Origin of the sequence: Streptomyces sp. NPDC127106 (genome assembly GCF_042677605.1) — a bacterium.
Lineage (GTDB): Bacteria > Actinomycetota > Actinomycetes > Streptomycetales > Streptomycetaceae > Streptomyces.
In genome coordinates this window covers 1-53,418 of sequence record NZ_JBHXTC010000054.1, presented here as the reverse complement: position 1 = coordinate 53,418, position 53,418 = coordinate 1, and the positions used below count along the sequence as shown (strand labels likewise).

The window sequence follows — 53,418 nt, the reverse complement described above, 5'->3', positions numbered from 1 at the left end:
CGCGCGGGCGGGGCGCGCCGGCCGCGCGCGGCCCCCGCCGGGGGCCCGGCCGGCCGGCCCGCGCCCGGGCGCCCCGGCCGCCCGGCGCCGGCCGCCTCCTTCCTCCCCCTCCGCGCTCTGCACGCGCTGCTCCTCGCGCCCCTCCTGGGGTGCGCGGTCGCGACCTGGCAGGTCCTGGTGTCGGGACCGCTGCTCGCCCCGGACGAGCGGCTCAGCCGCGCCCTGGTCCGCTCCGTCCCCGACGCGGTGACCGAGCGCCTCTCCGACCTCGGCAACGTCCCGGTCGCCGTCCCGGTCCTGGCCCTGGCGATGGCGTACGCGCTCCGGCGCGGCAACCGGCTCGGCGCCCTGGCGGCCGGCCTGGCCATGGCCCTGGTCCCGGCCCTGGTGGTCCCGCTGAAGCTGTGGACCGCCCGACCGGGCCCGCTGGAACCGTGGGCCGCCGGCTACTTCCCCTCGGGCCACACGGCCACCGCCGCCGTCGCCTACGTCGGCGCGGCCCTGCTGCTGCGCCCGTACACCCGGAGCCCGTGGCCGGCGGCCGCCGCCCTCCTCCTGACGGGCGCGACGGCCGTCGGCCTGATCCTGCGCGGCTGGCACTGGCCCCTGGACGTCCTGGCCAGCCTCCTCCTGTGCCTCCCGCTGCTGCTCGGGGTCGCCCACGCGGTGGACCGCGGTGCCCGGCGCCGTCCCGGCGGGCCGGCCGCGCCCTGAGCCCCCGGGTCCCGCGGGGCGCCGGGGCGTCACGGCCTGCGGTCCGCCTCCCCCTGCGACGGCTCGCCCTCCGGCGGCTCCCCCGCCGCGGGCCCGCGCGCCGCCAGTTCCGCCGCGGCCTCGTGCATCGCGAGTTCCAGCACCGCCGGGTCGTTGAGCGTCCCGCGGCCGTCCGGGGCCACCAGCCAGCGGAGGCCCGGCGCCGCCCGTCCGGGGTACGGGACTACGATCCAGGTCCCGCGCCCCGCACCCCGCACCCCGGTGCCCAGCCAGTGCGAGGTCGTGCCCGGGGGCACGAAGAAGCCCAGCCGGGTGCCGCCCGGGCCGGCGAGGACCGGGCCGGGCCGCTCGTGCAGGCGGCGCAGCACGGCGAGGGTCCCCCGGCCCAGCCGCCCGGGCAGGATCAACACGTCCCACCGCCGGCCGGCGGGCAGGAGGGCGGTCCCGCGGGGGCTGCGCTCCCAGTCCCACCGGCAGGCGTCCGGGTCCGGGGCCGCCGCCACGAGCCAGTCCACCATGGTCTTGATCTCCGAGCCCTGCATCGCCCGGCCTCCGTTCCCCGTAGGTGAGGGTTCTCACCGGGAGAGAGCGGGGTCGGGCGCGGCGATGACGCGGGTTCGCCCCGCCCGAGGTGGTGAACCGGCTCACGCAGCGAAGACGCGGATGCGCCGGAGCACGCCCCCGACCGTCAGCTGTCGAAACGTCAGCTGTCGAAGCCGAGGCCGAACTTGTCGAGCGTCTTCAGCCACAGGTTGCGGCGGCCGCCGCGGGCGTCGGCCCGGGCCAGGGACCACTTGGTGAGCGTGATGCCGGTCCAGGCGAAGGGCTCGGGCGGGAACGGCATCGGCTTGGACCTGACCATCTGGAGGCGGGTCCGCTCGGTGCGTGCGCCGTCCAGCAGGTCCAGCATCACGTCCGCGCCGAAGCGGGTGGCGCCGACGCCGAGCCCGGTGAAGCCGGCGGCGTAGGCGACCCGGCCGGAGTGGGCGGTGCCGAAGAAGGCAGAGAAGCGGGAGCAGGTGTCGATGGCCCCGCCCCAGGCGTGGCTGAAGTTGATGCCCTCCAGCTGCGGGAACGCGGTGAAGAAGTGCTGGGCGAGCTTCAGGTACGTCTCGGGGCGGTGGTCGTACTCGGAGTCGAGCCGGCCCTTGTAGGGGTAGATGGCGTCGTAGCCGCCCCACAGGATCCGGTTCTCCGGGGTGATGCGGAAGTAGTGGAACTGGTTGGCGCTGTCGCCCATGCCCTGGCGGCGCTGCCAGCCGATGGCCTTCAGCTGGTCGGCGGTCAACGGCTCGGTCATCAGCGCGTAGTCGTAGACCGGGACGGTGAACGGCCGGATCCGCTTGACCAGGGAGGGGAAGATGTTGGTGCCGAGGACCACCCGCCGGGCGAAGATCCGCCCGTACGGCGTGCGTACGGTCATCCCCGCGCCCGACGGGGCCAGTGACAGGCCCCGGGTGTTCTCGTAGATGCGTACGCCGAGGCCGAGGCAGGCCCGCTTCAGGCCCCAGGCGAGCTTGGCGGGGTTGAGCATGGCCACCCCGTCCGTGTCCCACAGGCCGGCGAGGAAGGTCGGCGAGTCGACCTCGGCGCGCAGGTCGTCGCGGTCCAGCCAGCGCGAGCCGCCGGCCAGGCCCAGCTTCTGCGCCTCCTCGTGGAGTTGGCGCAGCTCCTCGACCTGGTGGGGCTCGGTGGCCACGTCGATCTCGCCGGTGCGCTCGAAGTCGCAGTCGATTCCGTAGCGGGCGACCGCCGCCTCGATCTCGTCGAGGTTGCGGGCGCCCAGCTCCTCCAGTCTGGCGAGTTCGCCCGGCCACCGGGCGAGGCCGTTGGCCAGGCCGTGCGTGAGGGAGGCGGCGCAGAAGCCGCCGTTGCGGCCGGAGGCGGCCCAGCCCGCCTCCTTGGACTCGATCAGGACGACGTCCCGGGCGGGGTCGCGCTCCTTGGCGATCAGCGCGGTCCACAGGCCGCTGTACCCGCCGCCGATGACCAGCAGGTCGCAGGCCTCGTCGGAGGTCAGGGCCGGCTGTGCGGCGGGCTTGCCGGGGTCGTCCAGCCAGTACGAGACCGGCAGTGCTTCGGAAAGGGATTTCGCAACGCTTCGCATGGCGACTGGGGCCATGTCTTCCAACTCCCTACAGAGTTACTTGGGCTGTGCCTTCTTGCGGCGGTTGCCGACCAGCTGGGCGGCGAGGACCACCAGCACCGCGATGACGAACATCGCCGTGCCGATGACGTTGATCTGCACGGGCGTACCGCGCTGGGCCGAGCCCCACACGAACATGGGGAAGGTGACGGTGTTGCCCGAGTTGAAATTGGTGATGATGAAGTCGTCGAAGGAGAGCGCGAAGGCCAGCAGCGCGCCCGCCGCGATGCCGGGCGCCGCGATCGGCAGGGTGACCCGTACGAAGGTCTGCACCGGGCCCGCGTAGAGGTCGCGGGCGGCCTCCTCCAGCCGCGGGTCCATCGACAGCACGCGCGCCTTGACGGCGGCGACGACGAAGCTGAGGCAGAACATGATGTGGGCGATCAGGATCGTCCAGAAGCCCAGCTGGACGCCCATGTTGAGGAACAGCGCGAGCAGCGAGGCGGCCATCACGATCTCGGGCATGGCCATCGGCATGAAGATCAGCGAGTTGACCGCGCCGCGCGCCCGGAACCGGTACCGGACCAGGGCGAACGCGATGGCGGTGCCCAGCAGGGTGGCGGCGAGGGTGGACCACAGGGCGATCTGGAGCGACAGGGAGAGGGAGCCGCACAGGTCGGCGACCCCGCACGGGTCCTTCCAGGCGTCGAGGGAGAACTCCTGCCAGGCGTAGTTGAACCGCCCGGCGGGGTTGTTGAAGGAGAACAGCGTCACGACGAGGTTCGGCAGCACCATGTAGGCGAGGGTGCCGAGGCCGGCGATGACGACGAAGTTGCGGCGGAGCCACTGCATCAGACCAGGTCCTCCGTTCCCGCACGGCGGATGTAGAGGGTGACCATGACCAGCACGATGGCCATGAGGATGAACGAGAGCGCGGCAGCCGTCGGGTAGTCGAGGATGCGCAGGTACTGCGACTGGATGACGTTGCCGATCATGCGGGTGTCCGTGGAGCCGAGGAGCTCGGCGTTGACGTAGTCGCCGCTCGCCGGGATGAAGGTGAGCAGGGTTCCGGAGACCACGCCCGGCATGGACAGCGGGAAGGTGACCTTGCGGAAGGTGGTGGCGGGGCGGGCGTACAGGTCCCCGGCCGCCTCGTGCAGGCGCGGGTCGATGCGCTCCAGGGAGGTGTAGAGCGGCAGGATCATGAAGGGGAGGAAGTTGTACGTGAGGCCGCAGACCACCGCGAGGGGCGTGGCCAGCACCCGCTCGCCCTCGGTGAGGCCCAGCCAGCTGGTGACGTCGAGGAAGCCGACCGCGTTGAGGAACGAAACGACCGGGCCGCCGTCGGACAGGATCGTCTTCCAGGCCAGGGTGCGGATCAGGAAGCTGGTGAAGAACGGCGCGATGACCAGCACCAGCAGCAGGTTGCGCCAGCGGCCCGCCCGGAAGGCGATCAGGTAGGCCAGCGGGTACCCGAGCAGCAGGCACAGCACGGTGGCGGTGCCGGCGTACAGCAGGGAGCGCAGGAACTGCGGGAGGTACTCGGTGAAGGCGTCCCAGTAGGTCCCGAAGTGCCAGGTGACCCGGAAGCCCTCTTCGAGGGATCCGGTCTGCACCGAGGTCGAGGCCTGGTAGATCATCGGCAGCACGAAGAAGACCAGCAGCCACAGGATGCCGGGCAGCAGCAGCCAGTACGGGACCAGCCGCTTGCGCAGGGAGGGCTTGTGGACCGGGGGCTCGGCGGGCGCGGGGGCCTCGGGTGGGGCCGCGGTGGCGGTCATGCGTTCTCCTCGACCGTCTCGATGCCCGCCTCGATGTCCTGGGAGGCGTCCAGGCCGAAGGTGTGCTCCGGGTTCCAGTGCAGGACCACCTCGGCGCCCGGGGTCAGGCGGGCGTCGCGCTCGATGTTCTGTACGTACACCTCCAGCTCGGGGCAGACCGGGCTGTCGATCACGAACTGGGTGGAGACGCCGATGAAGGAGGAGTCGGCGATCCGGCCGGCGACCTTGTTCCGGCCGGCCGCGACGGTGTGCTCCTCGTCCGCGGGGACCAGGGAGATCTTCTCGGGGCGCACGCCGACCAGCAGCTTTCCGCCCGCCTTGGGGGTGGTCGAGCAGCGGGCCGCCGGGAGCCTGAGCTTCGTTCCGGCGGAGCTGACGACGAGGTCGGAGCCTCCTGCCTCCAGGACCTGGGCCTCGATGAGGTTGGAGGTGCCGAGGAAGTTCGCGACGAAGGTGGTGCGCGGGTTCTCGTAGAGCTCGGCGGGCGCCCCGAGCTGCTCGACCCGGCCGCCGTTCATCACGGCGACGGTGTCGGCCATGGTCATGGCCTCCTCCTGGTCGTGCGTGACGTGCACGAAGGTGATGCCGACCTCGGTCTGGATCCGCTTGAGCTCCAGCTGCATCTGACGGCGCAGCTTGAGGTCGAGGGCGCCGAGGGGCTCGTCGAGCAGGAGGACCTGGGGGTGGTTGATCAGGGCGCGGGCGACGGCGACGCGCTGCTGCTGGCCGCCGGAGAGCTGGTGGGGCTTGCGCTGGGCGAACTGGCCGAGTTCGACCAGGTCGAGCATCTCCTCGACCTGCTTCTTGACGGACTTGATGCCGCGGCGGCGCAGGCCGAAGGCCACGTTCTCGTAGATGCTCAGGTGCGGGAAGAGCGCGTAGCTCTGGAAGACCGTGTTCACGGGGCGCTTGTACGGGGGCAGCTGGGTGACGTCGCGCTGGCCCAGGTGGACGGTGCCGGTGGAGGGCTCCTCCAGGCCGGCGATCATGCGCAGGGTCGTGGTCTTTCCGCAGCCGGAGGCGCCGAGCAGGGCGAAGAAGGAGCCCTGGGGGATGGTGAGGTCCAGCGGGTGCACGGCGGTGAACGTGCCGTAGTGCTTGCTGATCCCGGCGAGGCGGACGTCGCCGCCCGCGGTCTTGTCAGTCATGGGTCGCGGCCTTCGGTGGTGGTGTTCTTCGGAAGAGTGCGGGGGGCGGTGCCGGTACGGGCGCTCGTCAGGCTCCGATGAGCTTGGCGAACTTTTCCTCGTACTCGGTCTCTTCCTCGCTGGTGAGCATGCGGAAGGCATGGGCCCTGGCGGTCATCTCCTCGTCCGGAATGATCAAGGGGTTGTCCGCGAGCGCAGGATCGATTTTCGCAAGGTCGTCCTTGACGCCGGCGACCGGGCACACGTAGCTGATGAAGGCCGCGAGCTGGGCGGCGATCGGGGGCTCGTAGTAGAAGTCGATGAGCTTCTCCGCGTTGGCCTTGTGTCGGGCGCGGGCCGGTACGAGGAGGTTGTCGCTGGAGGTGATGTAGCCGACGGCGGGGATGGCGTACTGGATGTCCGGGTTGCCGGCCTGCAGCTGGATGACGTCGCCGGCCCAGGCCAGGCAGGCCGCGAGGTCGCCCTTGTCCAGGTCGGAGGTGTAGTCGTTGCCCGTGAAGCGGCGGATCTGCTTGGTGTCCACGCCCTTCTGGAGCCGGGCGATGGCCGCGTCGTAGTCCGGGGTGGTGAAGGTCGCCGGGTCCCTGCCCTGGTCGAGGAGGGTCATGCCGACGGTGTCGCGCATCTCGGTGAGGAAGCCGACCCTGCCCTTGAGGGTGGGGTCATCGAGCATCTGGGTGACGGAGTCGACCTTCTTCCCGCCGGTGGCCTTGGTGTTGTAGGCGATGACGGTGTTGATGCCGGTCCACGGGTAGCTGTGGGCGCGGCCCGGGTCCCAGTCGGGGCTGCGGTACTGGGGGATCAGGTTGGCGAAGGCGTGCGGCAGGTGGGAGGGGTCCAGCTGCTGCGCCCAGCCCAGGCGGATGATGCGGGCGGCGAGCCAGTCGGTGACGACGATCAGGTCGCGACCGGTGTCCTGGCCGGCCGCCAGCTGCGGGCGGATCTTGCCGAAGAACTCGACGTTGTCGTTGATGTCCTCGGTGTAGTTGACCTGGATGCCGGTCCGCTTGGTGAACTCCTCCAGCGTGGGGTGGACCTTCTCGTCCTCGCTGAGGTCCATGTACTCGGTCCAGTTGGAGAAGTTGATCACCTTCTCCTTGTCCGAGTGGTCGTCGGAGGCCGCCGTCGCCCCGTCGCGCCGGGCCGGCGGGATGCCGCAGGCGCTCAGGGAGGCCAGGCCGCCGAGGGTGAGCGCGCCGGCGCCGGAGGCGCGCAGCAGGGAGCGGCGGGTGAGGGCGCCGCGACCGCCGGTGAGGCTGCGCCGCATCGCGGCGACCTGTGCCGCGGAGAGGCGTTCGGGCTCGAACTGCTCCATGGGCTGTGCCCTTTCGGGATGGGTGGGCCGCTGGTCGGACGGCCGGCTGCTGCTATCGGTCCCCGAAGATCGTGCGGTGCCAGTCCTTCTCGGCGACCGCGGTGTTGTCGTACATCACGTGCTTGACCTGCGTGTACTCCTCGAAGGAGTACGAGCTCATGTCCTTTCCGAAGCCGCTCGCCCGGTATCCCCCATGGGGCATCTCACTGATGATCGGAATGTGGTCGTTGACCCAGACGCACCCCGCCCGCAGCTCGCGGGTGGCGCGGCCCGCCCGGTAGACGTCGCGGCTCCAGGCGGATGCGGCGAGTCCGTACGGGGTGTCGTTGGCCAGCGCGATGCCCTCGTCGTCGGTGTCGAAGGGCAGGACGGCGAGGACCGGCCCGAAGACCTCGGACTGGACGATCTCGCTGTCCTGGGGCGCGCCGGTGATCAGGGTGGGCCGGTAGTAGGCGCCGTCGGCGAGGGCGCCGCCCGGGACCGCACCGCCGGTGGCGACGGTGGCGTAGCCGCGGGCGCGCTCGACGAAGCCGGCGACGCGGTCGCGCTGGGCGTGGGAGACGAGCGGCCCGAGGTCGGTGGCCGGGTCGAGGGGGTCGCCCAGGCGGACGGTCTCCATCAGCTCGGCGACGCGGGCGGTGAAGGCCTCGTACAGGGGCCGCTGGACGTAGGCGCGGGTGGCGGCCGTACAGTCCTGGCCGGTGTTGATCAGGGAGGCGGCGACGGCGCCGTGGGCGGCGGCCTCCGGGTCGGCGTCGTCGAAGACGAGGAAGGGGGCCTTGCCGCCGAGCTCCAGGTGGAGCCGCTTGACGGTGGCGGTGGCGATCTCGGCGACGCGCTTGCCGACGGCGGTGGAGCCGGTGAAGGAGGTCATGGCGACGTCCGGGTGGCCGACCAGGTGCTCGCCGGCGTCCCGGCCGGCTCCGGTGACGATGTTGATCACGCCGTCCGGGATGCCCGCCTCCGTGGCCGCCTGGGCGAACATCAGGGAGGTCAGCGGGGTCAGCTCGGCGGGCTTCAGGACGATCGTGTTGCCCGCGGCGACGGCCGGGAGGATCTTCCAGGCGGCCATCTGGAGGGGGTAGTTCCAGGGGGCGATGGAGCCGACGACCCCGATCGCCTCGCGGCGCACGTACGAGGTGTGGTCCCCGGAGTACTCGGCGGCCGCCTGCCCCTGGAGGTGACGGGCGGCGCCCGCGAAGAAGGCCGTGTTGTCGATCGTCCCCGGTACGTCGAACTCCGTGGTCAGCTTGATCGGCTTGCCACACTGCAGCGACTCGGCGTACGCGAGGTCCTCCGCCTGTGCGGCCAGGACGGCCGCGAGCCGGTGCAGGGCGTCCGAGCGCTCGCCGGGGGTGGCCGCCGACCAGGCCGGGAAGGCCCGCCGGGCGGCGGCCACGGCCTCGTCCACGTCTGCGGTGGAGGCCAGCTCGTAGGTGAGCACGTCCTCACCGGTGGCGGGGTCGACCACGGTGTGCGACCGTCCGGAGGTACCGGTCCTCAGCCGGCCGTCGATGTACTGCGCGCCGTCCGCGAAGCGATCCTTGACCTGGAAGCGACTACCCATCACGCTCTCACGCCCTCGTGGCTTCAGCTCGAATTGAGTGCCGATCCTGGCAGAGGTGTTACCCGCAGCCAAGTGATTCCGTTGTTGCCTTTTGATTACGCGACGGATTCGGTCGACCATGTGTCGAGGGACACGTCAAATCCCGTACGAAGTGTCCGTGGTGGCTGCCAGACTCCCGTGCATGGAGATGATCGACACGTTGATCGAGCAGGTCAGCCGGGGCGACCGGGTGAAGTTCCTGCCGTTCTGGGGACACCGGCCGCGGCCCGACGGGACGCTCGGCCCGAGCTGTCTGAGCCAGTGGTGGTCCTCTCCTTTCACCGTGGACGGCGTCCGCTACGAGACCGCCGAGCACTGGATGATGGCCGGGAAGGCGCGCCTGTTCGGGGACGCCGACGGGGAGCGCGCCGCGCTGGCGGCCCGGACCCCGGCCGAGGCCAAGAAGGCCGGGCGGCTGGTGCGCGGCTTCGACGACGACGTGTGGGAGCGGGAGCGGTTCGCCCTGGTCGTGGAGGGCAGCGTGCACAAGTTCCGTTCCACGCCACAGCTGCGCTCGTACCTGCTGACCACCGGGGACCGGGTCCTGGTGGAGGCGAGCCCGATGGACCGCATCTGGGGCATCGGCCTGGCCGCCGACGACGCTCGGGCGCTGGATCCGGCGCGCTGGCGCGGGCTGAACCTGCTCGGCTTCGCCCTGATGGAGGCCCGCGAACGGCTGCGCGCGCAGGCCGAGGAGGCGTAGGAGGCACCGGGCCCCGAAATTGCGTGGCGGGCCCGGGAGACCACGGCTTACGGTGTGATCGTCCAGGTGCGCAGGCGAGACCTACTTCCACTCTTAATGGGCAGGCCGCGGGTTCGAGTCCCGTCACCGGCTTCGGGCCGGTGTAGCTCAGTCGGTAGAGCAGCATGTGGTTTCGCCGCCTTGAACTCTGGACACACCTCACGCACCTCCCGGTGCGCAGGCTGCGGCTCCTTCTTTTGCAAAGAAACCCAGGCCGCCGCCACCTTGATCTCGGGAGGCCGCGTGCGGGACGCCCGGTGCGCAGGCGACGGCTACTTCCGGACCATGAGGTCGCGGGTTCGAATCCCGCCCGGCCACGGCCGGTGGAGCAGCCCGGAAGCTCGCATGGCATGCAGCCCGCCGCCGACCTTCCGACCTCGGGCGTCCCGCACGTCACGCCTTCCCCCATGTGTACGGAATTCGGGGGAATTCTCATGGCCCGCTTCAACCGGCGCGCGTCCGCGGCCGCATCCGGAACCACGACCGCGTCACCGGTGTCACCGGTGCGCTCGACCGGGCGGCGCGCCCGCAACCACCACGGCAGCCCCGGCTTCGTCCGCGATCCGCGCGCGGAGCTGTTCCTGCTCGCCGTCGCCAACTTCGTGACGCAGCGCACCGCCTACGAGGGTTCCGGGGAGCGCGACGACCGCTTCGCCGCCCTGGTGCGCACCCTCGCCGTCGAGGACCCGCAGTGGACCGCCGGCCTGCTGGGCTGGCTGCGCGGCGAGGGCAACATGCGCACCGCCTCGCTGGTCGGGGCCGCCGAGTACGTCAAGGCGCGGCTCGACGCGGGCGCCACCGGCGGGCCGTCCAACCGGCAGGTGGTGGACTCGGTGCTCCAGCGGGCGGACGAGCCCGGCGAGCTCCTCGGCTACTGGACGGCCACGTACGGGCGCGCCGTGCCCAAGCCCGTCAAGCGGGGGATCGCCGACGCCGTGCGCCGGCTCTACTCCGGCACGTCCCTGCTGAAGTACGACACGGCGTCCAAGGGCTTCCGCTTCGGCGACGTGCTGAACCTCGTGCACGCCGCCCCGGACCCGTCCAAGCCCTGGCAGGGCGAGCTGTTCCGCTACGCCCTCGACCGCCGCCACCACCCGGAGGCGGCCGAGGTGCCCGCCGGCAACCGCACCCTGGTGGCGCACCGGGAGCTCATGGCGCTGCCGGTCGGGGAGCGCCGGGCCGTGGTGACGGGCCCGGGCGGCGCCGAGCGGCTCGCGGCGGCGGGTATCACCTGGGAGGCGCTGGCCGGCTGGCTGCAGGGGCCGATGGACGCGGCCGCCTGGGAGGCGGTCATCCCGTCCATGGGCGTGATGGCGCTGCTGCGCAACCTGCGCAACTTCGACCAGGCCGGGGTCTCGGACGCGGTGGCGGCGCAGGTCGCCGCCCGGATCTGCGACCCGCAGGCGGTCGCCCGGTCGCGACAGTTCCCGTTCCGGTACCTGGCGGCCTACCAGCACGCGCCGTCGCTGCGCTGGGCGTACCCGCTGGAGCAGGCGCTCGGGCACTCGCTGGGGTCCGTGCCCGCGCTGCCGGGGCGCACCCTCGTCCTCGTCGACCGGTCCGGGTCGATGTGGTCACCGCTGTCGGACCGCTCGCAGCTCAACCGGGCCGACGCCGCGGCCGTGTTCGGGACGGCGCTGGCGCTGCGCGCCGAGCACGCGGACCTGGTGCAGTTCGGCACGGACAGCAAGCCGGTCCCGTACCGCCGCGGCGAGAGCGTGCTGAAGGTGCTGGACCGGTTCGAGGACCTCGGCGGCACGTACACCGCGGAGGCCGTCCGACAGCACTACCGGGGCCACGACCGGGTCCTGATCGTCACCGACGAGCAGGCGACGTACGGCTACGGCGGCGACCCGACGGCCCTGGTCCCGCAGGACGTGCCGGTCTACACCTGGAACCTGGCCGGGTACCGGGTGGGGCACGCGCCCTCCGGGTCCGCGAACCGGCACACCTTCGGCGGGCTCACCGACGCGGCCTTCCGCATGGTGACGCTGATCGAGGCGGGCCGGGACGCCGACTGGCCGTGGGTCGGCTGAGGCCGGCCGTACGGACGCCGGGTCGGGGTACCGGCCCGGCGTCGCGCTGTCAGACCTTCTCGCGCATCCGCGAGTTCGAGTACGGGCTGTCGTAGCCGCCGCCCCCGCCGTCGCGTTCGAGGATCCCGGCGATCCCGATCGCGAGGATCGCGGCGCCGAGCAGGATGCCTATCGCGCCCAGGATGATGCCCGCCAGCGCCATGCCGCCGTTGGTGGCCTCGCCACGGCGGGCCTTGCCGCGGCCGAGCGCACCGAAGACGACCGCCCCGATGCCGATCGCGACCGCCAGGAAGCTGGTGATGCACCCGACGACCGAGAGGATGCCGAGGACGAGCGCGGTGGTGCCGAACCCGTTGCGCGGCTGCCCGCCGTAGGGGACGTACGAGACGTGGCCGGGGTAGCCGGGGTAGCCGTACGCGGACGGGGCGGGCGGCGGTGCCGGGTAGGCGTACCCGCCGGGGGCCGGCTGGGCCGGATAGGCGTAGGCCGGGGGCACGGCCGCCGGTGCGGGCTGCGCGGGCGCCGGGGGCTGCGCGGCTCCCGGGTACCCGCCGGCCATGGGCGCGGGCGGCGTTCCGGCCCCGGCCCCCGGCATCCCCGCGATCGTGATCTGGTCGTGGACGGACGGCGGCCCCGGCACCGCCGGTCCCCCCTGCGGCCCGCCGTACTCCCCCGCCGGCCGCTCCGGTGGCGCCCACGGGTCCCTCGGCTCGGCACTGTGGTCGGTCATGCGTCGCCCCCCTCTCGTACGGCCATGCTATGCGCTGCCGCCGACAGCCCCGGGGCTGCCTACGATGAAGCCCGATCCGTCCGCACCCGCGTCATCCCGGAGGCATTGCCGTGCCCGACCTGACCCCCTTCATCGCAGGGCTCCCGAAGGCCGAGCTCCACGTCCACCACGTCGGCTCGGCCTCCCCGCGCATCGTGGCCGAGCTCGCCGCCCGGCACCCCGACTCCAGGGTCCCCACCGACCCGGGAGCCCTCGCCGACTACTTCACCTTCACCGACTTCGCCCACTTCATCGAGGTGTACCTCTCCGTCGTGGACCTGGTGCGCACCCCCGACGACGTGCGCACCCTCACCTTCGAGGTGGCCCGCGACATGGCGCGGCAGAACATCCGCTACGCCGAGCTGACCATCACCCCGTACTCCTCGACGCGCCGCGGCATCGACGAGCACGCGTTCATGGAGGCCATCGAGGACGCCCGCAAGGCCGCCGAGGCCGAACTCGGCGTCATCCTGCGCTGGTGCTTCGACATCCCCGGCGAGGCCGGCCTGGAGGCCGCCGCCGAGACCGCGCGCCTCGCCGTCGACTTGCGCCCGGAGGGCCTGGTCTCCTTCGGTCTCGGCGGCCCCGAGATCGGCGTCCCGCGTCCGCAGTTCAAGCCGTACTTCGACGCCGCCCGGGCCGCCGGCCTGCGCAGCGTGCCGCACGCCGGCGAGACCACCGGCCCGGAGACCGTCTGGGACGCCATCCGCGAGCTCGGCGCCGAGCGGATCGGCCACGGCACCAGCGCCGTGCAGGACCCGGAGCTGCTGGCCTACCTCGCCGAGCACCGCATCGCGCTGGAGGTCTGCCCGACGTCGAACATCGCCACCCGCGCCGTGGCCGACCTGGACCGGCACCCGGTCAGGGAGATGGTCCGGGCGGGCGTGCTGGTCACCATCAACAGCGACGACCCGCCGATGTTCGGCACCGACCTCAACACCGAGTACGCCGTCGCCGCCCGGCTCCTCGACCTCGACGAGCGCGGGGTCGCGCAGCTGGCGAAGAACGCGGTGGAGGCCTCCTTCCTGGACCGGGCGGGCAAGGAGCGGATCGTTGCGGAGATCGACACCTACACCGAGGCCTGGCTGGCGCGCTGACGCCGCCGGAGAATGGGCGGCATGCGCACCCTGACGGCCGTCGCCCACCGCGGCGACCCCTACCGCTTCCCCGAGAACACCGTCCCCTCCGTCCGTTCCGCGTTCGCGCGCGGAGCGGACGCGGTGGAGATCGACGTACGGCTGACCCGCGACGGGGAGCCGGTGCTCCTGCACGACGACACGCTGTGGCGGTTGTGGCGGCACGACGTGCGGCTGGACGCCGTGACGCTGGCGCAGCTGCGGGAGATGACGGCGGGCGGGGTCCCGACCCTGCGCGAGGCCCTGGCGGCGTCGGGCCCGGGCCGGGTGATGATCGACCTGCCGGGTGCGACCGCCGAGTCGGTGCGGACGGTGGTCGGGGTGGTCCGCGCGTGCGGGGCCCGCGAGCGGACGTACTACAGCGCGGGCCCGAACACCATGCTGGCCGTGCGCGCCGCCGACCCGGACGCGGAGATCGCGCTGACGTGGACGACGCTGTCGCCGCCGCGCCGGGTGCTGATCGACGCGGTGGCGCCGGCCTGGCTCAACTACCGCTTTGGGTTGGTCGGCCGGGAGCTGGTGGACGCGCTGCACCGGGACGGCCTGAAGGTCTCGGCGTGGACCGCCGACACCGCCTGCTCGATGCGCAGGCTGCTGTCGGCCGGGGTGGACGCGATCACCACGAACCGGATCGACGTCCTGGCGGCCGTCCGCGCCCGGTCCGGCCGGTGAGGCCGCACGGGGCGCGGACGGGTGCCGCCGTCAGCCGGTGGCGGGCAGTGCCTCCAGCCGCTTGACGAGGCGGCGGAGCACGATCAGCGGGATCACTCCGAAGACCCCGAAGGACATGTCGATGAGGCTCCAGCCGAAGGGGATGCCCCGGATGGGCCCGCAGATCAGGGCCAGGGGGATGATGCCGGCGCAGGCGATCATGCCGGCGTCGATGATCCAGATGTTGCGTACGGGGTCGCGCAGGACGCCGTAGAAGAAGACCGCGATCACCAGGTGGGCGAACGCGAGCCAGTCGGTGCCGTACAGCAGGAACGGGTACTGCGCATCGGCCTGGTCCAGTCCCTCGCCGACCCGGCTCAGCCAGGCGTGGGACACCAGGGAGTTGGCCCAGCGCACCTCGGTGACGAGGGGGAAGGCCGTGAGTCCGCTGAGGACGAGGCAGACGATGAACAGGATCAGCCAGGCACGGATCCGCCGCTGGAGGGCGTTTCTCTCGCTCATGGCAGCAGCTTACGCCCCGAGTTGAACACGTTCAGCGATTTTGCTGAACGTGTTCAGTTTCGTGGTGATGATCACAAGCCCGCGATGGCGTTCCAGCGGCGGGCGAAGGAACGGCGCTCCGCGGAGGTGACGGCACGGGCCACGGCCAGGCGCCTGCGCATCTCCTCGTCCGGGAACATCAGCGGGTTCTCGGCGAGCTCCGCGGTCTCCTTGTCCTCCGCGGCGGCCAGCACCTCGCGGGCGGCCGGCACGGGGCAGACGTAGTTCACGAAGGCGGCGAGCTCGGCGGCCACCTCCGGGTCGTAGTAGTGGTCGACGAGGGCCTCGGCGTTGGCCTTGTGCCGGGCCAGGTTGGGTATCAGCATGCTCTCCGACCACAGCTCGCCGCCCTCCTCGGGGACCACGAACTCGATGTCGGGGTTGTCGGCCTTGAGTTGGATGGCGTCGCCGGAGTAGGCCTGGCAGGCCAGGACGTCGCCCTTGGCGAGGTCGGAGGTGTAGTCGTTGCCGGTGAAACGGCGGATGTGCTTCTTGCGCACCAGCTCCTCGACCTGGTCGCACATCCGGTGGAAGTCGGGCTCGGTCCACCGGGTGACGTCCACGCCGTTGCCCTGCATCAGCAGGGCGAAGGACTCGTCGAGACCGGAGAAGAGGGTGACCCGGCCGGCCAGGTCGGGGTGCCACAGGTCCTTGACGGACTTGATCTCCCGGCCGAGCGCCTTGCGGTGGTAGGCGATGCCGGTGATGCCCGACTGCCAGGGGACGGTGTGCAGGCGACCCTCGTCGAAGGCGGGCGAGCGCAGCTGCGGGTCCAGGTGCGCGGCCACGTTGGGCTGCGCGGCCCGGTCCATCGTCTGGGCCCAGCCCAGTTGGACGTACCGGGCGGCCATCCAGTCGGTGATCACCACCAGGTCGCGGCCGGTGTCCTGGCGGTTCATCAGAGCAGGGCTGACCTTGCCGAAGAACTCGTCGTTGTCGTTGATCTCCTCGCTGTAGGAGACCTCGATGCCGGTCTTCCGCGTGAAGGCCTCCAGGGTGGGGCGGCGCTCCTCGTCCTCCTCGTCGGTGTCGATGTACAGCGGCCAGTTGGAGAAGGTGAGGCTCCGGTCCCGCCCCGAGCGGTCCGGCCCTCCCCGCCGGTCCTCGGGGACGTAGGCGGACGGCACGCCGCAGCCGGCGAGGGCCGCGAGCAGGCCGGCGGCACCGATTCCGCGCAGCGCCGTACGGCGGGAGAAGGCGAGTTCAGGCATGGACAGGAGCCTCGGAGAACGTGACGGGGGCGGGCAATGGACACATTGTCCACTGCCCGCCCCTTGATCGAACTCAGCCGGCTCTTGCGCGGTCCTCACCGGTCCCGCGCGGCCGTGAGGGATCGTCAGCCGTCGAGCGAGGTCATCACGTGCTTGATGCGGGTGTAGTCCTCGAAGCCGTAGGCGGAGAGGTCCTTGCCGTAGCCGGACTTCTTGAAGCCGCCGTGGGGCATCTCGGCGACCAGCGGGATGTGGGTGTTGATCCACACGCAGCCGAAGTCGAGCTTCTTGGACATGCGCATCGCGCGGGAGTGGTCCTTGGTCCACACCGAGGAGGCGAGGGCGAACTCGACGCCGTTCGCGTACTCCACGGCCTGCGCCTCGTCCGTGAAGGACTGGACGGTGATGACGGGGCCGAAGACCTCGTTCTGGATGATCTCGTCGTCCTGCTTGAGGCCGGACACGACGGTCGGGGCGTAGAAGTAGCCCTTGTCGCCGACCCGGTGGCCACCCGCCTCGACCTTGGCGTGCGCCGGGAGGCGGTCGATGAAGCCCGCGACCTGGCCCAGCTGGTTGGGGTTGTTCAGCGGGCCGTAGAGCACGTCCTCGTCGTCCGGGGCGCCGGTCTTCGTGTCGGCGGCGGCCTTGGCCAGCGCGGCCACGAACTCGTCGTGGACGGACTCGTGCACGAGGACGCGGGTCGCGGCGGTGCAGTCCTGGCCGGCGTTGAAGTAGCCGGCGACGGCGATGTCCTCGACGGCCTTGGCGATGTCGGCGTCCTCGAAGACCACGACCGGCGCCTTGCCACCGAGCTCCAGGTGGACGCGCTTGACGTCCTTCGAGGCGCTCTCGGCGACCTGCATGCCCGCACGGACGGAGCCGGTGATGGAGGCCATCGCCGGGGTGGAGTGCTCGACCATGGCCTTGCCGGTCTCGCGGTCGCCGCAGACGACGTTGAAGACGCCCTTGGGGAGGATCGAGTCGATGATCTCCGCCATCAGGACGGTGGAGGCGGGGGTGGTGTCCGAGGGCTTGAGCACCACGGTGTTGCCCGCGGCGATGGCCGGGGCGAACTTCCACACGGCCATCATCATCGGGTAGTTCCACGGCGCGACCTGGGCGCAGACGCCGACCGGCTCACGGCGGATGATCGAGGTCATCCCGTCCATGTACTCGCCGGCGGAGCGACCCTCCAGCAGACGGGCCGCACCCGCGAAGAAGCGGATCTGGTCCACCATCGGGGGCAGCTCCTCGCTGGCCGTGAGGCCCAGCGGCTTGCCCGTGTTCTCGGACTCGGCGGCCACCAGCTCGTCCGCGCGCGCCTCGAAGGCGTCGGCGATCTTGAGCAGGGCCTTCTGCCGCTCCGAGGGGGTGGTGTCGCGCCAGCCCGGGAAGGCGGCAGCGGCGGCGGCCATGGCCGCGTCGACGTCGGCCTGGCCGGAGAGCGGGGCCTTGGCGTACACCTCGCCGGTGGCGGGGTTGACCACGTCGGTGGTCCGCCCGTCGGCGGCGTCCTTGAACTCCCCGCCGATGTAGTTGCGCAGACGACGCAGTTCGGTGGTCACTACAGCCACACTCCTGATCACATGTCCAATGATTGAGACGCTGCCCCAAGCCTAGCTCCTGGGCGGACGCTTTCGACAGGGCCAGACACGGCCACCTACGAAATCAGTGAGATCAGGATCCAAAGACAACGGATTTCATTGAATCCGTCTTGCGGAACAGACGACTCCTCGTGCACAGTGAGGTCGTGGTCAGTCGAAGCGCAGATTCCAGGAACAGGCAGCCGTCCCCTTCGGTCGATGCTGTGTCGCTCGCGATCATCGAGCAACTGCAGGAGGACGGCCGTCGGCCGTACGCGGCGATCGGCAAGGCAGTGGGCCTGTCCGAGGCGGCCGTGCGCCAGCGCGTGCAGAAGCTCCTCGACCAGGGCGTCATGCAGATCGTCGCCGTCACCGACCCGCTCACCGTGGGCCTGCGCCGCCAGGCCATGGTCGGCATCAACGTCGAGGGCGACGTCGACCCGGTGGCCGACGCGCTGACCCAGATGGCCGAGTGCGAGTACGTGGTGATGACCGCGGGTTCGTTCGACCTGATGGTGGAGATCGTCTGCGAGGACGACGACCACCTGCTGGAAACGATCAACAAGAAGATCCGCGCGCTCCCCGGCGTGCGATCCACCGAAAGCTTCGTTTATCTGAAGCTGAAGAAGCAGACCTACATGTGGGGAACCCGATAACCGTGACCCAGGACCTGTCCAAAACCGCGTACGACCACCTGTGGATGCACTTCACCCGCATGTCCTCGTACGAGCACACCCCCGTCCCCACCATCGTCCGCGGTGAGGGCACCTACATCTACGACGACAAGGGCAAGCGCTACCTGGACGGTCTCGCCGGACTGTTCGTGGTCAACGCCGGTCACGGCCGCAAGGAGCTCGCCGAGGTCGCCTACAGGCAGGCCCAGGAACTCGCGTTCTTCCCCGTGTGGTCCTACGCGCACCCCAAGGCCGTCGAGCTGGCCGAGCGCCTCGCCGGCTACGCCCCGGGCGATCTGAACAAGGTCTTCTTCACCACCGGCGGCGGCGAGGCCGTCGAGACCGCCTGGAAGCTGGCCAAGCAGTACTACAAGCTCAAGGGCAAGCCGACCAAGTACAAGGTCATCTCGCGTGCGGTCGCCTACCACGGCACCCCGCAGGGCGCGCTGTCCATCACCGGCCTGCCGGCCCTGAAGGCTCCCTTCGAGCCGCTGGTCCCCGGCGCGCACAAGGTGCCGAACACCAACATCTACCGCGCCCCGATCCACGGCGACGACCCCGAGGCCTTCGGCCGCTGGTGCGCCGACCAGATCGAGCAGCAGATCCTCTTCGAGGGTGCGGACACCGTCGCCGCGGTCTTCCTGGAGCCGGTGCAGAACGCCGGCGGCTGCTTCCCGCCGCCGCCCGGGTACTTCCAGCGCGTCCGCGAGATCTGCGACGAGTACGACGTGCTCCTCGTCTCCGACGAGACGATCTGCGCGTTCGGCCGCCTCGGCACGATGTTCGCCTGCGACAAGTTCGGCTACGTCCCGGACATGATCACCTGCGCCAAGGGCATGACCTCGGGCTACTCCCCGATCGGCGCCTGCATCGTGTCGGACCGCGTCGCCGAGCCCTTCTACAAGGGCAACAACACCTTCCTGCACGGCTACACCTTCGGCGGGCACCCGGTGTCCTCCGCCGTGGCCCTCGCCAACCTCGACATCTTCGACAAGGAAGGCCTCAACCAGCACGTGCTGGACAACGAGCCCGCCTTCCTGAAGACGCTGCAGAAGCTGCACGACCTGCCGATCGTCGGCGACGTCCGCGGAAACGGCTACTTCTACGGCATCGAGCTCGTCAAGGACAAGGTCACCAAGGAGTCGTTCACGGACGAGGAGACCGAGCGCGTGCTCTACGGCTTCCTCTCCAAGGCGCTCTTCGAGAACGGCCTGTACTGCCGGGCCGACGACCGCGGCGACCCGGTCGTGCAGCTGGCCCCGCCGCTGATCGCGGACCAGGGCACCTTCGACGAGATCGAGGGGATCCTGCGCTCGGTGCTCACCGAGGCGTGGACCAAGCTGTAAAGCCGCAGGACCAGGCTGTAAATAGTCCGAACCACACGGCCCGGATGCCCCGTTCGAGTGAGAACGCGGGGATCCGGGCCGTGTGCTGTCGCCATCCGGGACGTTCGTCTCTTTACATCTCAGTGCGGCGCCAGTGACCGAACGGGCTCCGCTTCGTTCCCCCGGACGGAGGTGTACGCCGTGACTCCTCCTCCCCGTGAACGGAGAGTCTGAAGCACACCACGCCCGCTTCGCGGCTCCGGGGCATCCACGTGCGTTTCCCTCCCCGGCTGGAGCCGGGGACACCCACGCAAGGAGAGAGATGGCGGCTCCGCCGGACAACGATGTGCTCTGGGCACGGTCCGTTCACTACTCCCACAACGGTTCCCCCGGCGTCGTCGGGGTCTCGGTCGGCGTCCGCCAAGGCGAGGTCCTCGCCGTGACCGGCCCGCGCGGCAGCGGGAAGACCACCCTGCTGCACTGCCTCAGCGGCCGGCTCGTCCCGCGCGAGGGCGAGATCTGGTTCAACAGCGTGCCCGTCCACACCATGGGCGCCCTCAGCCGCGAACGGCTACGCCGCGACCGGTTCGGCTGGATCGGCCCCGAGCCCGCCCTGCTCCCCGAGCTCACCGTCTGGGAGAACGCCGCCCTCCCCCTGCTGGTGTCCGGCGCCTCGCACCGCACCGCCAAGCGGGCCGCCTACGCCTGGCTGGACCGGCTCGACATCAGCGGCTTCGCACGCAAACGCCCCCGCGCCCTGGACCGCGCCGCGTCCCAGCACGTCGCCCTGGCCCGGGCCCTGGTCAGCGAACCCGCCGTGATCTTCGCCGACGAGCCCACCGCGCCGCTGCACCGCGCCGAATGCGCCCTGCTCCTGCGCACCCTGACCACCGCGGCCCGGTCCCACGAGATCACCGTGGTCCTGGCCACCCACGACGAGGACACCGCGGCCGTCGCCGACCGCCGGTTCGCCCTCCTCGACGGCCGCCCCGCCGCAACGGCCGCCGGCATGACCGGCCCGGCCGGCGACACCCCGGAGGGCCAGGCCGCGTGCTCGCTCTCCGCCTAGCCCGCGGCTCCCGCCCGCTCGTCCAGCTGCGCCGCCTGCTGGTCGCCGCCGCCTCCGCCGGCACCGGCTTCCTGCTGCTGTACGTGCTGGCCGGGGCCGTCGCCCGGCCCGCCGGATCGTTCCCGCGGCTGCTGTGGGCGCTGGTCCCGCTCGCCGCCACCGTCCACCTCGCCGTCGCCGTCGCCCGGACCGACCCCGCCACCCGGCCCCGCGCCGGGATGGACGCCGTCGGGCTGGGCCCCGTACGCCTCTCCCTCGTCGCGGCCGTCTCCACCGCCGTCTCGTGCAGCCTGGGCAGCGCCCTGGCCCTGGCCGCCTTCCTCCACCTGCGCGGCGACCTCGGCGGGCTCCCCTTCGACGGAGCCGCCGCCCCGCTGCTGCACGCGGACCGGCCGCTGCCCGTCGCCGCCGCCCTGACCCTGCTGGCCGTCGTCCCGCTGACCGCCTCGGCCGTCACCGCCGTCGCCCTGCGCCCGCACACCCCGCCCTCCCCGTCCGCCCCGCCGTCCCCGCACACCGGCCTGCCCTGGGGCATCGCCCTCACCGTCTGCGGGCTCGCCGTCGAGGGGTACGCCGGCCGCGACGGGGCCGCGCTGCCCGCCGGCTGGGTCCTCACCGCCCTCGGGCTCGCCCTCGCCGGCCCCGGCCTCGCCCACGCCTGCGGGACCCTGGTCCAGGCCGCCCGCCCGGGCGCGCTCCGGCTGCTCGCCGGTCGGGCCCTACAGGAGGAGGCCCCCCGCATCGGCCGCCCGCTCGGCGTGCTCTGCGCGGTCGGGGCGGCCGCCCTCAGCGCCGCGACCCTGCCCGGCCCGGACGGCCCCGGCGCCCCGCTCGGCCCGCTGACCGGACCCGCCTGCGCCCTCGTGACCCTCTGCGCGGCCGCGACCCTGCTCACCTCCGCCGTGGAGGTCCGCCAGAACCGCTCCGCCGCCCGCGCGGCCCTGCTCGACCTCGGGACCCCCGGAACGGTCCTGCGGACGGCCGCCGGAGTCCGGGCCGGCGCCCTGCTCACGGTGTGCGTACCCGTCAGCTGGGCTGTGGCGCAGCTGACTTCCCTCGCACTGACCCGCTGAGCCGCGAGCGCCGCAACAAACCGGGTCCGGGAGGCAACTTCCGGGCCCGTTCTCACGTCTGGCAGTCGTACCCCGCACAAGCGGTACTTACTGCACGACCTGTCACACGTGAACGGAGCCACCGGTGCTCATAGGCCTGCTGACCGCGATAGCGGCGTCCATCTGCTACGGCACGGGATCCGTCCTGCAAGCCGTCGGATCGCGCCGCGCAGCCCGGGCGAACCCGGCCGCCGCCGGGGTGACCGCGCACGGCGGCCCCAACCTGTCGTCGACCGCAAAGGCGGCGATGACCTGGGAATTCATCGTCGGCACCCTCCTGGACTTCGCGGGCTTCGGCCTGGGCGCGCTCGCCGCCCGACTGCTCCCCCTCTTCCTCTCCCAGACGGTCATCAGCGCCAACCTGGTGATCACGGCGATCCTGAGCGTGCGGATGCTGGGCCTGCGGCTCACCCGCAAGGAGTGGACCTCCATCGGAGTCGTGTGCGCAGCACTGGTGCTGCTCGCCACGGCCGCCGGTCACGAGGGCGGCCACCACGCCCCCATGGCCACGCACTGGTGGCTCTTCGCCGTGACCGCGCTGATCATCGTGGGCGGCACCGTGGCCGTACGCCTGCTGGGCGCGCGCGCCGCGATCCTCGCGGGCCTGCTGTCCGGCCTGGCCTTCGGCGCGCTCGGCGTCGGCGTCCGGATCCTGAACGGCATCGACCCCTTCGACCCGGTCGCCCTGCTCGGCGACCCCGCCCTGTACGCCATCGTGCTCGCCGGCTTCGGCGGCATGTACCTGCACACCGTGGCCCTGCAGATCGGCTCCGTGAACGGGGCGACCGCCGCCCTCGTCGTCGGCGAGACGGTGCTGCCCGGGGCGATCGGCGTGCTGTGGCTCGGCGACGCGTCCCGGCCGGGCCTGGCCTGGCTGGCCGTGCTCGGCTTCGTCCTCGCGGTGGCCGGCGCCGTGGCCGTCGCCTGGTACGGCAAGCACGACGGGGCCGAGGCCCCGGAGCCGGACGCACAGCCGGCCCGGGAGCCGGAGCCGGAGCCGGCGCAGCTGCGCTAGGTGTACTCGCCGGCGGGGCCCCGCGCGGCGGCCTACGGTGGGGGCATGGACCACCGCCGCGACCGGGTGGCCACGGCTGCGTTCGCGGCCGGCGCCGTGGCCGCCGGGGGCAACGCCCTCGGGGTCAGGTTCTGCCTGCGGGAGCTCGACCCGCTGTGGAGCGCGGCCCTGCGGTTCGGTGCCGCGACGCTGGTGCTGGTCTGCGTGATGGCCGTGGCATGGGGGTCGCCGCGGCCGCCCTGTTCGCCGGGTCGGCCCTCGCGGGCGACCGCTGGGCGGCGCCGGAGCGCGCCGCGACCTGGTGGGCCCTGGTGTACCTGGTCGCGGCGGGCTCGGTGCTCACCTTCGTCTGCTACCTGCTCGTGATCCAGCACTGGGGCGCGGCCCGGGCGGCGTACGCGTTCGTCGTCGCCCCGGTCATCGCGATCCTCGCCTCGGCCCGGCTCGACGACGAGCCGCTGACCCCCTCGCTGCTGCTGGGCACTCCGATCGTCCTCGCCGGCGTGTACCTCGGGGCGCTGCGCAGGCCCGGCCCGGCTCCCGATGCCCCGGTCAGGCCGCCGGAAGGACGACCACCTCGCGCGGTGTGAACGCCACCGCGACCCGGTCCCCCACGGCCGGGGCGGCGGCCAGCCCGCACTCGGCCTCCAGGTCCGGACCGGCCTCCGGGCGCAGCCGCAACGCCACGTGCGTGCCGCGGAAGGTGCGGGACAGCACCTCGCAGCCGAGGCCGGCCTTCGCGAGCACCACGCCCGCCGGCCGGATCAGCACCCGCTGCTCCCCCTCCGGGGCGCCCTCCGGCACCGGGACCTTGCCCCAGGCCGTCGCCGCGGCGCCGTCCGACACCGTCGCCGGGACGACGTTCTCGAAGCCGAGGAACCGCGCCACGAACTCGGAGGCCGGGCGCTGCCACACCTCCAGCGGGGTCCCGGCCTGCGCGATGCGGCCCTCGCTCATCACCACGACCCGGTCGGCCAGGGCGAAGGCCTCGCCCTGGTCGTGGGTGACGGCCAGCACGGTGGTGCCCAGCCGGGAGAACAACCCGCGCAACTCCACCACCAGGCGCTCGCGCAGCCCGCGGTCCAGCTGGCCCAGCGGCTCGTCCAGCATCAGCAGCCGCGGCGACGGGGCCAGCGCCCGGGCCAGCGCGACCCGCTGCTGCTCGCCGCCCGACAGGGAGGACACCGAGCGCCGCCGGGCGCCGGGCAGCCCGACCAGCTCCAGCAGCTCCGCGACCCGGTCCTCCGCGGGGCCGCGGGATCCGCGGCGCAGGCCGCGCAGTCCGGCCGCGGCGCCCTGCATGCGCAGGCCGAACGCCACGTTCTCGCCGACGTTGCGGTGCGGGAACAGCTGGTGGTCCTGGAACATCAGCCCGACCCCCCGCCGGTGCACGGGCACCCGTGCCTGGTCGGCCCCGCCCAGCAGGACCCGGCCGGCCGAGACGGGCTGGAGCCCGGCGACGACCCGCAGCAGCGTCGACTTCCCGCTGCCGCTCGGCCCCAGTACGCACACGATCTCGTGCTCGGCGACCCGGAGGTCCACCCGGTCGACGACGGCACGCTCGCCGAAGCGGACCGAGACCCCGGCCAGTTCGAGCAAGGTCATCAGAACTCTCCCGAGGTCTTGTCGGGCCGCAGCCGCTCCAGCACCAGCAGGGCGGCCGCGCACACCAGCATCAGAATCGTGCTCAGGGCCATCGCCTGCCCGTAGTTCAGCTCCCCGGCCCGCCCCAGCAGCCGGGCCACGGCCACCGGCAGCGTCGGCCGGTCGGGCCGCGCGATGAAGACGGTGGCCCCGAACTCCCCCAGGGACACGGCGAAGGCGAAGCCGGCCGCGATCAGCAGCGCCCGCCGCACCAGCGGCAGGTCCACCTCCCGCCAGGCCCGCAGCGGGGACGCGCCGAGGACGGCGGCCGCCTCCCGGAGCCGGCTGTCGACGGCCCGGAGCACCGGCAGCATGGTCCGTACGACGAAGGGCACGCCGACCAGCGCCTGGGCCAGCGGCACCAGGATCCAGGAGGTCCGCAGGTCCAGCGGCGGCTCGTCCAGGGTGATCAGGAACCCGAAGCCCACGGTCACCGCGGACACCCCGAGCGGCAGCATCAGCAGCGCGTCGAAGCCGCGGACGAAGGGGCCGGCCCTCCTCGTCAGCGCAGCGGCCGCGAGCCCGCCGACCACGAGGGCGATGGCGGTGGCGGCCAGTGCGTACTGCAGGGAGTTCCAGACGGCCTCCAGCGGCGGCACCAGAAACGTTCCGCCGCCGGAGCCCGCGCTCTGCAGCGCCCGGTAGAAGCCCAGCCCGTACCCGCCCGGGGCGTCGAAGGACCGCTCCACCAGTACGCCCAGCGGCAACACGATCAGCAGCGCCACCGTCAGCAGCACCCCGCCCAGCAGGGCGCGCTGCCCGAACCCGCGCGGCCGGTGCGCGGTCCGCGCGGGGTCCACGAGCCGCAGCGCGGCCTCGCGCCGCCGCACGGTCCAGGCGTGCACGGCGAGGATCAGGGCGACGGCGGCGAACTGGACCATCGTCAGGACGGCGGCCGTGGACAGGTCCAGCAGCTGCGCGGTCTGCCGGTAGACCTCCACCTCCAGCGTGGCGTACGAGGGCCCGCCGAGGATCTGCACGACGCCGAACGAGGTGAAGGTGAACAGGAAGACCATGAGCGCGGCGGCGGCCACCGCCGGGACCAGCGCGGGCAGCGTCACCCGCCGCCACGCGGCGAACCGCCCGGCGCCCAGCACGCGGGCGGCCTCCTCCTGGCGGGGGTCCAGCTGCGCCCACAGCCCGCCGACGGTGCGGACGACCACCGCGTAGTTGAAGAAGACGTGTGCGAGCAGGATCGCCCACACGGTGGTGTCGAGCCGGACGCCCCACAGCTCCTCCAGCAGCCCGCCCCGCCCGACCAGTGCCAGGAAGGCGGTGCCGACGACCACGGTGGGCAGCACGAAGGGGACGGTGACCACGGCCCGCAGCAGCTGCTTGCCGGGGAACTCCAGCCGTGCGAAGACGTACGCGGCGGGGAGCCCGATCAGCAGGGTGAGCGCCGTGGAGGCGAGCGCCTGCCAGGCGGTGAACCAGAGGACCCCGGCGATGTCGGGCTGGGTCAGCACCTCGCCGATGCGGCCGAACTGCCAGCCGGCGTCGGTCCTGACCCCGCGGCCGACGATCGCGGTGACGGGGTAGGCGAAGAACAGTGCGAAGAAGGCCAGCGGTACGGCCATCAGGGCCAGCCTGACGGCCGCACCGCGTCCGCGTCCTGTCCTGCCCGGTGCTACTTCACGACGAGCGAGGACCATGTCTTGACCCACTGGTCACGGTTCTTGGCGATGGTCTCGGGAGCCATCGTCTCCGGCTTCTCGACGACCACGCCGTGCTTCGTGAACAACTCCGGCAGCGCGGCGTCCGTGACCACCGGGTTCACGAACATCTGGAGCGGCATGTCCTCCTGGAACTTCTTGCCGATCATGAAGTCGATCAGCGCCTTGCCGCCCTCCTCGTTCTTCGCGCCCTTGAGCAGGCCGGCGAACTCGACCTGGCGGAAGCAGGTGCCGGTGGCGACGCCCGTCGGGGCCTCGGCCGGCTGCGGCTCGCCGTACATCACCTCGACCGGCGGGCTGGAGGCGTACGAGACCACCAGCGGGCGGTCGGCCTTGGCCTTCTTGCCGCCCGCGGAGCCGGAGAAGCGCTCGTTGTAGGCCTGCTCCCAGCCGTCGACGACCTCGACGCCGTTGGCCTTGAGCTTGCTCCAGTAGTCCTTCCAGCCCTCCTCGCCGTACTTGCCGACGGTGGCCAGCAGGAAGCCCAGGCCGGGGGAGGAGGTGGCCGCGTTCTCCGTGACCAGCAGGTTCTTGTACTCGGGCTTGACCAGGTCGTCCAGCGTCTGCGGCGGGGCGATCTTCTTGTCGGCGAAGTACGCCTTGTCGTAGTTGACGCAGATGTCGCCGGAGTCGACGGGCGTGACCCGGTGCTGCTTGTCGAGGACGTACTCGGGCTTCACGCCGGCCAGGCCCTTGGCCTCGTACGGGGTGAAGACGCCGTTGTCCAGGGCGCGCGAGAGGAGGGTGTTGTCCACGCCGAAGAAGACGTCGCCGCGCGGGGAGCCCTTGGTGAGGATCTCCTGGTTGAGGGCGGCGCCCGCATCGCCGGACTTGAGGACCTTGACGGTGTAGCCGCTCTGCTGCTCGAACTCCTTCAGGACCGTGTCCGTCACGTTGAAGGAGTCGTGGGTGACGAGCGTGACCGTCTTGGACTTCGGCGCCCCGCTGGCGCCGTCACCGGCCTCGTCCTGGCCGCCGTCGCCGCAGGCGCTGAGCGTGGTGACGCCGAGCGCGGCCGCGAGCACGGCGCCCGCGACCTTCTTGGTGGTGCTCACTGGTGTATTCCTCCTGGGATGACCAGGAGAAGACGCGGCCCTGCCCGGCGCTCTGTCGGAGCGGACGCCGGGCAGGGCGCAACAGCTTGAGTGGTGACCGAACTCCCTACCCCGAATGACCGGGGCGAGGTTCAGAGGGTCTGCGGCTGACGGTGCCGCACTCTCAGCGCTGTGGCGCTCCCCTGTCGGAATATGCAATTGGTTCGGCCACAGGGTACCCCGTGGCCGAACCGGCACCGCCAGAAGCGGAAGCTACCGCTCCGCAGCGGCCAGCTGGCCGCACGCACCGTCGATCTCCTGGCCGCGGGTGTCACGCACCGTCACGGGCACGCCGTGGCGCGCGATGGCCTCGACGAAGGCCCGCTCGTCCTCGGGGCGCGAGGCGGTCCACTTCGAGCCCGGCGTCGGGTTCAACGGGATCAGGTTGACGTGGACGCGCTTGCCCTTGAGGAGCTTGCCCAGGAGGTCGCCGCGCCAGGCCTGGTCGTTGATGTCGCGGATCAGGGCGTACTCGATGGAAACCCGGCGGCCGGACTTCTCCGCGTACTCCCACGCCGCGTCGAGGACCTCGCGGACCTTCCAGCGGGTGTTCACCGGCACGAGGGTGTCGCGCAGCTCGTCGTCGGGGGCGTGCAGCGAGACGGCGAGGCGGCACTTGAAGCCCTCGTCGGCGAACCGCAGCATCGCCGGGACCAGGCCGACGGTGGAGACGGTGATGCCGCGCTGGGACAGACCCAGGCCGTCGGGCTCGGCGTCGGTCAGCCGGCGGATGGCGCCCACGACCCGGTTGTAGTTGGCCAGCGGCTCGCCCATGCCCATGAAGACGATGTTCGACAGCCGGGCCGGGCCGCCGGGGACCTCGCCGTCGCGCAGGGCGCGCATGCCGTCGACGATCTGGTGCACGATCTCCGCGGTGGACAGGTTGCGGTCCAGGCCGGCCTGACCGGTGGCGCAGAACGGGCAGTTCATGCCGCAGCCCGCCTGCGAGGAGATGCACATGGTGACCCGGTCCGGGTAGCGCATCAGCACGGACTCGACGAGCGTGCCGTCGTGCAGCCGCCACAGGGTCTTGCGGGTGGTGTCGTCGTCGCAGGAGATGTGCCGTACGACGCTCATCAGGTCCGGCAGCAGCTCCTCCCGGAGCTTCTCGCGCGAGGACGCCGGGATGTCGGTCCACTCCGCCGGGTCGTGGGCGTAGCGGGCGAAGTAGTGCTGCGAGAGCTGCTTGGCCCGGAACGGCTTCTCGCCGATCGCGGCGACCGCCTCGCGCCGCTCGGCCGGCGAGAGGTCGGCGAGGTGCCGGGGCGGCTTCTTCGCCCCCCTGGGCGCGACGAAGGTGAGCTCTCCCGGAGCGGGGCGGGGTGCCATGATCGGTCCTTCCTCAGACGACGAGGTCCGACGGGCTCCGCGCGTGCGGAGCCGATGGCGATGGCGCGGTCCGCGCCCGGAGACCTCACGAAATGCATCCCCGCGATCACGGGGAAAGGGCGCACCACGGACAGGGTGCGCCCTTCAGGATAACCCGGTCGGCCCAGCCGCTGCCGACGGTCCTGCTGCCGACGGTCCGTTCGCGGCGGTCAGCCGGTGCCGACGAACAGGGCCAGCAGCAGCCACACCACCGGAGCGGTCGGCAGGAGCGAGTCCAGCCGGTCCATGATGCCGCCGTGGCCGGGGAGCAGGGTGCCCATGTCCTTGATGCCCAGATCCCGCTTGATCATCGACTCGCCGAGGTCGCCCAGCGTGGCGCTGACCGCGACCGCGAGACCGAGGATCAGGCCCTGCCACCAGGCTCCGCCGTCGATCAGGAACTCCATGCACAGCGCGCCGGCCCCCATCGAGAAGGCCACCGCGCCGAAGAGGCCCTCGCGGGTCTTCCCCGGGCTGATGCGCGGCGCGAGCTTGGTCTTGCCGAAGCGCCAACCCACCGCGTAGGCGCCGGTGTCGCTGACCACGGTCAGGGCCAGGAAGGTGAGCACCCGTTGCGGACCGTCGTCCGCCGTGAGCAGCATCGCGACGAAGGTCGCCAGGAACGGCACGTAGAACGCCGCGAAGACACCCGCCGTGACGTCCTTGAGGTAGTCCTCGGGCGGTTCGGTCATCCGCCAGACCAGGACGGCCAGCGCCGTCAGGGCCATGGCCACCCAGGCGCCCTCGGCGCCCCGCACGTATCCGGCGATGACCATGGCGGCGCCGCCGATCGCGAGCGGGACGAGCGGCGCCTTGATGCCCTTCTTCTCCTGGAGCCGGGAGGTGAGCTCCCACAGGCCGACGACGACCGCGACGACGATGACGCCGACGAAGACCGCCTTCACGATCAAGAGGGAAGCGAAGATCACCGCACCGAGGCCGACGCCGACCCCTATGGCGGCACGCAGGTCTCGCCCGGCCCGCTTCTTCTGCGGCGGGGGCGAGGAGTCCTGCGGTGCCTGCGAAGGCGGGGGCGGGGGGCTGGGCATGGGCTCCTGCGGCGGCATCTCGGTGCGGATCGGGGGACCGCCGACAGCGGCAGCCCCCCGATCGCGTGCTTCCCGGTCGTCGAAGTCACGGCCGGCGGCATCGGGCACGATGGGCATGGGCCGAGTGTGCGGTCCCACCAGCGCATCGTATGCGGGACCCGCCGGAACCTGCTCCGTGGCCCAGGGAGAGTCGTTCATCAGACCTCGAGCAGCTCGGCTTCCTTGTGCTTGAGCAGCTCGTCCACCTGCGCGACGTACTTCGCGGTGGTGTCGTCGAGCTCCTTCTCGGCGCGGCGCACCTCGTCCTCGCCGGTCTCCTTGTCCTTGACGAGCTTGTCGAGGGCGTCCTTGGCCTTGCGGCGGACGGAGCGGATGGAGACCTTGGAGTCCTCGGCCTTGCCGCGCGCGACCTTGATGTACTCCTTGCGGCGCTCCTCGGTGAGCTCGGGGAAGGTCACCCGGATGATGTTGCCGTCGTTGCTCGGGTTGACGCCCAGGTCGGAGTCGCGGATGGCCTGCTCGATGTTGCGCAGGGCGCTCTTGTCGAACGGGGTCACCACGGCCATGCGCGGCTCGGGCACCGAGAAGGAGGCGAGCTGGTTGATGGGCGTGAGGGCGCCGTAGTAGTCCGCCACGATCTTGTTGAACATCGCCGGGTGCGCACGGCCCGTGCGGATCGCGGCGAAGTCCTCCTTGGCGACGACGACGGCCTTCTCCATCTTCTCCTCGGCCTCGAGGAGGATTTCTTCGATCACCACGTGCTCCTGCATGTCTTGAATGGATGGTTCAGGCGGGCGGTGCGGGCCGGGCCCCGCGGGGCCCGGTCCGGCTGCGGACCGCTCAGGCGCGGGTTCCCTGGTCGCTCACGAGCGTGCCGATCTTCTCACCCTTGACGGCGCGGGCGATATTGCCCTCGGCGAGCAGTTCGAACACCAGGATCGGCAGCTTGTTGTCGCGGCACAGCGTGATGGCGGTGGCGTCGGCGACCTTGAGGTCGCGGGCCAGCACCTCGCCGTACTCCAGCGCGTCGAACTTGACCGCGTCGGGGTTCTTCTTGGGGTCGGAGTCGTAGACCCCGTCGACGCCGTTCTTGCCCATGAGCAGGGCCTCGGCGTCGATCTCCAGGGCACGCTGGGCGGCCGTGGTGTCGGTGGAGAAGTACGGCATGCCCATACCGGCGCCGAAGATCACGACGCGGCCCTTCTCCAGGTGCCGTACGGCCCGCAGCGGAATGTACGGCTCGGCGACCTGGCCCATGGTGATCGCCGTCTGCACGCGGGAGTCGATGCCTTCCTTCTCCAGGAAGTCCTGGAGGGCGAGGCAGTTCATGACGGTGCCGAGCATGCCCATGTAGTCGGACCGGGCGCGGTCCATACCGCGCTGCTGCAGTTCGGCGCCTCGGAAGAAGTTGCCGCCGCCGATCACGACGGCGATCTCCGCGCCGTCCCGGACCACCGCGCCGATCTCGCGCGCGATGGCATGGACGACGTCGGGGTCGACGCCCAGTCCGCCACCACCGGAGAAGGCTTCGCCCGACAGCTTCAGCATGAAGCGGCGGCCCTTCTTCCCGTGGTCGCTCTTGTCGTCGGAAGCGTTGTGGGGGTCCACGCCCTGATTCATGGAGATCTCCTCGTGCACATACGAAGAAGGCCATTGCCGGTGGGTCCTCGCGGTTCCCTCTACGGCAATGGCCTCCTCGTCAGATCTGCGGTCGTTCCGCGCGTACGCGGACGACTGCCTCAGACCCTACCGGGGTCCGGTGTCCGTCGTTGTACGGACGGACTCAGATGCCGACCTTGATGCGCGTGAAGCGCTTCAGGGTGACACCGGCCTCGTCCAGGACCTTCTGGACGGACTTCTTGTTGTCCAGGGCGTACGCCTGGCCGAGCAGCGTGGCGTCCTTGAAGAAGCCGTTGACGCGACCCTCGACGATCTTGGCGATGGCAGCCTCGGGCTTGCCCTCCGCGCGGGTGACCTCTTCGGCGATGCGGCGCTCGGACTCGACCTTCTCGGCCGGGACGTCCTCGGCGGACAGCCACTGCGGGGCGAACGCGGCGATGTGCTGCGCGACACCGCGGGCGACCTCGGCGTTCTCCTTGTCCAGCTCGACCAGGACGCCGATCTGGAACGGCAGGTCGGGCATGGTGCGGTGCATGTAGGAGGCCACGTAGCCGCCGGTGAACTGCGCGAAGCGGTCCAGGACGATCTTCTCGCCGAGGTTGGCGTTGGCCTCGTCGACGAAAGCGGTGACGGTCTTGCCGGGCTCGATCTCGGAGGCGAGCAGAGCCTCGACGTCGGCCGGGGAAGTGGCGGCGACGTGGGCGGCGAGCTGGTTGGCGACGGCGAGGAACTTCTCACCCTTGGCGACGAAGTCCGTCTCGCACTTCAGCTCGAGCAGGACACCGGAGGTGTTGTCGTCGGCGATCAGGGTGACGACCGCACCGTTCTCGGCGGAACGGCCCTCGCGCTTGGCGACGCCCTTCTGACCCTTGATGCGGAGGGCTTCCTGGGCCTTCTCCACGTCACCGTCGGCGTCGACGAGCGCGTTCTTGCAGTCCAGCATGCCGGCGCCGGTGAGCTCGCGGAGCTTCTTGACGTCAGCGGCGGTGTAGTTCGCCATGAGTCTGTGTTCTCTCTCGAAGTCGTAGATCTACGGGTGAACGGCGGAGGAGGCGCGCTCGTGGCGCGGCTCCCCCGCCGTCATCGTCCGTCCTGCGAGTGCCCGGCGCGTGAACGCCGGGCGCCCTCAGCGGGTCAGGCCTGCTCGGCCTCGGCGGCCGGGGCAGCCTCGGCAGCCTCGGCGGCCGGGGCGGCCTCGGCGGCGTCGGCCTTCTTCTCGCCCTCGAGCAGGTCGCGCTCCCACTCGGCGAGCGGCTCGCCGGCGGCCTTGTCGCCCGGCTTCGAGTCACCGGTCGCAGCGCCGGAGCGGGCGATGAGGCCCTCGGCGACAGCGTCGGCGATCACGCGGGTGAGCAGGGTGACGGAGCGGATCGCGTCGTCGTTGCCCGGGATCTTGTAGTCGACCTCGTCGGGGTCGCAGTTGGTGTCGAGGATCGCGACGACCGGGATGTTCAGCTTGCGAGCCTCGCCGACGGCGATGTGCTCCTTCTTGGTGTCGACGATCCAGACGGCGCTCGGCACCTTCTGCATCTCGCGGATACCACCGAGGGTCTTCTCCAGCTTGGCCTTCTCGCGGGAGAGGACCAGGAGCTCCTTCTTGGTGAGACCCGAGGCGGCGACGTCCTCGAAGTCGATCGCCTCGAGCTCCTTCAGGCGCTGCAGGCGCTTGTAGACGGTCGAGAAGTTGGTGAGCATGCCACCCAGCCAGCGCTGGTTGACGTACGGCATGCCGACACGCGTCGCCTGCTCGGCGATGGCCTCCTGGGCCTGCTTCTTCGTACCGACGAACATGATCGAGCCGCCGTGCGCGACGGTCTCCTTGACGAACTCGTAGGCGCGGTCGATGTACGACAGCGACTGGAGCAGGTCGATGATGTAGATGCCGTTGCGCTCGGTGAAGATGAAGCGCTTCATCTTCGGGTTCCAGCGACGGGTCTGGTGACCGAAGTGGACGCCGCTCTCCAGCAGCTCCCGCATCGTTACGACGGCCATGGCCATCTCCTTGGTTTTCTCGGTTTGGTCCTGACGTCCCACCGCGTCCTGCCCCCGGAAAAGGGACCGAGAGACGCTGCCACACGGCCTGTCCGGCCGGTGCTGGGGCGTGCGAAGTCGACCCGGTGACCCGGATCGCCGTAAGAAGTGTACGGGACCGGGCGGTATGCCAGGTGACGCCGCTGTCCACACCCTGGCGCCCGTCCACAGGCACCGCCCTGCCGACCGGGCGGTGCGGGACGCTGCGGGCATGACGACACTGCTGCTCGCACTGCTGCTGGCGGTGGCCCGGGCGGGCACCCCGCCCGCCGGGGCCGCACTGCCCGCGACCCCGGCTGCGCACGCCTCGTACGCCTCGTACGCCTCGTACGCCCCGCACTCGTACGGCTGGTATGCCGCGCGGGCCCCGCGGGCCCCGGCCTGGGCGGGGCCGGTCCTCCGGCCGCTGCCGGCCCCGCTCGTGGTGGCCCGCTGGTTCGATCCGCCGCCGACCCCGTACGCGGCGGGCCATCGCGGGGTGGACCTCGCCGCCCCGGCGGGCGCGCGCGTACGGGCCGTGGGGCCCGGCCGGGTCCACTTCGCGGGCCCGGTGGCCGGGCGCGGGGTGCTGTCCCTGACGCTGCCCGGCGGCCTGCGCACCACGTACGAGCCGGTCCGCCCGCTCGTCGCCGAGGGGGAGGCGGTCGCCGCGGGCCAGGTCGTGGCCGTCCTGACGGAAGGCGGCCACTGCGGGGGCCCATGTCTGCACTGGGGCCTGCTGTCGGGCGACGCCTACCTCAACCCGCTGGCGCTGCTGCCGCGCCCCACGCCGAGGCTGCTGCCGGCGGCGGACCCGCCCGGCGGGCTGCCCCGGTCGGCGCGGCGGGCCCCGGAAGTCAGCCGCGCACGCCCCGGAGGGCCATCGCGACCGCCGTCTCCGTCACCACGACCGGGTCCTCGGCGGCGCCGAGCTCGATCCGCCGCACCGCCGCGTCGACCACGCCCTGGAGCAGCATGGCCGCCAGCCTGGGCTGCTCCTGTCCCAGGGCGGCGAGCGCCTCCACGATCATCGCGACGAGTCCGCCGTGTGCCGCGCGGATCTTCTCGCGGGCGCCCGCGTCCAGCTCGCTCGCCGAGATCGCGACCACCGCCCGGTGCCGGCGGTCGCCGACCAGGCCCAGCTGGCTGCGCACGTACGCCTCGATCTTCGCCTCGGGGGTCGTCGCCTGCTCCATCGCGGCCTCGATGTCGGCCGCCCACACGGGGAAGTCCACCGCGCACAGCTCTTCGACCACGGCGGCGCGGGACCGGAAGTACTCGTACACGGAGGACCGGGCGAGCCCGGTGCGCTGCGCCAGGGCGGGGAAGGTCAGCGCCTCCGTCCCGCCCTCGGACAACAGGGAGCGCGCCGCGTCCAGCAGGGCGCGGCGCTGCATCGACCGGTGCTCGGCCACGGAGGCCGCTCGAATCCTGGGCACGCGTCCACTGTACGGAGGTCCGGGTGGCTCAGCGCCCCACATCCGCAAGCTTTGCGCGGAGTTGCAACACCGACTTGGTGTGGATCTGGCTGACCCGGCTCTCGGTCACCCCGAGCACGTTGCCGATCTCGGCGAGCGTGAGGCCCTCGTAGTAGTAGAGGGTGACCACGGTCTTCTCGCGCTCGGGCAGCGTGTTGATGGCACGGGCCAGCAGCCTGCGCAGCTCGCGGTCCTCGGCCACCTCCACCGGGTCGTCAGCGGCGGTGTCCTCCAGGGTGTCCATCAGGGAGAGGCGGTCCCCGCCCTCCCCGCCGACGTGCAGCAGCTCTTCCAGGGCGACCACGTTCGCCAAGGACAACTGGCTGAAGACCGTGTGGAGTTCCTCCACCGCGATGCCCATCTCGCCGGCGACCTCCTGCTCCGTCGGGGTGCGGCGCAGCTGGGCCTCCAGGGTGGCGTAGGCCCGCTCGACGGCCCGCGCCTTCTGCCGTACGGAGCGCGGGATCCAGTCCAGCGCCCGCAGCTCGTCGATCATCGCGCCACGGATCCGGGTGATCGCGTACGTCTCGAACTTGATGGAGCGGTCGAGGTCGAACTTTTCGATGGCGTCGATCAGCCCGAAGACCCCGGAGGAGACGAAGTCGGCCTGCTCCACGTTGGGCGGCAGGCCCACGCTGACCCGGCCGGCGACGTACTTCACCAGGGGCGAGTAGTGCAGGATCAGCTGCTCCCGCAGGCGTTCGTCACCCGTCTCCTTGTACGCGTGCCACAGCGCGTCCAGGGACGAGGGCGCGGTGGCCCGCACGCCGCCGCGGGCAGCGGGAGGCACGGCGGCGCGGTCGGACCCTGAGATGTGCTGGGGCATGCTTCGCCTTTGCCGGAGCGGGATTCCTTGGGAGCGTAGCGTGACGAGATTGTCGCGGTGCGCGAAGAGTACGGGATCGTATGAGGCCCCAGGCACGTCCCGGCCCGCACGGGCCACCCGGGACCGGCGCCTGGCGCTCGGTCCCGACTGCTGCCGACGGAAGGACCGCGTCTTTCATCGGCTTCACTCTTTCACCGGAACGCCCCAGGTCAGCGAACGCCTCGCCGGTTGCCACCGGTTCGTGTGGCTCATCGGCGTGTCTGCGACGTCAACCGCCAGCCGTCGCCCAGCCGTTCGACGAACCCCAGAGAGTGAAGTTCGTACAGTCTGCCGATGACTTCATCGGTTCCGGTGCCCGCGGCGAGAGCGAGCTCCTCCACCTGCGCGGGGCGGCCGGCCGGGAGTGCTTCGAGCACCCGCGCGGTGTCCGGGTGCAGCAGGTCCCGGGGCAGGACGGGTCCGCGCCGCTCGGGGGCGAGCTCCCCGATCCCGCCGACGAGTTCGACGACCTCCGCGGCATCGGTGACGAGCACGGCCTCGCCGCGCAGCAGCTCGTGCACCCCGGCCGAGAGCCCGCTGGTGGCGGGGCCGGGGACGCCCATGGTGAACCGCCCCAGCTCGCGGGCCCGCCGCGCGGTGACGAGGGAGCCGCTGCGGTGGGCCGCCTCCACGACGACGGTGCCCCGCGTGAGGGCCGCGATGACCCGGTTGCGCAGCACGAACCGGGCGGGCGTCGGATGGCTGCCGGGCGGCAGCTCCCCCAGCACCAGCCCCTGGCCGGCGATGGCTCCGAGCAGCCCGGCGTGTCCACGGGGGTAGGCGACGTCCACCCCGCAGGCCAGTACCGCGGCCGTGGCCCCGCCGCTGCTGAGGACCCCGCGGTGGGCCGCGCCGTCGATCCCGTACGCGGCCCCGGACACCACCACCCAGCCCCGCTCGGCGAGCCCGGCGGCCAGGGTGTGGGCCATGTGCGCGCCGTACGGGGTGCAGGCGCGGGCGCCGACCACGGCGACCGAGCGCAGCGCCCAGGTCCGCAGGTCGGGGGTGCCCCGCACCCACAGGCCGACGGGCCGCGCGTCGCCGAGGTCGTCGAGCTGGGTCGGCCACTGGGCCGACCCGGGGCAGACGAACCGGCATCCCGCCGCGGCGGCGGCCGCCAGGTCCCGCCGGGGGTCGGCGACTGCGGCCCGTGCGCGGTATCCGGCGAGCCGCCGGGGCCCCGCGCCGCCGAGGGCCGCCGGCTGCGGGTCGGGGCCGGTCAGCAGCCGCATCAGCCCGACGGCGCCGTGTTCCCGTAGCCAGCGACCGGCGGGCTCGTCCCCGGGCTCCAGCACCCGGGTCAGCGCGGCTCGGGCCGTCACCTCCGGCCCGGGGTCCTCCCGCGCGTGCCCCGCGTGCGCCCCCGGCGCGGAGCCGTGGGCCGGGTCCCGGGCCCCGCCCGGCAGCGACTCCTGCCCGGGCCCCCGCGCCGCGGTCACGGCCCGACCCCGGCGGCCAGGACGGCCCCGCGGCCGATCCCGGTCCGCAGCTCCAGCGCGACGGCCACGTCCAGCGCATCGGGCCGGTCGTTGCCCCGCAGGTCGGCCACCGTCCAGGCGACCCGCAGCACCCGGTCCAGCCCGCGGGCCGTGAGCAGGCCGCGCTCCAGGTCCCGCTCGGCCTGCGCCATCGCGCCCGGCGCCGCCGGCCAGCGGACCCGCAGCTCGTGCCCGGGGATCTCGGCGTTCAGCCGCCACGGGGTGCCGGCCAGCCGGGCGGCGGCGCGGTCCCGGGCCCGCCGGACCCGGGCGGCGACCACCGCCGTGGGCTCCCCGCGGCCGCCGCCCCCGAGCAGCTCGGTGCGGCCGACGGGCTCGACCCCGACCCGCAGGTCCACGCGGTCCAGCAGAGGCCCCGACAGCCGCGCCTGGTAGCGCCGGACGACCGAGGCCGGGCACTCGCAGCCGGCGCCCTGCAGCCCGTGCCGCCCGCAGGGGCAGGGGTTCGCCGCGAGCACCATGAGGAATCTGGCCGGCAACTGCACCACCCCGGCGGCCCGGGCGATGACCACCCGGCCCGATTCGAGGGGCTGGCGCAGCGCGTCCAGCGCTTTGGCGCCGAACTCGGCGGCTTCGTCGAGGAAGAGCACGCCCCGGTGGGCCAGGGAGACCGCCCCCGGCCGGGGCACGCCCGCCCCGCCGCCGACCAGCGACTGCATGGTCGCCGAGTGGTGGGGCGCGCAGTACGGGGCTCTGCTGACCAGCGGATCGCCGGGCGGCAGGATCCCCGCGACCGAGTGGACTGCGGTGACCTCCAGGGAGTGCTGCCGGGTGAGCGGCGGCAGGATCCACGGGAGCCGCTCGGCCAGCATCGTCTTGCCGGCTCCCGGGGGCCCGCTCAGGAAGAGGTGGTGGCCCCCGGAGGCAGCCACCTCCAGGGCCCGGCGGGCCGTGTGCTGCCCGGCGACGTCGCACAGGTCGGGGAAGTCCGCCGCCTCCCCCGCCGCTCCCCCGCCCGGCACGACGCCGGTGCCCAGCCCCGCTCCCGGGACCAGCAGGCCGGCCGGCCCCGGCCCGGGGGCCGGCGGTCCGGCCTCGTCCGGCGGCTCCTCCTCGGAGGCGACGCCGCCGGTGAGGACCGCGATCAGATCGCGCAGGCTGCGTACGCCGAGCACCGAGACGTCCGGGACCAGCCGTGCCTCGGCGGCGCAGCGCCGGGGGACGACCACGCTGCGGTATCCGGCCTCCGCCGCGGCGAGGACGGAGGGCAGCACACCCGGGACCGGGCGGACCCGGCCGTCCAGGCCCAGCTCCCCGATGAGCACCAGGTCGGCGATGACCGCAGGGTCGATCGCCTCGGCCGCGCCCAGTACGGCCGCGGCAACGGCCAGGTCGAAGCCGGCGCCCGACTTGGGCACCGAGGCGGGGCTGAGCCCGACCGTGAGCTTCTTCTGCGGCCAGACGGCACCCGAGTTCACGACGGCGGCCCGGACCCGGTCCCGGCTCTCGACGAGGGTCTTGTCGGGCAGCCCCACCAGTGTGAACGCCGCGACACCGGGCTCCAGGTCGGCCTGGACCTCCACCACCACGCCCTCGACGCCCACCAGGGCGACGGAACAGGCCCGTGCGAAGCCCATCACGCCACCCCCCGGACGTGCTCCACCACCGGCGCGCCGCGCCGCGGCAGCAGGACGCCCACCAGGTCGATGCGCACCCCGCCCGGGGGCGGCCCGCCGTGGTCGGCGAGCCAGCGCCCGGCCAGCAGCCGCAGCCGCTCGGCCTTGCCGGGCCGCACCGCGGCCATGGGGTGCTCGAAGTGCCCCGCCCGTCGGGTCTTGACCTCGCACACGACGAGCGCGTCACCGTCCCGCGCGACGATGTCGATCTCCCCGCCCCGGCACCGCCAGTTCCGCGCGATGACCATCATGCCGGCCTCGGCCAGCCGCCGTGCCGCCAGATCCTCCCCGTACCGCCCCAGCGCCTGCTGCGCCACGCCCTTCGCGTTCATCGGGCACCACCTCCGGCCCCGACGTTCCCGCGGATCCGCCCACCGTGTGGATCTTGGTGGACGGCGGGGCCGTTGTGGACAACCCGTTCACCCCGGAGGGGGAGGGATCAGCTGCCCGGGAGTTCGAGGTCGGTCTTGTTGAGCTCCTCGATGTTCACGTCCTTGAAGGTCAGCACCCGTACCTGCTTCACGAAGCGGGCCGGCCGGTACATGTCCCACACCCAGGCGTCGGCCATCGTGACCTCGAAGAACACCTCTCCCTGCACCGAGTGCACCTGCATCTCGTAGTCGTTCGTGAGGTAGAAGCGGCGTTCCGTCTCGATCACGTACTTGAACAGCCCGACGACGTCGCGGTACTCCCGATAGAGCTTCAGCTCCATCTCGGTCTCGTACTTCTCGAGGTCCTCGGCGCTCATGGCATGTTCCCCTTCAGCCGTGCGTCTCCCTATTGTGCGGCAGGCCGAGGCGGCCCTAGACGATTTCCGGCGCCAGCCGTACCGGCGTGGCCGGGGGACCGTCCTCCAACAGCGTGCGCAGCAGCTCGGCCAGCCGGTTCGGGTACACCGTCTCGCGGGCCGCCAGGAGTTCCTCCGGCGTCCACCACCGGGCCCCGGTGACGCTGCGCTGCTCCAGCTCGGTGAGCCCGTGCGGCTCGGTACGGGTCTGCGCGGTCCGCGCCAGGTAGTACCACTCGTCCTGCTCCCAGCGCCGCCCGGCGAACGGGAAGGAGCAGTACCGGTGCCACAGCACCGGCCCCAGTTCCACCTCGGTGATCCCGGTCTCCTCGGCGAGTTCCCGCAGCGCGGCCTGCGCCCGGCTCTCGCCGCCCTCCAGCCCGCCGCCCGGGGTGAACCACCAGCTGACCTCCGGATCGTCGGGCTCGAAGCCGTGCAGCAGCAGGATCCGGTCCGCGGGGTCCAGCAGGATCACCCGGGACACCTTGCGCGGGCCGTCCGCGGGCCGGTCAGCGGACACCGGCGGGCTCCTGCCTGCGGCCGCGCCCGAGGAGCCGTGCGAGCGGCCCGTACGCGGCCCCCAGCACCACCAGCGCGGCCCCGGAGGCGACGGCGACGAGCTGGAGCCGCAGCGGCCCCGGCTTCGAGGTCCCGCCGGGCAGGTCGGCGTACCCCGCGGGCCGCCCGACCATCTTCATGGAGGGCCAGGCCACGGCGTCGACGCGGCCGCGGACGGCCGAGCGGGCCACCGTCCCCTGGCCGGTCTCCTGGAGGTGGGCCCGGGAGTCGAGCGAGTTGGAGCGCATGTCGCCCAGCAGGAAGAGGTTGCCCTCGGGCACGACCACCTCGAACGGGGTGCCGGCCGGGGAGCCCGTACCGGGGGTCGTGCCGTCCAGCATCACGGGCCGGCTGCCGTCGAGGTAGGGCTCGTCGAGCTCTTTGCCGTTCACGCTGAGCCGGCCGCCCTCCCCGCAGCACTTCACGGTGTCGCCACCGATGCCGACGACCCGCTTGACCATGGGAGAGTCGCTCCACATGGCATCAGTAAAGATGACGACGTCCCCGCGCCGCACCTCGCCGCCGTCGATCCGCTGCGCGAGCACCCGGTCACCGGGCTTCACCGTCGGCTTCATCGAGTCGGTCGGCACCGTGTAGGGCTGGTAGAGCAGCGCGGCCCATACGAATCCCCCGAGGAAGAGCACGAAGCCGACGGCCACGGCGATCCCGGACAACACGTTGCCGGCACCGCCGCGGCCGCCCGTGCCACTGCGTATTCCCTGTGTACTGCTTGTCTGTGTAGTGCCTTTCGGCGTTTCGCCCATAGCAGCGCCCCCACATCCGGGATCGACGACCTGGGCGGCACCCTACCTGCCGGTAGTCGCGCTGGTCAGCCTCCGCCGGCGCCAGATCACGACCGGGACGGCTCCGACGAGCCCCAGCGCGGCCGGGCCGGCGCCGATCGCCTTGGCCGCGGCCTGGTCACCGATGCCGGGCTGGTCGAACGTGTCCGGAACCGGCAGGGTCGCCCAGCGGGTGACCGGCCACGCGATGACCACGGCCCGCCCGACGACTTTGTCGACCGGCACGAAGCCCTGGGTGGAGTCCTGCATGTGGTAGCGGGAGTCCTGGGAGTTCTGACGGTGGTCGCCCATCACCCAGATCTTGCCCTTGGGCACGGTCAGCGGGCCGAAGGGGGCGTCATCGCACGGGGTGTTCCCGGGGAAGACGTACGGCTCGTCCAGCGGCTTGCCGTTGACGACGACCGGTCCCCCCTTCTTGCACTCGACCGTGTCCCCGCCGATGGCGATCACGCGCTTGATCAGGTCCTTCTCGTCCGCGGACGGCATCAGGCCGATCTTGCTGAGGATGGTCTGCAGGAAGTTGGGCTCCGGGGTGGGCTCCCCGGCCAGCCAGCTCGCCGGGTCGTGGAAGACCACGACCTCGCCACGCTCGGGCTCCGAGCCGAACCACGGGGTCAGCTTGTCCACGAGCACCCGGTCGCCGCGCTGCAGGGTGTTCTGCATCGAGTCGGACGGGATCGAGAACGCCTGCACCAGGAAGGTCTTGATCAGCAGGGCGAGCAGCAGGGCGATGCCGATGAGGAGCGGGAGCTCCTTCCAGAACGAGCGCTGCGGGTGCTCCTCGGCACCGTCCTCGGCCTCTTCGGCCTCGCGGGCCTCGCGCTCGGCATCGCGCTGGATGCCGTCCGGCCGCTCCTCGCCCTCATCGCGTCCGGACCGCGCGCCTACCGCCACGTCCCCCACATCCACTCCTCACTCGGAATCGCCGCCCGCGCCGGATACGGCACGGGCCCTCCCCTCCCTTAACGAGCGGGAGTTCCCTAGGGCGCGGGAGACCGAGGACACACTATGCGACGGGTGGGCCTGCGCGGCGCCCCCGGCGACCGCGTCGTCCGCTGCGTTGCTGATCGGGCACGGTGCTGAACGTCGCGGGCTGCTCCAGCTTGCGCCAGTGGTCGAACGGCCAAGCGATGACCACGGCTTCCCCGACGACGCCCTTTTCGTCGATGGTGCCCTGGAACGGCTCGTCGAGGTGGAACCGGGAATCGGCTGAATTCGCCCGGTGGTCGCCCATGACGAAGAGCCGGCCGGGCGGTACCTGCACCTCGAAGCGGATCTCGGAGGGGGCGTTCCCGGGGTTCACGTACGGCTCGTCGAGCGGCGTCCCGTTGACCGTGACGCGGCCCTTGGCGTCGCAGCACATGACGGTGTCGCCGCCGATGGCGATGACCCGCTTGATCAGGTCCTGTTCGTCGGCCGAGGGCAGCAGGCCGATGAACGTCAGGGTCTGCTTGATCTGCTTGACGCCCACGGGGTCGCGGGGCGGGCGGGCGGCCTCGCCCTTGAGCCAGCCCCCGGGGTCCTTGAACACGACGACGTCGCCCCGCTCGATCGGGGATCCGAACCACGGGGTCAGTTTGTCGACGAGCACCCGGTCGCCGATCCGGATGGTCTGCTCCATGGACCCGGACGGAATGAAGAACGCCTGCACCAGGAAGGTCTTCAGGAGGAGCGCGATGCACAGCGCCGCGACCACCAGCAGCGGCACCTCGCCCGCCCGGCGCGTGCGCCTGCGCCTGCGGATCCGGCGGGCCAGCCGGCGCCGCTCGGCCCGGCCGCCGCCCTCCGGCGCGCCGGCCGGCCCGCGGGGCTTCCTGCGGGTCTCCGGTTCGGGCTGCGGAGCGCGTCCGCGACGCGGCCGCTCGGCCCGCCGCTGCTCGACGCGGTCGTCTCGGCCGCGCGCCGCCCCACCGCGGGGCGCCGAGCCGCGCACGGACTCGCCGCGCGGCCGGTCGGGGCGCGGCCGGTCGGTGCTGATCCAGTCGGGACGGACCTGGTCGGTGCGCGGCGGTTCGTCGCTGATCCAGTCCCGGCGGCCCTGGTCGGTGCGCGGCGGCTCGTCGCTGATCCAGTCCGGGCGGGCCCGGTCGGTGCGCGGCCGGTCGGTCCGCGGCCGGTCGGTCCGCGCCCGCTCCGAGCGCCCCCGCTCCGTGCGGGCCCGCTCGCCACGCGACCGCCCGCGGCTACCCATGACCGCCCCCCGCCGTGCCGCCGCCGCGCGGACCCGTCACACCCAAGCGCGAGACCGGCCAGCCGATCCAGTCGGCCCGCCCGATCACCTTCTCCACCGGCACCATCCCCCCGCCGGGCTCGCCCAGATGGTCCCGCGAGTCCCGGGACTGGGAGCGGTGGTCGCCCATGACCCACAGGGTTCCCAGCGGCACCACGATCCGGAACGGGACCTTCGATGGAGCATCGCCCGGGTACACGTACGGCTCGTCCATCGGCACCCCGTTGACCTTGATCCGTCCGCCGGCGTCGCAGCACACCACGTCGTCACCGCCGACCCCGACGACCCTCTTGACGAAGTCCGTCTCGGACGGCTCCCCGATCCCGAGGGCGGAAGCCGCCCCGCTCACCAGCCCGGCGAGGGGGTTCTGCGCGGCCGGCTCCCGCACGAAGGAGCCCGTGCCGTCGAACACGACCACGTCCCCGCGCTGCGGCTGATCGCCGAAACGGTACGCCAGCTTGTTGACCAGGACCCGGTCCCCGACCCGGAGGGTCGGCTCCATCGACTTGCTCGGGATGAGGAAGGGCTGCACCACGAAATTGCTGAGCAGCAGCAGGAAGGCCGTGCACAGCACACCGAGGACCGCGGCTCCGCGCCAGGTCGGCAGCGCCCGCAGGCCCCGCCGGGCGAGGCTCCGGGCGGAATCCCGGCCGAAAGCAGAACGCGGCCGCCCCTCCCCCGTACCGGGGGCGGAGTGGCCGCGTGGTGTGAGCTCTGCTTCGGTGTCCATTGGGGGGAGCCTATCCGCCCTCCCCCGGGATCCGGAGTGGAGATCAGCGGTCGCGCTTCTCCTTGATCTTCGCGGCCTTGCCGCGGAGCTCACGGAGGTAGTACAGCTTGGCGCGGCGAACGTCACCGCGGGTGACGACCTCGATCTTCTCGAAGATCGGGGAGTTCACCGGGAAGGTGCGCTCGACACCGACGCTGAAGGAGACCTTGCGAACGGTGAAGGTCTCGGAGACGCCGGCGCCCTGGCGGCGGATGACGACACCCTTGAACTGCTGGATGCGGGAGCGGTTGCCCTCGATGACGCGGACGTGGACGTTGACGGTGTCACCCGGGCGGAAGTCCGGGACGTCCGAGCGCAGCGTGGCGGCGTTGATGCCGTCGAGCAGGTGAGACATGTTCTTCGTCTGCTTTCTTCGCACGACGCCACAGGTCGCCGGTGCGGGTCTTCGTAGAGAGTTCCGGAGCCGTGCCACCCGTCGTACGACTGTCCCCCTGTGGCAGGGGCGCACGCGAGCACACAGCAGCCGCCTATTCTTCCACGGCCGGGTTCCTGCGCCAAAATCGGCCGTCGGCGGTCGGCTGCCAGCCCATGGTGCTGAGCAGTTCCCGGTCCTTCTTGTCGTACGCGGACGCCTCGCAGCGCTCGATCAGGTCCGGGCGGTTCTGCGCGGTCCGGCGCAGCGCCTCGTCGCGGCGCCAGCGGGCGATCTTCCCGTGGTGGCCGCTGAGGAGCACCTCCGGGATGCCGCGGCCGCGCCACTCGGGCGGCTTGGTGTAGACGGGCCCCTCCAGCAGGTTCTCCATCTCGCCGGGCGCGAAGGAGTCGTCGCGGTGCGACTCGGCGTTGCCGAGGACGCCGGGCAGCAGCCGGGCCACGGCCTCCGTGATCACGAGTACCGCGGCCTCGCCGCCCGCCAGGACGTAGTCGCCGATGGACACCTCGTAGACCGGCACGCGCGTGGCGTACTCGTCCATGACGCGGCGGTCGATGCCCTCGTAGCGGGCGGGGGTGAAGATCAGCCAGGGCCGCTCGGAGAGCTCGACGGCGAGCTCCTGGGTGAACGGGCGGCCGCTGGGGGTGGGGACGACCAGGACGGGCCCGTGAGCACCGGCCTCGTACCCGTCGGCCAGGGCCGCGTCGAGGGCCTCGCCCCACGGCCCGGTCTTCATCACCATGCCGGGACCGCCGCCGTACGGGGTGTCGTCGACGGTGTTGTGCCGGTCGTAGGTCCAGTCGCGCAGGTCGTGGACGTGGACGTCGAGCTGCCCGCGGGCCCGCGCCTTGCCGACGAGGGAGACGTTCAGCGGCTCCAGGTACTCGGGGAAGATCGTGACGACGTCGAGCCGCATCAGGCCTCTTCCCCGTTGTCGCGCGAGGAGACGATCTCGGCGCGGTCGTCGATCAGCCCGGGCGGCGGGGTGATGACGCAGCGCTGCTCCTCCAGGTCGATCTCGGCGACGATCTCCTCGACGAAGGGGATCATCACCTCGGAGCCGTCCGGCCGCTCGACGATGAAGAGGTCCTGCGAGGGCAGGTGGCTGATCTCGGTGATCCGGCCGACCTCGGTGCCGTCCTCCAGGACGACGTCCAGGTCCATCAGCTGGTGGTCGTAGTACTCGTCGGGCTCCTCGGGGAGCTCCGTCGGGTCGACCTCGGCGATCAGCAGCGTGTTGCGCAGCGCCTCGGCGCCGTTGCGGTCCTTGACGCCCTCGAAGCGCAGCAGGAGGCGCCCGCTGTGCACCCGGCCCGTCTCGATGGTGAGCGGACCCGTGGAGGCCGGCTCCGTCAGCAGTACGGCACCGGGGGCGAGCCGCAGCTCCGGCTCGTCGGTCCGCACCTCGACGGTGACCTCACCCTTGATCCCGTGGGCGCGGCCGATCCGCGCGACTACCAGCTGCACTGTCTGTCTCTCCTGTCCAGACGACGACGGGCCGGGGTGGGCACGCATGCCCTCCCCGGCCCGTGCCGGTGATTCAACTGCTCAGCGGACGTGGTCCACGTCGACGAGGTCGACGCGGATGCCGCGGCCGCCGATGGCGCCCACGACGGTGCGCAGGGCACGTGCGGTGCGGCCGTTGCGGCCGATCACCTTGCCGAGGTCGTCCGGGTGGACCCGGACCTCGAGCACCTGCCCGCGCCGCAGGTTGCGCGAGGCGACCTGCACGTCGTCGGGGTTGTCCACAATGCCCTTTACGAGGTGCTCAAGAGCCTCCTCGAGCATGCTCAGGCCTCGGTCGACTCGGCGGCGGCCTCAGCCTCGTCCGCCTTCTTGTCGGCCTTCTTCTTCTGCGTGATGGCCTCGCCCTTGGTCTCGCCGATGCCCTCGAGGGCCTTGGCGAACTCGTCGAAGGAGCGGCGCTTGTCTTCCTTGGTGGCCGGCTGCAGCAGCGGCGCGGGGGCCGGCAGGCCCTTGTGCTTCTGCCAGTCGCCGGTCAGCTTCAGGATCGCGAGGACGGCGTCGGTCGGCTGGGCGCCGACGGACAGCCAGTACTGCGCGCGCTCGCCGTTGACCTCGATGCGCGACGGGTTGTAGGTCGGCTGGTAGATGCCGATCTCCTCGATCGCGCGGCCGTCCCGGCGGGTGCGGGCGTCGGCAACGACGATGCGGTAGTGCGGGGAGCGAATCTTGCCGAGGCGCTTGAGCTTGATCTTGACTGCCACTGGAGTGGTGTCTCCTGAACTTGACGTGGTTGGGCACTTTGAGATGCCACGTGGGGTTGCGGTACTCGGGTGCCCGATGGACGCGTCAGCCGGAGGAGAGAGGGGTCCTATGCGACTGTCGAGTACAGCTTGTCATTGTGCCACATGCCGACGGCGCCTCCTCCCCGGGGCCGGTGGTCAGTGGCACACCGTCCCGCGGCGCCACGCGCCGCCGGCTCAGGACGCGGCGGCGACGACGGCGACCTCGGGGATGCGGAACGGCTTCATGCAGCCGCCGCACACGATCGGGGCCTGGGCCAGCACGGAGGGGACCACCCGCACGTTGCGCCCGCAGTCGCAGACCGCTTTGACGCGTACGCCACCGCCCGAGGAGCCGTGCCGCGCGGCCGGCCCGCGGAAGCTCCGCTTGGTGTCCGCGGCCGTCGCGACCGTGTGCGCCTTCAGCGCGCGCTGCAGCCGCTCCATGGTGGGGCGGTAGCGCTTCTTCGCCTCCGCGTTGAGCGTGACCAGCGAGAAGCCGCTGCTCGGGTGCGGCTCGTCGGAGTGGTCCAGCCCCATCTCCTCGGCGATCGCGAGGAATCTGCGGTTGTGGTAGCGGCCGGCCCGGGAGGTGTCGCGCACTCCGCGGGCGGCGGCGATGCCGTGGACTGCCTCGTGCAGCAGTCGTTCGAAGGAGAGCTCGGCGCCGCAGGCGGACGAGGACTCTCCGATCAGGGACTCGGGGGCGGCAAGATCGGGCAGCTCGGGGTGGTACCGCTGAATGTCGGCCCACGCCTGCGCCAGCTCTGCGGCGAGAACAGGTGGTGTCGTGCTCACGTCGTGACAACGAGCTGAGGGGCCTCGGTGTTCCGATTCCGGGCCATTCCAAATTTTTTGCACGTACCAGTCAGTTCAGCCTGATGCGTCCGGACGAGGACGGGTGCGCCGATCCCAGGAGGAGTCGGTACGTAACGTCGACCGGTAAACGTCAGCCCCGGCGCGCGGCTCGTGCCGCGCGCCGGGGCGCGTGAAGCTTCGACCGGCGTCGATCACCGGCCGTCGATCAGTAAGACCGCGCGACGATGGCGAGCGTACCGGGGGCGTCGTCCGACTCCGGAACCGACCCGTCCTCGGCGATCAGGCAGCGCACGGTCACGGCCTGCTCGCCCAGCTTGGCCTCGCCCTCCGGGCCCAGGTCGGCCCACGGGATCCGCGCCCAGCCGCCGGCGACCGCGGCCTCGGCGGCCTCCTCGAGGGTCGCCACGTCGGTCGTACGGGACTCCCGGCGCTCCCGGGACTCGCGCAGCAGCTGCGCCTGGTCCTCCTCCAGCACCTTGGGCAGCAGGTCCGCCAGGGCGTCGATCTGCACCGGCTCCTTGCCGCCCGGGATCCGGCGGGCCAGCATCGCCGTGCCGGCCTCCAGGTCGCGGGGGCCGATCTCGATGCGCACCGGGACGCCCTTGAGCTCCCAGTCCACGGCGCGGCGACCGAACGGGACGTCGACGCGGTCGTCGACGTGCACCCGCAGGCCGACGGCCTTCAGGCGGTCGCCCAGCTCGCGCACCTTGGCCACGGCCTCGTCGCCCTTGATCGCCATGACGACGACCTGGACGTGGGCCAGGCGCGGCGGGACCCGCAGGCCGTTGTCATCGCCGTGGGACATGATCAGACCGCCGACCATGCGGGTGGAGACGCCCCAGGAGGTCTGCCAGACCAGCTCCTGCTTGCCCTCCTTGGACAGGTAGGAGGTGTTGAACGCCTTGGCGAAGTTCTGGCCGAGCTCGTGGCTGGTGCCCATCTGCAGGGCCTTGCCGTCGCCCATCATGCCCTCGAGGGTGAGGGTGTTGATGGCGCCGGCGAAGCGCTCCTTGGGGGTCTTGCGGCCGAGCACGACGTCGATGCCGAGCACGTTGGTCATGAAGTCGCCGTACACGTTCCGGTGGATGTACGCGGCGTAGTCGCGGGCGTCCTCGTACGTGGCGTGGGCGGTGTGGCCCTCCTGCCAGAGGAACTCACTCGTCCGGAGGAAGACGCGGGGACGCATCTCCCAGCGGACCACGTTGGCCCACTGGTTGATCAGCAGGGGCAGGTCGCGGTAGCTCTGCACCCACTTCGAGAAGTAGTCGTTGATGATCGTCTCGGATGTGGGGCGGACGACGACCGGCTCCTCCAGCTCCTTGCCGCCACCGTGGGTGACGACCGCGAGCTCGGGGGCGAAGCCCTCGACGTGCTCGGCCTCCTTGGTCAGGTAGGCCTGCGGGATGAACATCGGGAAGTACGCGTTCTGGGCGCCCGACTCCTTGATGCGGGCGTCCATCTCCTGCTGCATCCGCTCCCACAGCCCGTAGCCGTACGGTCGGATGACCATCGTGCCGCGCACTGGGCCGTTGTCGGCCAGTTCGGCCTTGTTGATCAGATCCTGGTACCAGCGGGGGAAGTCCTCCGCCTGGGGGGTGAGAACGGGAGCCTTTGCCATGGCGCGAATGGTACGGCGCCGGGCGCTCGATCCGTGAATCGGGTGGCGCGCTCCTCTGGACGCGGGGGCGAATGGGGAGTTCTCTGGCAACGGGGGCAAGGGGGCGACAAGGAATCAGGAGCGCTCTTTCGATGACATCGACGCCGACGCCGACACTCGCCGCCCGGGACTGGGCGGAGATCCAGGAGCGGATGCTCGTACCGCTGTACGAGGCGGTCTTCGACCGGCTGGAGATCGGACCGGGCGACCGGCTGCTCGGCCTGGACTGCGGAGCCGGGCTGGCCCTGCTGCTGGCCGAGGCGCGGGGCGCCGCCACCACGGGCGTGGAGGCGGACCCGGCCCGGCGGGCGCTCGCGCGCGAACGCCTGCTGGAGGTGGTGCCGGCCCCGCCCGCCGGCGTCCGACCGTACGACGTGCTGCTCGGCTTCTCGACCCCGCCGGCGGCCCTGGCCGCGGCCCTGCCGGCCGTCCGGCGGGGCGGAGCGGTGGTCCTGGCCGGCTGGGGCCCGGCGGAGCGCTGCACCGTGCCGGCGGTGCACGGCTGCGGGCCGGTCCCGCAGGACCTGGACGCGCTGGCGGCTGCGGCCGGGCTGGTGCCCGACGGGGCGGGCCGGGTGTTCTGCCCCTTCGGGTACGCCGACCCGGACAGCGCGGTGCGCGGCCTGCTGTCGACCGGGCTGTACGACCGCTCGTGCGATCCGGCGCAGGTCGAGAAGGAGCTGGCCGAGGCGCTTCACCCGTACGAGCGGGCCGACGGCTCCGTCTGGTTGCCGAACATCTTCCGGTACGTGATCACCCGCGTGCCCTGACGGCGGGGCGGCCGGCCCCTGCCGTCAGGGCGGCCCCGTCACTTCGCCACGCGCGGGATGCCGGCCGCGGCGTACGCGGCGGCTTCGTCCAGCGTCTCGTTCGCCAGCAGCGCCTCGGCGAGGGCGTCGAGTTTCGGCCGGTGTTCGCGCAGCAGGCGACAGGCCTCCATGTAGCACTCGTCGACGATCCGCCGCATCTCGTGGTCCACCGCGTCGAGCGTGGACGGGGCCGCCACCAGGCCGTACGGGCTCTGCGGGTCCGGCGGGATCGCGGTGAGCCGGCCGATGCGCTCGCTCATGCCCCACCGGCCGACCATGCCGCGGACGAGGCCGGTGACCTGTTCCAGGTCGTTCTCGGAGCCCGTGGTGATCACGTCGTACACGGTGTGCTCGGCCGCCATGCCGCCCAGGGCGCCGATGATCCGGCCGCGCAGGTACTCCTCGGTGTAGGCGTAGCGGTCCGCCTCCGGTGTGGACAGGGTCACGCCGAGCGCCCGGCCGCGCGGCACGATCGTGACCTTGCGGACCGGGTCGGCGCCGGGCTGGAGCATGCCGAGCAGGGCGTGCCCGCTCTCGTGGTACGCGGTGCGACGGCGCTCCTCCTCCGGCATGACGAGCGGCCGCTCCGCGCCCAGCTGCACCTTCTCCAGGGCCTCGGACAGGTCGGCCCTCGTGACCGCGTCACGCCCCCGCTTGACCGCCAGCAGGGCGGCCTCGTTGGCGAGGTTGGAGAGCTCGGCGCCGGTCATGCCGGGTGTCGTGGCGGCCACGTGCTCCAGGTCCACGTCCGGGGCGAGCGGGATGTCGCGGGTGTGGATGCGCAGGATGGCCGCGCGGCCGCTCTTGTCGGGCGGGGAGACCGTCACCGTGCGGTCGAAGCGGCCGGGGCGGGTGAGAGCCGGGTCGAGGACGTCGGCCCGGTTGGTCGCGGCGATCACGACCACGCCCTCGGAGCCGGAGAAGCCGTCCATCTCGGTCAGGATCTGGTTGAGGGTCTGCTCGCGCTCGTCGTGCCCGCCGATGCCGCCGCCGGCGCCCCGCGCCCGGCCGATGGTGTCGATCTCGTCGATGAAGATGATCGCGGGCGCGACCTTGCGCGCCTCGGCGAACAGCTCCCGGACCCGGGAGGCGCCGACGCCGACGATCATCTCGATGAACTCGGACGCCGACGCGGAGAAGAACGGCACGCCCGCCTCGCCGGCGACCGCCCGGGCCAGCAGGGTCTTGCCCGTGCCGGGCAGGCCCGAGAGGAGGACGCCGCCGGGCATCCGGGCGCCCATCCTGCGGTAGCGCTGCGGGTCCTTCAGGAAGTCGACGACGTCGTTCAGCTCGCCCGCGACCTCGTCGATGCCCGCCACGTCCTCGAAGGTGGTCCGCTTCGCGCCCGCCTCCAGCTCCACGGGCCGGGGCGGCGCCTTGCGGCCCAGCCCGCCGAGACCGCCGCCCATCGCCGAGCCCATCCGGCGCGCGATGAACACCCACAGCAGGATCAGCAGCAGCATCGGGGCGAGCGAGAGCAGCAGGTTGGCCAGGAAGCTGCGCGCCACGACGACCGGGGAGGCCGTCACGTTCACGTTCTGCTTGGTGAGATTGGCCCACAGGTCGTCCTCGGCGAAGGCGGGCCGCTGGGTGACGAACTTCGTGTAGTCGCCCTTGTCCTCGCCGCCGTCCTCCGGCAGCGGCTGCTTCGCCTTCAGCTCGCCCTGGATGGCGTCGCCCTTGGAGTAGATCTTCGAGACGTTCCCGGCCGCGACCTGCTTGCTGAACTCGGTGTACGAGATCGTCGGCTCGTCGCCCTCGTTGAAGAACGACAGCACCAGGTTGGTCGCCAGGAAGACGACCAGCGCCGCCAGGACGAGCCCGCGCCAGCCTCCGGGCATGCGCTTCTTCGGCTGCGGGCCGGGCGGCGCGCCCTCGGACCGCCAGGGGGTGTCGGCCCGGTCGCGGGGCGGTGCGGGGGTGGGGCTGGGCACCGTGGCCTCCTTACGCCGTCCCCCCGGCCGACCATAAGGGATATTCCGGAGCACGGCTTCCGGACGTCCGCGGCGGCGCGCCCGGACGCACACGGGCCCCGGCCGCATCCCGCGGCCGGGGCCCGTGCGTAGGGCTGCGCGCCTACTTCATGAACTTCTTGAACTCGTCCGGCAGGTCGAACTCCTGGCCCGCCTGGCCGCCGGCCGGCAGGCCGAACGGGCTGCCGGCGCCGGCCGGACCGCCCTGCGCGGCCTGCTCGCGGCGGGTGGCCGCCTCCAGCTCCTCCTGCTTGCGCTTCATCGGGTTGCCGCTCTTGCGCTTGCCCTTGGCCTGCTTGGGCTGCTTCTTCTGCCGGCCGGGCCCGCCGCCCATGCCCGGGATGCCCGGCATACCGGGCATGCCGCCGCCCTGGGCCATGCGGGACATCATCTTGCGGGCGTCGAAGAACCGCTCCACGAGGTTCTTGACCGCGCTGACCTCGACACCGGAGCCCTTGGCGATACGGGCGCGGCGCGAGCCGTTGATGATCGTCGGGTCCTGGCGCTCGCCCGGCGTCATCGACTTGATGATCGCTGCGGTGCGGTCGACGTCGCGCTCGTCGATGTTGTTGATCTGGTCCTTGATCTGGCCCATGCCCGGGAGCATGCCGAGGAGCTTGGAGATGGAGCCCATCTTGCGGACCTGCTCCATCTGGGCCAGGAAGTCGTCGAGCGTGAACTCCTTCGGCCCCTTGGCGAGCTTGGCCGCCATCTGCTCGGCCTCGGCCTGCGAGAAGGTCTTCTCGGCCTGCTCGATGAGGGTGAGCATGTCACCCATGTCGAGGATCCGGCCCGCCATGCGGTCGGGGTGGAACGCGTCGAAGTCGTCGAGCTTCTCGCCGTTCGAGGCGAACATGATCTGCTTGCCGGTGACGTGCGCGATGGAGAGCGCGGCACCACCACGGGCGTCGCCGTCGAGCTTGGAGAGCACGACGCCGTCGAAGCCGACGCCGTCGCGGAAGGCCTCGGCGGTGTTGACCGCGTCCTGACCGATCATCGCGTCGACGACGAAGAGGATCTCGTCGGGGCTGACCGCGTCCCTGATGTCCGCGGCCTGCTGCATCATCTCGGTGTCGATGCCGAGGCGGCCGGCGGTGTCGACGATGACGATGTCGTGCTGCTTGGTGCGCGCGTACTCGATGGAGTCCTTCGCGACCTGGATCGGGTCGCCGACGCCGTTGCCGGGCTGCGGGCCGTAGAAGCCGACACCGGCGCGCTCGGCGACGATGCTCAGCTGGTTGACGGCGTTGGGGCGCTGGAGGTCGCAGGCGACGAGCAGCGGGGTGTGCCCCTGGCCCTTGAGCCAGAGGCCGAGCTTTCCGGCGAGGGTGGTCTTACCGGCACCCTGGAGACCCGCGAGCATGATCACGGTCGGGGCGGTCTTGGCGAACCGCAGGCGGCGGGTCTCGCCGCCGAGGATCGAGACCAGCTCGTCGTTGACGATCTTGAGGACCTGCTGGCCGGGGTTCAGGGCCTTGGAGACCTCGGTCCCCAGCGCCCTTTCCTTGACGTTCTTGATGAACGACCGGACGACCGGGAGGGCGACGTCCGCCTCGAGGAGGGCGATACGGATTTCCCGCGCCGCGGCGTCGATGTCCTGCTCGGAGAGGCGGCCCTTGCCCCTGAGGGACTTGAAGGTCGCGCTGAGGCGGTCGGAAAGCGTATCGAACACGGTGGTCGCGGTTCCTCGGGTCGGGGGCGGTGTGGTCGTACCCCAGGGTATCGGTCCCGCCCGCCTTCCCGGCCCTGCGGGCGGCTTTCGTCCCCGCCCCGCCCTTCTCGAAACCGGGGACTCCGCCCCGCCGGCGGGCCGGAACATCCAGCCCCGCCGGCGTTTGAGGCGCGGGGGTGCCCGGTTCGCGGGGGTCGCCGCAGGGGTACGTGGCGACGGCGGCGGCGGCGAGCGAGACCGCCTCCTCGTAC

The 53,418-nt window shown here is 72.0% G+C and carries 52 protein-coding genes, 1 pseudogene and 1 riboswitch; of the genes and pseudogenes, 13 read left to right on the top strand and 40 right to left on the bottom strand.

From position 1 onward, the window contains the following. A partial coding sequence (locus tag ACFVGY_RS31040) for a phosphatase PAP2 family protein (RefSeq protein ID WP_385683600.1) occupies positions 1-714 on the top strand: 714 nt, incomplete at its 5' end. A 29-nt stretch (positions 715-743) separates the two neighbouring features. Here ACFVGY_RS31040 and ACFVGY_RS31035 read toward each other — a convergent pair. The 7 genes from ACFVGY_RS31035 to ACFVGY_RS31005 all read right to left on the bottom strand — a co-directional run bounded on the left by ACFVGY_RS31035 (position 744) and on the right by ACFVGY_RS31005 (position 8,611). Then, positions 744-1,256, bottom strand: a complete 513-nt coding sequence (locus tag ACFVGY_RS31035) for a hypothetical protein (protein ID WP_385683597.1) — start codon at positions 1,254-1,256, stop codon at positions 744-746. 161 nt (positions 1,257-1,417) lie between these two features. Beyond that, positions 1,418-2,836 (bottom strand): NAD(P)/FAD-dependent oxidoreductase, encoded by a 1,419-nt coding sequence (locus ACFVGY_RS31030; RefSeq protein ID WP_385683594.1) that lies wholly within the window; start codon positions 2,834-2,836, stop codon positions 1,418-1,420. 21 nt (positions 2,837-2,857) lie between these two features. Further along, on the bottom strand, positions 2,858-3,652 hold the full coding sequence (locus ACFVGY_RS31025; RefSeq protein WP_385683591.1) for an ABC transporter permease: 795 nt from the start codon (positions 3,650-3,652) through the stop codon (positions 2,858-2,860). After that, positions 3,652-4,581 carry an ABC transporter permease gene (locus tag ACFVGY_RS31020; RefSeq protein WP_385683588.1) on the bottom strand — a complete coding sequence of 310 codons (930 nt, stop codon included), beginning with the start codon at positions 4,579-4,581 and terminating at the stop codon, positions 3,652-3,654. Before ACFVGY_RS31020 ends, ACFVGY_RS31025 begins: the two co-directional genes overlap by 1 nt. Beyond that, on the bottom strand, positions 4,578-5,729 hold the full coding sequence (locus ACFVGY_RS31015) for an ABC transporter ATP-binding protein (RefSeq protein ID WP_385683585.1): 1,152 nt from the start codon (positions 5,727-5,729) through the stop codon (positions 4,578-4,580). Before ACFVGY_RS31015 ends, ACFVGY_RS31020 begins: the two co-directional genes overlap by 4 nt. 67 nt (positions 5,730-5,796) lie before the next feature. Further along, the gene (locus ACFVGY_RS31010) at positions 5,797-7,044 is read right to left on the bottom strand and encodes a spermidine/putrescine ABC transporter substrate-binding protein (RefSeq protein ID WP_385683582.1); all 1,248 of its coding nucleotides are present in this window, start codon (positions 7,042-7,044) and stop codon (positions 5,797-5,799) included. Positions 7,045-7,096: 52 nt separating this feature from the next. Beyond that, positions 7,097-8,611, bottom strand: a complete 1,515-nt coding sequence (locus tag ACFVGY_RS31005; protein WP_385683579.1) for a gamma-aminobutyraldehyde dehydrogenase — start codon at positions 8,609-8,611, stop codon at positions 7,097-7,099. Between the two features lie 181 nt (positions 8,612-8,792). Here ACFVGY_RS31005 and ACFVGY_RS31000 point away from each other — a divergent pair, with 181 nt between their 5' ends. After that, a complete protein-coding gene (locus ACFVGY_RS31000; protein ID WP_385683577.1) occupies positions 8,793-9,353 on the top strand; it encodes an NADAR family protein in 561 nt (186 codons plus the stop codon). 473 nt (positions 9,354-9,826) lie between these two features. Next, positions 9,827-11,428: a TROVE domain-containing protein gene (locus ACFVGY_RS30995; RefSeq protein WP_385683574.1), complete on the top strand. Its 1,602-nt coding sequence runs from the start codon at positions 9,827-9,829 to the stop codon at positions 11,426-11,428. 49 nt (positions 11,429-11,477) lie between these two features. On the opposite strand, the gene ACFVGY_RS30990 is transcribed toward ACFVGY_RS30995, so the two are convergent. Further along, entirely contained in the window at positions 11,478-12,158 is a 681-nt protein-coding gene (locus tag ACFVGY_RS30990; protein ID WP_385683571.1) for a DUF4190 domain-containing protein, read from the bottom strand. Between the two features lie 110 nt (positions 12,159-12,268). On the opposite strand from ACFVGY_RS30990, the gene ACFVGY_RS30985 reads away from it, so the two are divergent. Both ACFVGY_RS30985 and ACFVGY_RS30980 read left to right on the top strand, forming a co-directional pair. Continuing rightward, entirely contained in the window at positions 12,269-13,294 is a 1,026-nt protein-coding gene (locus ACFVGY_RS30985) for an adenosine deaminase (protein ID WP_385683568.1), read from the top strand. A gap of 21 nt (positions 13,295-13,315) precedes the next feature. Continuing rightward, complete coding sequence (locus tag ACFVGY_RS30980; RefSeq protein ID WP_385683566.1) at positions 13,316-14,005, top strand: glycerophosphodiester phosphodiesterase; 690 nt, start codon at positions 13,316-13,318, stop codon at positions 14,003-14,005. Between the two features lie 30 nt (positions 14,006-14,035). On the opposite strand, the gene ACFVGY_RS30975 is transcribed toward ACFVGY_RS30980, so the two are convergent. From ACFVGY_RS30975 to ACFVGY_RS30965, 3 genes are all read right to left on the bottom strand, one after another. Next, complete coding sequence (locus ACFVGY_RS30975) at positions 14,036-14,506, bottom strand: hypothetical protein (RefSeq protein WP_385683563.1); 471 nt, start codon at positions 14,504-14,506, stop codon at positions 14,036-14,038. A 71-nt stretch (positions 14,507-14,577) separates the two neighbouring features. After that, a complete protein-coding gene (locus tag ACFVGY_RS30970; RefSeq protein WP_385683560.1) occupies positions 14,578-15,756 on the bottom strand; it encodes a spermidine/putrescine ABC transporter substrate-binding protein in 1,179 nt (392 codons plus the stop codon). A gap of 125 nt (positions 15,757-15,881) precedes the next feature. After that, a complete protein-coding gene (locus tag ACFVGY_RS30965) occupies positions 15,882-17,321 on the bottom strand; it encodes a gamma-aminobutyraldehyde dehydrogenase (protein ID WP_385683558.1) in 1,440 nt (479 codons plus the stop codon). Positions 17,322-17,491: 170 nt separating this feature from the next. Between ACFVGY_RS30965 and ACFVGY_RS30960 the strand changes: the two genes are divergently transcribed. From ACFVGY_RS30960 to ACFVGY_RS30935, 6 genes are all read left to right on the top strand, one after another. Then, entirely contained in the window at positions 17,492-17,995 is a 504-nt protein-coding gene (locus tag ACFVGY_RS30960) for an Lrp/AsnC family transcriptional regulator (RefSeq protein WP_385683555.1), read from the top strand. Next, a complete protein-coding gene (locus tag ACFVGY_RS30955) occupies positions 17,980-19,359 on the top strand; it encodes an aspartate aminotransferase family protein (protein WP_385683552.1) in 1,380 nt (459 codons plus the stop codon). Before ACFVGY_RS30960 ends, ACFVGY_RS30955 begins: the two co-directional genes overlap by 16 nt. Before the next feature lie 301 nt (positions 19,360-19,660). Further along, positions 19,661-20,407, top strand: a complete 747-nt coding sequence (locus ACFVGY_RS30950; RefSeq protein ID WP_385683549.1) for an ABC transporter ATP-binding protein — start codon at positions 19,661-19,663, stop codon at positions 20,405-20,407. Then, positions 20,389-21,480 carry a hypothetical protein gene (locus ACFVGY_RS30945; protein ID WP_385683546.1) on the top strand — a complete coding sequence of 364 codons (1,092 nt, stop codon included), beginning with the start codon at positions 20,389-20,391 and terminating at the stop codon, positions 21,478-21,480. The genes ACFVGY_RS30950 and ACFVGY_RS30945 overlap by 19 nt, the downstream gene beginning before the upstream one ends. 124 nt (positions 21,481-21,604) lie before the next feature. Then, positions 21,605-22,534 (top strand): hypothetical protein, encoded by a 930-nt coding sequence (locus tag ACFVGY_RS30940; protein WP_385683543.1) that lies wholly within the window; start codon positions 21,605-21,607, stop codon positions 22,532-22,534. Between the two features lie 218 nt (positions 22,535-22,752). Beyond that, on the top strand, positions 22,753-23,124 hold the full coding sequence (locus tag ACFVGY_RS30935; RefSeq protein ID WP_385683540.1) for an EamA family transporter: 372 nt from the start codon (positions 22,753-22,755) through the stop codon (positions 23,122-23,124). On the opposite strand, the gene ACFVGY_RS30930 is transcribed toward ACFVGY_RS30935, so the two are convergent. From ACFVGY_RS30930 to rpsB, 9 genes are all read right to left on the bottom strand, one after another. Next, entirely contained in the window at positions 23,087-24,139 is a 1,053-nt protein-coding gene (locus ACFVGY_RS30930) for an ABC transporter ATP-binding protein (RefSeq protein ID WP_385683537.1), read from the bottom strand. The two genes, ACFVGY_RS30935 and ACFVGY_RS30930, sit on opposite strands and share 38 nt — an antisense overlap. Continuing rightward, complete coding sequence (locus ACFVGY_RS30925; RefSeq protein ID WP_385683533.1) at positions 24,139-25,830, bottom strand: ABC transporter permease; 1,692 nt, start codon at positions 25,828-25,830, stop codon at positions 24,139-24,141. Before ACFVGY_RS30925 ends, ACFVGY_RS30930 begins: the two co-directional genes overlap by 1 nt. Continuing rightward, the gene (locus tag ACFVGY_RS30920; protein ID WP_385683530.1) at positions 25,806-26,906 is read right to left on the bottom strand and encodes a thiamine ABC transporter substrate binding subunit; all 1,101 of its coding nucleotides are present in this window, start codon (positions 26,904-26,906) and stop codon (positions 25,806-25,808) included. The genes ACFVGY_RS30925 and ACFVGY_RS30920 overlap by 25 nt, the downstream gene beginning before the upstream one ends. 85 nt (positions 26,907-26,991) lie before the next feature. Further along, a riboswitch (TPP riboswitch) is annotated at positions 26,992-27,100 on the bottom strand. A gap of 58 nt (positions 27,101-27,158) precedes the next feature. Beyond that, complete coding sequence (gene rlmN, locus ACFVGY_RS30915) at positions 27,159-28,274, bottom strand: 23S rRNA (adenine(2503)-C(2))-methyltransferase RlmN (protein WP_385683527.1); 1,116 nt, start codon at positions 28,272-28,274, stop codon at positions 27,159-27,161. A gap of 209 nt (positions 28,275-28,483) precedes the next feature. Beyond that, on the bottom strand, positions 28,484-29,560 hold the full coding sequence (locus ACFVGY_RS30910; protein WP_385683525.1) for a phosphatidate cytidylyltransferase: 1,077 nt from the start codon (positions 29,558-29,560) through the stop codon (positions 28,484-28,486). Continuing rightward, positions 29,560-30,117: a ribosome recycling factor gene (frr, locus tag ACFVGY_RS30905; protein WP_179175888.1), complete on the bottom strand. Its 558-nt coding sequence runs from the start codon at positions 30,115-30,117 to the stop codon at positions 29,560-29,562. The genes ACFVGY_RS30910 and frr overlap by 1 nt, the downstream gene beginning before the upstream one ends. Positions 30,118-30,202: 85 nt before the next feature. After that, a complete protein-coding gene (pyrH, locus tag ACFVGY_RS30900) occupies positions 30,203-30,982 on the bottom strand; it encodes a UMP kinase (protein ID WP_361095289.1) in 780 nt (259 codons plus the stop codon). Between the two features lie 163 nt (positions 30,983-31,145). Continuing rightward, positions 31,146-31,982, bottom strand: a complete 837-nt coding sequence (tsf, locus tag ACFVGY_RS30895; protein WP_385683521.1) for a translation elongation factor Ts — start codon at positions 31,980-31,982, stop codon at positions 31,146-31,148. A 134-nt stretch (positions 31,983-32,116) separates the two neighbouring features. Then, a complete protein-coding gene (rpsB, locus tag ACFVGY_RS30890) occupies positions 32,117-32,974 on the bottom strand; it encodes a 30S ribosomal protein S2 (protein ID WP_385683518.1) in 858 nt (285 codons plus the stop codon). A 166-nt stretch (positions 32,975-33,140) separates the two neighbouring features. On the opposite strand from rpsB, the pseudogene ACFVGY_RS30885 reads away from it, so the two are divergent. After that, positions 33,141-33,698 (top strand): annotated as a pseudogene (locus tag ACFVGY_RS30885) (peptidoglycan DD-metalloendopeptidase family protein); the annotation flags it as partial. Positions 33,699-33,849: 151 nt separating this feature from the next. Here the strand turns inward: ACFVGY_RS30885 and ACFVGY_RS30880 are convergent. The 18 genes from ACFVGY_RS30880 to proS all read right to left on the bottom strand — a co-directional run bounded on the left by ACFVGY_RS30880 (position 33,850) and on the right by proS (position 48,674). Beyond that, positions 33,850-34,407, bottom strand: a complete 558-nt coding sequence (locus tag ACFVGY_RS30880) for a TetR/AcrR family transcriptional regulator (protein WP_385683602.1) — start codon at positions 34,405-34,407, stop codon at positions 33,850-33,852. 52 nt (positions 34,408-34,459) lie between these two features. After that, the gene (gene whiG, locus ACFVGY_RS30875) at positions 34,460-35,296 is read right to left on the bottom strand and encodes an RNA polymerase sigma factor WhiG (RefSeq protein WP_385683515.1); all 837 of its coding nucleotides are present in this window, start codon (positions 35,294-35,296) and stop codon (positions 34,460-34,462) included. A gap of 248 nt (positions 35,297-35,544) precedes the next feature. After that, positions 35,545-36,774, bottom strand: a complete 1,230-nt coding sequence (gene dprA, locus ACFVGY_RS30870; RefSeq protein ID WP_385683512.1) for a DNA-processing protein DprA — start codon at positions 36,772-36,774, stop codon at positions 35,545-35,547. Then, complete coding sequence (locus tag ACFVGY_RS30865; protein ID WP_385683509.1) at positions 36,771-38,411, bottom strand: YifB family Mg chelatase-like AAA ATPase; 1,641 nt, start codon at positions 38,409-38,411, stop codon at positions 36,771-36,773. Before ACFVGY_RS30865 ends, dprA begins: the two co-directional genes overlap by 4 nt. Then, entirely contained in the window at positions 38,411-38,782 is a 372-nt protein-coding gene (locus ACFVGY_RS30860; protein ID WP_385683506.1) for a YraN family protein, read from the bottom strand. Before ACFVGY_RS30860 ends, ACFVGY_RS30865 begins: the two co-directional genes overlap by 1 nt. A 107-nt stretch (positions 38,783-38,889) precedes the next feature. Continuing rightward, the gene (locus ACFVGY_RS30855) at positions 38,890-39,198 is read right to left on the bottom strand and encodes a DUF2469 domain-containing protein (RefSeq protein ID WP_179178094.1); all 309 of its coding nucleotides are present in this window, start codon (positions 39,196-39,198) and stop codon (positions 38,890-38,892) included. 55 nt (positions 39,199-39,253) lie between these two features. Beyond that, a complete protein-coding gene (locus ACFVGY_RS30850; protein WP_385683503.1) occupies positions 39,254-39,757 on the bottom strand; it encodes an NUDIX hydrolase in 504 nt (167 codons plus the stop codon). Next, the gene (gene lepB, locus ACFVGY_RS30845) at positions 39,747-40,559 is read right to left on the bottom strand and encodes a signal peptidase I (protein ID WP_385683500.1); all 813 of its coding nucleotides are present in this window, start codon (positions 40,557-40,559) and stop codon (positions 39,747-39,749) included. Before lepB (ACFVGY_RS30845) ends, ACFVGY_RS30850 begins: the two co-directional genes overlap by 11 nt. Before the next feature lie 42 nt (positions 40,560-40,601). Then, on the bottom strand, positions 40,602-41,492 hold the full coding sequence (lepB, locus tag ACFVGY_RS30840; protein ID WP_385683497.1) for a signal peptidase I: 891 nt from the start codon (positions 41,490-41,492) through the stop codon (positions 40,602-40,604). 112 nt (positions 41,493-41,604) lie between these two features. After that, positions 41,605-42,789 carry a signal peptidase I gene (lepB, locus tag ACFVGY_RS30835; protein WP_385683494.1) on the bottom strand — a complete coding sequence of 395 codons (1,185 nt, stop codon included), beginning with the start codon at positions 42,787-42,789 and terminating at the stop codon, positions 41,605-41,607. Continuing rightward, the gene (lepB, locus tag ACFVGY_RS30830; protein ID WP_385683491.1) at positions 42,782-43,558 is read right to left on the bottom strand and encodes a signal peptidase I; all 777 of its coding nucleotides are present in this window, start codon (positions 43,556-43,558) and stop codon (positions 42,782-42,784) included. Before lepB (ACFVGY_RS30830) ends, lepB (ACFVGY_RS30835) begins: the two co-directional genes overlap by 8 nt. A gap of 43 nt (positions 43,559-43,601) precedes the next feature. Then, a complete protein-coding gene (gene rplS, locus ACFVGY_RS30825; RefSeq protein WP_179176229.1) occupies positions 43,602-43,952 on the bottom strand; it encodes a 50S ribosomal protein L19 in 351 nt (116 codons plus the stop codon). A 133-nt stretch (positions 43,953-44,085) separates the two neighbouring features. Continuing rightward, positions 44,086-44,907 carry a tRNA (guanosine(37)-N1)-methyltransferase TrmD gene (gene trmD / locus ACFVGY_RS30820; RefSeq protein WP_385683488.1) on the bottom strand — a complete coding sequence of 274 codons (822 nt, stop codon included), beginning with the start codon at positions 44,905-44,907 and terminating at the stop codon, positions 44,086-44,088. Then, positions 44,907-45,458, bottom strand: coding sequence for a ribosome maturation factor RimM (rimM, locus tag ACFVGY_RS30815; protein WP_385683486.1), 552 nt, complete (start codon positions 45,456-45,458; stop codon positions 44,907-44,909). Before rimM ends, trmD begins: the two co-directional genes overlap by 1 nt. An 81-nt stretch (positions 45,459-45,539) precedes the next feature. Then, positions 45,540-45,779 carry an RNA-binding protein gene (locus tag ACFVGY_RS30810; RefSeq protein ID WP_031107040.1) on the bottom strand — a complete coding sequence of 80 codons (240 nt, stop codon included), beginning with the start codon at positions 45,777-45,779 and terminating at the stop codon, positions 45,540-45,542. A 2-nt stretch (positions 45,780-45,781) separates the two neighbouring features. Further along, positions 45,782-46,219: a 30S ribosomal protein S16 gene (gene rpsP / locus ACFVGY_RS30805; RefSeq protein WP_385683482.1), complete on the bottom strand. Its 438-nt coding sequence runs from the start codon at positions 46,217-46,219 to the stop codon at positions 45,782-45,784. Between the two features lie 216 nt (positions 46,220-46,435). Beyond that, entirely contained in the window at positions 46,436-47,035 is a 600-nt protein-coding gene (locus tag ACFVGY_RS30800) for a hypothetical protein (RefSeq protein WP_385683479.1), read from the bottom strand. 226 nt (positions 47,036-47,261) lie between these two features. Beyond that, the gene (gene proS, locus ACFVGY_RS30795) at positions 47,262-48,674 is read right to left on the bottom strand and encodes a proline--tRNA ligase (protein WP_385683476.1); all 1,413 of its coding nucleotides are present in this window, start codon (positions 48,672-48,674) and stop codon (positions 47,262-47,264) included. Between the two features lie 131 nt (positions 48,675-48,805). On the opposite strand from proS, the gene ACFVGY_RS30790 reads away from it, so the two are divergent. Then, complete coding sequence (locus ACFVGY_RS30790) at positions 48,806-49,483, top strand: methyltransferase type 11 (protein ID WP_385683473.1); 678 nt, start codon at positions 48,806-48,808, stop codon at positions 49,481-49,483. 38 nt (positions 49,484-49,521) lie between these two features. On the opposite strand, the gene ftsH is transcribed toward ACFVGY_RS30790, so the two are convergent. Continuing rightward, positions 49,522-51,456: an ATP-dependent zinc metalloprotease FtsH gene (ftsH, locus tag ACFVGY_RS30785; protein ID WP_385683470.1), complete on the bottom strand. Its 1,935-nt coding sequence runs from the start codon at positions 51,454-51,456 to the stop codon at positions 49,522-49,524. A 142-nt stretch (positions 51,457-51,598) separates the two neighbouring features. Then, on the bottom strand, positions 51,599-53,167 hold the full coding sequence (gene ffh, locus ACFVGY_RS30780) for a signal recognition particle protein (protein ID WP_385683467.1): 1,569 nt from the start codon (positions 53,165-53,167) through the stop codon (positions 51,599-51,601). Positions 53,168-53,418 lie beyond the last annotated feature (251 nt).

Excerpts from the sequence above, each read along its gene's own strand:
- rplS (WP_179176229.1), bottom strand. The coding sequence starts at position 43,952 with ATGTCTCACCTGCTCGACGGCATCAACGCCGCCACGCTGCGCTCGGAC.
- rpsB (WP_385683518.1), bottom strand. The coding sequence starts at position 32,974 with ATGGCCGTCGTAACGATGCGGGAGCTGCTGGAGAGCGGCGTCCACTTC.
- ACFVGY_RS31005 (WP_385683579.1), bottom strand. The coding sequence starts at position 8,611 with ATGGGTAGTCGCTTCCAGGTCAAGGATCGCTTCGCGGACGGCGCGCAG.
- rlmN (WP_385683527.1), bottom strand. The coding sequence starts at position 28,274 with ATGGCACCCCGCCCCGCTCCGGGAGAGCTCACCTTCGTCGCGCCCAGG.
- ACFVGY_RS31010 (WP_385683582.1), bottom strand. The coding sequence starts at position 7,044 with ATGGAGCAGTTCGAGCCCGAACGCCTCTCCGCGGCACAGGTCGCCGCG.
- ACFVGY_RS30990 (WP_385683571.1), bottom strand. The coding sequence starts at position 12,158 with ATGACCGACCACAGTGCCGAGCCGAGGGACCCGTGGGCGCCACCGGAG.
- ACFVGY_RS30860 (WP_385683506.1), bottom strand. The coding sequence starts at position 38,782 with ATGAACGCGAAGGGCGTGGCGCAGCAGGCGCTGGGGCGGTACGGGGAG.
- pyrH (WP_361095289.1), bottom strand. The coding sequence starts at position 30,982 with ATGAATCAGGGCGTGGACCCCCACAACGCTTCCGACGACAAGAGCGAC.
- ACFVGY_RS31035 (WP_385683597.1), bottom strand. The coding sequence starts at position 1,256 with ATGCAGGGCTCGGAGATCAAGACCATGGTGGACTGGCTCGTGGCGGCG.
- ACFVGY_RS30995 (WP_385683574.1), top strand. The coding sequence starts at position 9,827 with ATGGCCCGCTTCAACCGGCGCGCGTCCGCGGCCGCATCCGGAACCACG.
- lepB (WP_385683491.1), bottom strand. The coding sequence starts at position 43,558 with ATGGACACCGAAGCAGAGCTCACACCACGCGGCCACTCCGCCCCCGGT.
- ACFVGY_RS31000 (WP_385683577.1), top strand. The coding sequence starts at position 8,793 with ATGGAGATGATCGACACGTTGATCGAGCAGGTCAGCCGGGGCGACCGG.
- ACFVGY_RS30980 (WP_385683566.1), top strand. The coding sequence starts at position 13,316 with ATGCGCACCCTGACGGCCGTCGCCCACCGCGGCGACCCCTACCGCTTC.
- trmD (WP_385683488.1), bottom strand. The coding sequence starts at position 44,907 with ATGCGGCTCGACGTCGTCACGATCTTCCCCGAGTACCTGGAGCCGCTG.
- ACFVGY_RS31025 (WP_385683591.1), bottom strand. The coding sequence starts at position 3,652 with ATGCAGTGGCTCCGCCGCAACTTCGTCGTCATCGCCGGCCTCGGCACC.
- ACFVGY_RS30790 (WP_385683473.1), top strand. The coding sequence starts at position 48,806 with ATGACATCGACGCCGACGCCGACACTCGCCGCCCGGGACTGGGCGGAG.
- tsf (WP_385683521.1), bottom strand. The coding sequence starts at position 31,982 with ATGGCGAACTACACCGCCGCTGACGTCAAGAAGCTCCGCGAGCTCACC.
- ACFVGY_RS31030 (WP_385683594.1), bottom strand. The coding sequence starts at position 2,836 with ATGGCCCCAGTCGCCATGCGAAGCGTTGCGAAATCCCTTTCCGAAGCA.
- ACFVGY_RS30950 (WP_385683549.1), top strand. The coding sequence starts at position 19,661 with ATGGCGGCTCCGCCGGACAACGATGTGCTCTGGGCACGGTCCGTTCAC.
- ACFVGY_RS30925 (WP_385683533.1), bottom strand. The coding sequence starts at position 25,830 with ATGGTCCTCGCTCGTCGTGAAGTAGCACCGGGCAGGACAGGACGCGGA.
- proS (WP_385683476.1), bottom strand. The coding sequence starts at position 48,674 with ATGGCAAAGGCTCCCGTTCTCACCCCCCAGGCGGAGGACTTCCCCCGC.
- lepB (WP_385683500.1), bottom strand. The coding sequence starts at position 40,559 with ATGGGCGAAACGCCGAAAGGCACTACACAGACAAGCAGTACACAGGGA.
- ACFVGY_RS30970 (WP_385683560.1), bottom strand. The coding sequence starts at position 15,756 with ATGCCTGAACTCGCCTTCTCCCGCCGTACGGCGCTGCGCGGAATCGGT.
- ACFVGY_RS31015 (WP_385683585.1), bottom strand. The coding sequence starts at position 5,729 with ATGACTGACAAGACCGCGGGCGGCGACGTCCGCCTCGCCGGGATCAGC.
- ACFVGY_RS30975 (WP_385683563.1), bottom strand. The coding sequence starts at position 14,506 with ATGAGCGAGAGAAACGCCCTCCAGCGGCGGATCCGTGCCTGGCTGATC.
- ACFVGY_RS31020 (WP_385683588.1), bottom strand. The coding sequence starts at position 4,581 with ATGACCGCCACCGCGGCCCCACCCGAGGCCCCCGCGCCCGCCGAGCCC.
- whiG (WP_385683515.1), bottom strand. The coding sequence starts at position 35,296 with ATGCCCCAGCACATCTCAGGGTCCGACCGCGCCGCCGTGCCTCCCGCT.
- ACFVGY_RS30865 (WP_385683509.1), bottom strand. The coding sequence starts at position 38,411 with ATGGGCTTCGCACGGGCCTGTTCCGTCGCCCTGGTGGGCGTCGAGGGC.
- lepB (WP_385683494.1), bottom strand. The coding sequence starts at position 42,789 with ATGGGTAGCCGCGGGCGGTCGCGTGGCGAGCGGGCCCGCACGGAGCGG.
- ACFVGY_RS30935 (WP_385683540.1), top strand. The coding sequence starts at position 22,753 with ATGGGGGTCGCCGCGGCCGCCCTGTTCGCCGGGTCGGCCCTCGCGGGC.
- ACFVGY_RS30910 (WP_385683525.1), bottom strand. The coding sequence starts at position 29,560 with ATGAACGACTCTCCCTGGGCCACGGAGCAGGTTCCGGCGGGTCCCGCA.
- ACFVGY_RS30855 (WP_179178094.1), bottom strand. The coding sequence starts at position 39,198 with ATGAGCGCCGAGGACCTCGAGAAGTACGAGACCGAGATGGAGCTGAAG.
- ACFVGY_RS30930 (WP_385683537.1), bottom strand. The coding sequence starts at position 24,139 with ATGACCTTGCTCGAACTGGCCGGGGTCTCGGTCCGCTTCGGCGAGCGT.
- ACFVGY_RS30810 (WP_031107040.1), bottom strand. The coding sequence starts at position 45,779 with ATGCTCGAGGAGGCTCTTGAGCACCTCGTAAAGGGCATTGTGGACAAC.